General features: G+C 40.7%; 49 protein-coding genes and 3 tRNA genes (2 of these 52 cut by a window edge). 43 read left to right on the top strand and 9 right to left on the bottom strand.

Features of this window, described 5'->3' with window-relative positions; translation table 11 throughout:
- From prpC to PSPO_RS07840, 7 genes are all read left to right on the top strand, one after another.
- Positions 1–192, top strand: partial view of a bifunctional 2-methylcitrate synthase/citrate synthase gene (gene prpC / locus PSPO_RS07870; protein WP_010559979.1) — the 3' end only. 933 nt of this gene lie to the left of the window's left edge; 192 of the gene's 1,125 nt are visible here — the last part of the coding sequence; its start codon lies off the left edge, out of view; its stop codon occupies positions 190–192.
- A gap of 61 nt (positions 193–253) precedes the next feature.
- Positions 254–2,848, top strand: coding sequence for a Fe/S-dependent 2-methylisocitrate dehydratase AcnD (gene acnD / locus PSPO_RS07865; protein ID WP_010559980.1), 2,595 nt, complete (start codon positions 254–256; stop codon positions 2,846–2,848).
- Between the two features lie 18 nt (positions 2,849–2,866).
- Positions 2,867–4,030, top strand: coding sequence for a 2-methylaconitate cis-trans isomerase PrpF (gene prpF, locus PSPO_RS07860; protein ID WP_040641590.1), 1,164 nt, complete (start codon positions 2,867–2,869; stop codon positions 4,028–4,030).
- 276 nt (positions 4,031–4,306) lie between these two features.
- Positions 4,307–5,098 (top strand): putative porin, encoded by a 792-nt coding sequence (locus PSPO_RS07855; RefSeq protein WP_010559982.1) that lies wholly within the window; start codon positions 4,307–4,309, stop codon positions 5,096–5,098.
- Between the two features lie 251 nt (positions 5,099–5,349).
- On the top strand, positions 5,350–5,727 hold the full coding sequence (locus PSPO_RS07850) for a Crp/Fnr family transcriptional regulator (protein ID WP_010559983.1): 378 nt from the start codon (positions 5,350–5,352) through the stop codon (positions 5,725–5,727).
- 76 nt (positions 5,728–5,803) lie between these two features.
- A complete protein-coding gene (locus tag PSPO_RS07845; RefSeq protein WP_010559984.1) occupies positions 5,804–7,726 on the top strand; it encodes an adenylate/guanylate cyclase domain-containing protein in 1,923 nt (640 codons plus the stop codon).
- Positions 7,727–7,932: 206 nt separating this feature from the next.
- Positions 7,933–8,199, top strand: a complete 267-nt coding sequence (locus PSPO_RS07840) for a DUF1272 domain-containing protein (protein WP_010559985.1) — start codon at positions 7,933–7,935, stop codon at positions 8,197–8,199.
- Here PSPO_RS07840 and PSPO_RS07835 read toward each other — a convergent pair.
- Entirely contained in the window at positions 8,196–9,494 is a 1,299-nt protein-coding gene (locus PSPO_RS07835; RefSeq protein ID WP_010559986.1) for an anti-phage deoxyguanosine triphosphatase, read from the bottom strand. The genes PSPO_RS07840 and PSPO_RS07835 overlap by 4 nt on opposite strands.
- A gap of 122 nt (positions 9,495–9,616) precedes the next feature.
- On the opposite strand from PSPO_RS07835, the gene PSPO_RS07830 reads away from it, so the two are divergent.
- The 3 genes from PSPO_RS07830 to PSPO_RS07820 are packed head-to-tail and all read left to right on the top strand — an operon-like array spanning position 9,617 to position 11,701.
- Positions 9,617–10,192 (top strand): hypothetical protein, encoded by a 576-nt coding sequence (locus PSPO_RS07830; protein WP_010559987.1) that lies wholly within the window; start codon positions 9,617–9,619, stop codon positions 10,190–10,192.
- A gap of 59 nt (positions 10,193–10,251) precedes the next feature.
- A complete protein-coding gene (locus PSPO_RS07825) occupies positions 10,252–11,055 on the top strand; it encodes a glucosaminidase domain-containing protein (protein ID WP_010559988.1) in 804 nt (267 codons plus the stop codon).
- Positions 11,048–11,701, top strand: coding sequence for a DUF2987 domain-containing protein (locus PSPO_RS07820; RefSeq protein ID WP_010559989.1), 654 nt, complete (start codon positions 11,048–11,050; stop codon positions 11,699–11,701). Before PSPO_RS07825 ends, PSPO_RS07820 begins: the two co-directional genes overlap by 8 nt.
- Positions 11,702–11,933: 232 nt before the next feature.
- On the opposite strand, the gene pyk is transcribed toward PSPO_RS07820, so the two are convergent.
- Positions 11,934–13,370 carry a pyruvate kinase gene (pyk, locus tag PSPO_RS07810; RefSeq protein ID WP_010559990.1) on the bottom strand — a complete coding sequence of 479 codons (1,437 nt, stop codon included), beginning with the start codon at positions 13,368–13,370 and terminating at the stop codon, positions 11,934–11,936.
- Positions 13,371–13,837: 467 nt separating this feature from the next.
- Here pyk and gndA point away from each other — a divergent pair, with 467 nt between their 5' ends.
- Together gndA and msrB are read left to right on the top strand one after the other, a co-directional pair.
- Positions 13,838–15,211 (top strand): NADP-dependent phosphogluconate dehydrogenase, encoded by a 1,374-nt coding sequence (gndA, locus tag PSPO_RS07805; protein WP_010559991.1) that lies wholly within the window; start codon positions 13,838–13,840, stop codon positions 15,209–15,211.
- On the top strand, positions 15,211–15,582 hold the full coding sequence (gene msrB, locus PSPO_RS07800) for a peptide-methionine (R)-S-oxide reductase MsrB (protein WP_010559992.1): 372 nt from the start codon (positions 15,211–15,213) through the stop codon (positions 15,580–15,582). Before gndA ends, msrB begins: the two co-directional genes overlap by 1 nt.
- A 62-nt stretch (positions 15,583–15,644) precedes the next feature.
- Here the strand turns inward: msrB and ansA are convergent, their stop codons facing one another.
- Positions 15,645–16,655, bottom strand: coding sequence for an asparaginase (ansA, locus tag PSPO_RS07795; RefSeq protein ID WP_010559993.1), 1,011 nt, complete (start codon positions 16,653–16,655; stop codon positions 15,645–15,647).
- A gap of 61 nt (positions 16,656–16,716) precedes the next feature.
- On the bottom strand, positions 16,717–18,582 hold the full coding sequence (sppA, locus tag PSPO_RS07790; protein WP_010559994.1) for a signal peptide peptidase SppA: 1,866 nt from the start codon (positions 18,580–18,582) through the stop codon (positions 16,717–16,719).
- A 215-nt stretch (positions 18,583–18,797) separates the two neighbouring features.
- On the opposite strand from sppA, the gene PSPO_RS07785 reads away from it, so the two are divergent.
- The 9 genes from PSPO_RS07785 (at position 18,798) to PSPO_RS07745 (ending at position 26,264) form a co-directional block, all read left to right on the top strand.
- On the top strand, positions 18,798–20,771 hold the full coding sequence (locus PSPO_RS07785) for an FAD-dependent oxidoreductase (protein ID WP_010559995.1): 1,974 nt from the start codon (positions 18,798–18,800) through the stop codon (positions 20,769–20,771).
- A 58-nt stretch (positions 20,772–20,829) separates the two neighbouring features.
- Complete coding sequence (locus tag PSPO_RS07780) at positions 20,830–21,525, top strand: HvfX family Cu-binding RiPP maturation protein (protein WP_010559996.1); 696 nt, start codon at positions 20,830–20,832, stop codon at positions 21,523–21,525.
- A gap of 74 nt (positions 21,526–21,599) precedes the next feature.
- Entirely contained in the window at positions 21,600–22,148 is a 549-nt protein-coding gene (locus PSPO_RS07775; RefSeq protein WP_010559997.1) for an NAD(P)H nitroreductase, read from the top strand.
- A 7-nt stretch (positions 22,149–22,155) separates the two neighbouring features.
- Positions 22,156–23,142, top strand: coding sequence for a beta-N-acetylhexosaminidase (nagZ, locus tag PSPO_RS07770; RefSeq protein ID WP_010559998.1), 987 nt, complete (start codon positions 22,156–22,158; stop codon positions 23,140–23,142).
- 12 nt (positions 23,143–23,154) lie between these two features.
- A complete protein-coding gene (locus tag PSPO_RS07765; protein ID WP_010559999.1) occupies positions 23,155–24,531 on the top strand; it encodes an SLC13 family permease in 1,377 nt (458 codons plus the stop codon).
- A 93-nt stretch (positions 24,532–24,624) separates the two neighbouring features.
- On the top strand, positions 24,625–25,002 hold the full coding sequence (locus tag PSPO_RS07760) for a hypothetical protein (RefSeq protein WP_010560000.1): 378 nt from the start codon (positions 24,625–24,627) through the stop codon (positions 25,000–25,002).
- A gap of 57 nt (positions 25,003–25,059) precedes the next feature.
- A tRNA-Ser gene (locus tag PSPO_RS07755) sits at positions 25,060–25,150 on the top strand.
- Between the two features lie 52 nt (positions 25,151–25,202).
- Positions 25,203–25,577: a hypothetical protein gene (locus tag PSPO_RS07750; protein WP_010560001.1), complete on the top strand. Its 375-nt coding sequence runs from the start codon at positions 25,203–25,205 to the stop codon at positions 25,575–25,577.
- A gap of 69 nt (positions 25,578–25,646) precedes the next feature.
- The gene (locus tag PSPO_RS07745; RefSeq protein ID WP_010560002.1) at positions 25,647–26,264 is read left to right on the top strand and encodes a BamJ family beta-barrel-assembly machinery protein; all 618 of its coding nucleotides are present in this window, start codon (positions 25,647–25,649) and stop codon (positions 26,262–26,264) included.
- 69 nt (positions 26,265–26,333) lie between these two features.
- On the opposite strand, the gene tusE is transcribed toward PSPO_RS07745, so the two are convergent.
- The 5 genes from tusE to PSPO_RS07720 are packed head-to-tail and all read right to left on the bottom strand — an operon-like array spanning position 26,334 to position 28,358.
- Entirely contained in the window at positions 26,334–26,666 is a 333-nt protein-coding gene (gene tusE, locus PSPO_RS07740) for a sulfurtransferase TusE (RefSeq protein WP_010560003.1), read from the bottom strand.
- 5 nt (positions 26,667–26,671) lie between these two features.
- Positions 26,672–26,929 carry a DsrH/TusB family sulfur relay protein gene (locus PSPO_RS07735; RefSeq protein ID WP_010560004.1) on the bottom strand — a complete coding sequence of 86 codons (258 nt, stop codon included), beginning with the start codon at positions 26,927–26,929 and terminating at the stop codon, positions 26,672–26,674.
- Positions 26,929–27,285 (bottom strand): sulfurtransferase complex subunit TusC, encoded by a 357-nt coding sequence (gene tusC / locus PSPO_RS07730; protein ID WP_010560005.1) that lies wholly within the window; start codon positions 27,283–27,285, stop codon positions 26,929–26,931. The genes PSPO_RS07735 and tusC overlap by 1 nt, the downstream gene beginning before the upstream one ends.
- On the bottom strand, positions 27,282–27,635 hold the full coding sequence (locus PSPO_RS07725) for a DsrE family protein (protein ID WP_010560006.1): 354 nt from the start codon (positions 27,633–27,635) through the stop codon (positions 27,282–27,284). The genes tusC and PSPO_RS07725 overlap by 4 nt, the downstream gene beginning before the upstream one ends.
- A 57-nt stretch (positions 27,636–27,692) precedes the next feature.
- Positions 27,693–28,358, bottom strand: coding sequence for a Bax inhibitor-1/YccA family protein (locus PSPO_RS07720; protein WP_010560007.1), 666 nt, complete (start codon positions 28,356–28,358; stop codon positions 27,693–27,695).
- Positions 28,359–28,602: 244 nt separating this feature from the next.
- On the opposite strand from PSPO_RS07720, the gene PSPO_RS07715 reads away from it, so the two are divergent.
- The 22 genes from PSPO_RS07715 to imuA all read left to right on the top strand — a co-directional run.
- A tRNA-Ser gene (locus PSPO_RS07715) sits at positions 28,603–28,693 on the top strand.
- Between the two features lie 13 nt (positions 28,694–28,706).
- Positions 28,707–28,797, top strand: a tRNA-Ser gene (locus PSPO_RS07710).
- Positions 28,798–28,884: 87 nt separating this feature from the next.
- Complete coding sequence (locus PSPO_RS07705) at positions 28,885–29,262, top strand: hypothetical protein (RefSeq protein ID WP_010560008.1); 378 nt, start codon at positions 28,885–28,887, stop codon at positions 29,260–29,262.
- A gap of 141 nt (positions 29,263–29,403) precedes the next feature.
- Positions 29,404–29,859 (top strand): GAF domain-containing protein, encoded by a 456-nt coding sequence (locus PSPO_RS07700; protein WP_010560009.1) that lies wholly within the window; start codon positions 29,404–29,406, stop codon positions 29,857–29,859.
- A gap of 1 nt (position 29,860) precedes the next feature.
- Positions 29,861–30,151, top strand: a complete 291-nt coding sequence (locus tag PSPO_RS07695) for a hypothetical protein (protein WP_010560010.1) — start codon at positions 29,861–29,863, stop codon at positions 30,149–30,151.
- A 17-nt stretch (positions 30,152–30,168) separates the two neighbouring features.
- Positions 30,169–30,819, top strand: coding sequence for an RNA chaperone ProQ (gene proQ, locus PSPO_RS07690; protein WP_010560011.1), 651 nt, complete (start codon positions 30,169–30,171; stop codon positions 30,817–30,819).
- 11 nt (positions 30,820–30,830) lie between these two features.
- Entirely contained in the window at positions 30,831–32,855 is a 2,025-nt protein-coding gene (gene prc, locus PSPO_RS07685) for a carboxy terminal-processing peptidase (RefSeq protein WP_010560012.1), read from the top strand.
- Positions 32,856–32,992: 137 nt separating this feature from the next.
- On the top strand, positions 32,993–34,453 hold the full coding sequence (nhaC, locus tag PSPO_RS07680) for a Na+/H+ antiporter NhaC (RefSeq protein WP_010560013.1): 1,461 nt from the start codon (positions 32,993–32,995) through the stop codon (positions 34,451–34,453).
- Between the two features lie 18 nt (positions 34,454–34,471).
- Complete coding sequence (gene pepN, locus PSPO_RS07675; protein WP_010560014.1) at positions 34,472–37,075, top strand: aminopeptidase N; 2,604 nt, start codon at positions 34,472–34,474, stop codon at positions 37,073–37,075.
- Positions 37,065–37,292, top strand: a complete 228-nt coding sequence (locus PSPO_RS07670) for a DUF2835 domain-containing protein (RefSeq protein WP_010560015.1) — start codon at positions 37,065–37,067, stop codon at positions 37,290–37,292. Before pepN ends, PSPO_RS07670 begins: the two co-directional genes overlap by 11 nt.
- Positions 37,293–37,569: 277 nt before the next feature.
- Positions 37,570–39,663 carry a DUF1302 domain-containing protein gene (locus tag PSPO_RS07665; RefSeq protein WP_010560016.1) on the top strand — a complete coding sequence of 698 codons (2,094 nt, stop codon included), beginning with the start codon at positions 37,570–37,572 and terminating at the stop codon, positions 39,661–39,663.
- 10 nt (positions 39,664–39,673) lie between these two features.
- Complete coding sequence (locus tag PSPO_RS07660) at positions 39,674–41,041, top strand: DUF1329 domain-containing protein (RefSeq protein WP_010560017.1); 1,368 nt, start codon at positions 39,674–39,676, stop codon at positions 41,039–41,041.
- Positions 41,042–41,088: 47 nt separating this feature from the next.
- Positions 41,089–42,075 (top strand): WD40/YVTN/BNR-like repeat-containing protein, encoded by a 987-nt coding sequence (locus tag PSPO_RS07655; protein ID WP_010560018.1) that lies wholly within the window; start codon positions 41,089–41,091, stop codon positions 42,073–42,075.
- Between the two features lie 2 nt (positions 42,076–42,077).
- A complete protein-coding gene (locus PSPO_RS07650; RefSeq protein WP_010560019.1) occupies positions 42,078–44,402 on the top strand; it encodes an efflux RND transporter permease subunit in 2,325 nt (774 codons plus the stop codon).
- Positions 44,403–44,605: 203 nt separating this feature from the next.
- Complete coding sequence (locus PSPO_RS07645) at positions 44,606–49,444, top strand: NAD-glutamate dehydrogenase (RefSeq protein WP_010560020.1); 4,839 nt, start codon at positions 44,606–44,608, stop codon at positions 49,442–49,444.
- A gap of 66 nt (positions 49,445–49,510) precedes the next feature.
- Positions 49,511–50,521: a quinone-dependent dihydroorotate dehydrogenase gene (pyrD, locus tag PSPO_RS07640; RefSeq protein ID WP_010560021.1), complete on the top strand. Its 1,011-nt coding sequence runs from the start codon at positions 49,511–49,513 to the stop codon at positions 50,519–50,521.
- A gap of 114 nt (positions 50,522–50,635) precedes the next feature.
- Entirely contained in the window at positions 50,636–51,169 is a 534-nt protein-coding gene (locus PSPO_RS07635; RefSeq protein ID WP_040641629.1) for a cell division protein ZapC domain-containing protein, read from the top strand.
- A 66-nt stretch (positions 51,170–51,235) separates the two neighbouring features.
- Positions 51,236–53,368, top strand: a complete 2,133-nt coding sequence (rlmKL, locus tag PSPO_RS07630; protein WP_010560023.1) for a bifunctional 23S rRNA (guanine(2069)-N(7))-methyltransferase RlmK/23S rRNA (guanine(2445)-N(2))-methyltransferase RlmL — start codon at positions 51,236–51,238, stop codon at positions 53,366–53,368.
- Positions 53,361–53,585, top strand: a complete 225-nt coding sequence (locus PSPO_RS07625; protein WP_010560024.1) for a glutaredoxin family protein — start codon at positions 53,361–53,363, stop codon at positions 53,583–53,585. The genes rlmKL and PSPO_RS07625 overlap by 8 nt, the downstream gene beginning before the upstream one ends.
- Before the next feature lie 2 nt (positions 53,586–53,587).
- Complete coding sequence (gene uup, locus PSPO_RS07620) at positions 53,588–55,498, top strand: ATP-binding cassette ATPase Uup (protein ID WP_010560025.1); 1,911 nt, start codon at positions 53,588–53,590, stop codon at positions 55,496–55,498.
- Positions 55,499–55,509: 11 nt separating this feature from the next.
- Positions 55,510–57,261, top strand: a complete 1,752-nt coding sequence (locus tag PSPO_RS07615; protein WP_010560026.1) for a DUF3466 family protein — start codon at positions 55,510–55,512, stop codon at positions 57,259–57,261.
- Between the two features lie 195 nt (positions 57,262–57,456).
- A protein-coding gene (imuA, locus tag PSPO_RS07610) for a translesion DNA synthesis-associated protein ImuA (RefSeq protein WP_010560027.1) crosses the window boundary here: on the top strand, positions 57,457–57,671 show its start. Its footprint extends 472 nt past the window's final position; only the first 215 of its 687 coding nucleotides appear in the window; its start codon is at positions 57,457–57,459; the stop codon falls past the right edge of the window.

The raw sequence follows: 57,671 nt of genomic DNA, 5'->3' as shown, positions 1-57,671 counted from the left end.
TTCTTCCATGCATCGGCATATCACTTTATGGGTATTCCAACAGCGTTATTCACGCCAATCTTTGTAATGAGCCGTGTAACAGGCTGGACAGCACACGTGAAAGAACAACGTGCTAATAACCGTATTATTCGTCCAAGTGCTGATTACACAGGCCCAGAAGCACGCGAAGTACCACCTATTTCAGCGCGTTAATGTCGCATTATATCAAGGCATGCCTAGCATGCCTTTACTCCGAGTTTGTTGTGGAGCCCATATGAATACCCAATACCGTCAAAAGCTAGGCAATACCGTTCTAGATTATTTTAATGTTGAAGCCGCGGTGAATGCCATTTCACCGGGGAGCTATCAACAATTACCTTACACTTCAAAAGTGCTTGCTGAGAACCTTGTTCGCCGCTGCGAACCTTCAATGCTAACTGATTCGTTAAAACAACTGATTGAGCGCAAGCGCGACCTTGATTTTCCGTGGTTTCCAGCACGTGTGGTGTGTCACGATATTTTAGGCCAAACTGCACTGGTTGATTTAGCTGGCCTTCGTGATGCCATCGCAGAGCAAGGCGGCGACCCATCATTAGTTAACCCTGTTGTACCAACACAGCTGATTGTTGATCACTCCCTTGCGGTAGAGCACGGTGGTTACGATAAAGACGCATTTGAAAAAAACCGTGCGATTGAAGATCGCCGTAATGAAGACCGCTTCCATTTTATTAATTGGACTAAAACGGCATTTAAAAATATTGATGTTATCCCTCCGGGTAACGGTATTTTGCACCAAATCAACCTTGAGAAGATGTCGCCGGTAGTACAAGCCCGCGATGGCGTTGCCTTCCCAGATACTTTAGTGGGCACAGACAGCCATACACCGCATGTAGATGCATTAGGTGTTATCGCCATTGGTGTCGGCGGCCTTGAAGCTGAAAGTGTAATGTTAGGCCGCGCATCGTATATGCGTTTACCTGACATTGTAGGTGTTGAAATTGTCGGTGAGCGTAAGCCTGGTATCACAGCAACTGATATTGTGTTAGCAATTACTGAGTTTTTACGTAACGAAAAAGTGGTGTCTACTTACCTTGAATTCTTCGGGGAAGGTACGCAGCACTTAAATTTAGGTGATCGTGCAACCATTTCAAATATGACGCCAGAATACGGCGCAACTGCGGCCATGTTCTACATTGATGAAAAGACCATTGATTACTTAAAGCTAACAGGCCGTGAAGACAGTCAAATTAAACTCGTAGAAGAATACGCAAAAACCACAGGCCTTTGGGCATCTGAAATGACTGAGGCGAAATACGAGCGTGTATTAACCTTTGATTTAAGTGCGGTTGGCCGTAATATCGCAGGGCCTTCTAACCCGCATCGCCGTGTAGCAACGAGTGAACTTAAAAACACTGACTTACTGGGTGATTATTCGCATACAGATACACAAATGCCAGATGGTGCGGTAATTGTGGCAGCTATCACTAGCTGTACCAATACATCAAACCCACGCAATATGATTGCCGCAGGTTTAATTGCGCGAAATGCAAATAAACTCGGCTTAACCCGTAAGCCTTGGGTTAAATCTTCGCTTGCGCCGGGTTCTAAAGTGGTTAAAAGCTACTTGGAAGAAGCAAACTTACTACCAGAGCTTGAAAGCTTAGGTTTTGGTGTTGTGGGTTTTGCCTGTACCTCGTGTAATGGTATGAGTGGCGCACTAGACCCTGTTATTCAACAAGAAATCATTGAGCGCGATTTATATACTACTGCGGTACTTTCAGGTAACCGTAACTTTGATGGCCGCATTCACCCACATGCAAACCAAGCGTTCTTAGCGTCGCCACCACTGGTTATTGCCTACGCAATTGCAGGGAGTATTCGTTTTGATATTGAAAACGATGTACTGGGTGTATCAGCTGAAGGTAAAGAAATTCGCTTAAATGATATTTGGCCAAGCGATGAAGAAATTGATGCAGTAATTGCCAAAAGCGTTAAGCCAGAGCAATTTAATGCGGTTTATACGCCAATGTTCGATTTAACCGTAGATTATGGCGAAGACAATAACCCACTATACGATTGGCGTGAAATGAGTACCTACATTCGCCGTCCACCCTATTGGGAAGGTGCACTTGCCAAACCTCGTACTATGACAGGCATGCGTCCGCTTGCTGTACTTGGCGATAACATTACGACTGACCATTTATCACCGTCTAATGCCATCCAAGCAAGCAGTGCCGCAGGGGAATACCTTGCCAAAATGGGGTTACCAGAAGAAGACTTTAACTCGTATGCAACGCACCGAGGCGATCACTTAACAGCGCAGCGAGCTACTTTTGCCAACCCTAAACTGTTTAATGAAATGGTGTTAGAGAATGGCGAAGTAAAACAAGGGTCACTTGCGCGTATTGAGCCTGAAGGCAAAGTGACCCGTATGTGGGAAGCCATTGAAACTTATATGGAGCGTAAACAACCGCTAATTATTATTGCCGGTGCTGATTACGGCCAAGGTTCATCTCGTGACTGGGCGGCAAAAGGTGTGCGCTTGGCAGGGGTTGAAGCCATTGTGGCAGAGGGTTTTGAGCGTATTCACCGTACTAACTTAATTGGTATGGGTGTTATGCCGCTTGAATTTAAAGCTGGCACAACGCGTAAAACACTGTCAATTGACGGCACAGAAACCTATGATGTTAAAGGCGAGCCTGCGCCAGGATGTGATTTAACGCTGATTATCAATCGCGCAAATGGCGAAGTGGTAGAGGTGCCGGTTACCTGTCGTTTAGATACAGCGGAAGAAGTCTCTATTTACAGTGCGGGTGGTGTATTGCAACGCTTTGCACAAGACTTTTTAGCGGAGACAGCAGCGAGTTAATCGCTGCTATACCTCACTATGACAACAAAATATAAAGTTCCAGCAACTTATATGCGTGGCGGTACCAGTAAAGGGGTGTTTTTTAAGCTAAGCGATTTACCGCTTGAAGCACAAGCGCCTGGCGAATTTCGTGATAAGTTACTAATGCGTGTGATTGGCAGCCCTGATCCTTACGAGAAGCAAATCGATGGTATGGGCGGTGCAACGTCCAGCACCAGTAAAACGGTAATTGTCGCCAAAAGCGATAAAGCGGACCACGACGTTGATTACTTATTTGGCCAAGTTGCAATCGATAAACCAAGTGTTGATTGGAGCGGTAACTGCGGTAATTTAACGGCTGCTGTGGGCGCATTTGCCATTAACAATGGTTTTGTAGATGCATCGCGTATTCCGCAAAACGGCGATCTTGAAGTGCGTATTTGGCAAAAAAACATCGAAAAAACGCTGGTGGTGCAAGTACCCATCAAAGACGGGGAAGTTAATGAGGTTGGCGACTTTAAACTTGATGGCGTCGCATTTACAAGCAGCGAAATTAAAGTGCAATTCCTTGCACCATCCCCTGTGGGCGAGAACATGTTCCCAACCGGGAATTTGGTTGATACGTTAACGGTTGACGGCTTAGGGGATATTCCAGCAACCATGATTAACGCGGGTATTCCCACCATTTTTGTTAATAGTCATGACATTAACTACAGTGGTGTGGAGCTGCAAGAAGACATCAATGGTGATAGTGACAAGCTGGCTTTTTTTGAAAAGCTTAGAATCGCGGGAGCGCTTAAAATGGGTCTAATTAGTGATCCAAGTGAAGCGAAAACGCGCCAGCACACACCAAAAATTGCGTTTGTATCGCCTTCACAAGATTACATAAGTTCAAGCGGTGATATGGTTAAAAGTGCAAACATTGATTTAAATGTGCGTGCGCTTTCAATGGGTAAACTGCACCATGCGATGATGGGCACTGCAGCAGTAGCGATTGCGTGTGCTGCGGTGACAAAAGGCACATTAGTTAATTTAGCTGCTGGTGGCGGTGATATTTCAGATGTGAATTTTGGTCATCCATCAGGCACTATGAAAGTCGGCGCAAAAACAGCTGAAACTGACGCTGGCTGGCAAGCAGAGTTTGCTAGTATGAGCCGAAGTGCACGCGTGATTATGGAAGGCGTGTTACACGTACCTTTGTAAATACGCTGTAAATCATTAATTTTTAAGGGAGCTGTGGCTTCCTTTTTTCGTTCTAAAAGCGGGTATTTTGTCTTAAAGTCGTGTAAGAGATCTCTACAGTGCAAGATAATAAATAAACACCATTGTAAATCCGGTGTTAAATCTGATTAAAAAGCATTAAGTCTATGAATAGAAATGGATATTATTGACTTAATGTAAATGGCGTCGTTGTTGTACCTGATTTGAGACTCTATATAATGCATATCGTCGAGAAGATCACTACACAAGGAAAGTAGCATGAAAAAAACATTATTAGCGAGTTTAGTTACATTAACGTCGTTTGCAGCTTGTGCAAATGAATACCAGTCAATTTCAAACGCGTCATATGCAGATACGGACTACGATGAAATTGTAAGCATTGGTTCTGTATATTATTTTGATGCGCGTAAAGCACTTGGCCCATACAATGAATTTTCTTACATTAATACCAAGTCAAACATTGGCGCGTTTTATAGAGATAATGAGTATGTGGATAGTATTGGCGTACGCGGTGAATATTTCTTCAACAATTTTGTAGCGGGTGCTAATTACAGCCGCACAGATTCAGATTGGAGCGATGTTGATTCTTATGAAGCGTCATTTGGTTATTTATTTACGCCCGATCTAATCGCACGTATTCATTATCGTGATACGGATGTTTCAGGTTCTGACGGCAGCTTTTATGCAACGGCACAATATAATTTAAGCCTAAACACGACGGATTATGTTGGCTTTACGGCCTCTGTTGACGATGAGTTTGATTACTTAAGCCTAGATACCAAATATTATGCAGAGCTTGGCCAAGGTCGTTACGTAACTGTAAACCTTGATATTGATGCAGGTGACTTCGATCATTGGTTATTAGGTTCAAATTACTATTTCAATGAAGGTTTATCAGTATTTGCATCAGTTAATAAATCAGATGATATTCAAGTTGGTGGACGTTATTACTTTAATACCAACTGGGCTTTATCGGGTAGCTATGGTACAAATTTAGATAGCGATTTTGATTACGATATGTATCAAATTAATTTAACAGCACAGTTCTAAAAGAACCGTTGATTGTAATCTTGTGAAATGGAAGCATTCGCTTCCTTTTTTAATGTTAAAAGATTTTAGTTAACCTGAATGTGGGTTGAGAAACTAGCTAAGCATCTGAAATATAATAACCATCTTGTTTTATTCCTTCTGGAAAGCAGTTTGTTATCCCTAGCTCAGGTTAATTAGTCATTAAGTCGTAGACATCACCTTGATTAATCGCGATAATTTAGCCTAAAGTCAATTTATAAGTAAGGAATACTATGACCCGCGAATTAACCCTATTAGAAGGTCAAACCTTGTTTCAACAAGGCGACAAAGCAGAGCGTATGTATGTGATCCGCTCAGGTAAAATTAAGCTGGTTAAGTCAAAAATGGGACAATCCGTGGTATTAAGTTACTTAGGCGAGGGTGAGTTTTTAGGTGAGATGGCGATTATCACAAACTCATTGCGTAGTTGTTGTGCCATTGCAACGGAAGATACCGTATTGCAAGTATACGAGCGCGAACGCTTTGAAGAAATGTTAGCGAATAACGCGGGTATTGCCGCACGTATAATAGAAGGCTTGGCGGTACGTTTAGAAAAAACCACAGAACGTTTAATGGAACCTGTCACGTTGTTAGAAGCGGAAGGCGAATAAACGTTCAGTAAATCAAACTTTGCGTAAAATAGACTAGCACAACGCGTGAAGCCATATTTCAAGGTTAATTACTTGTATGTTTAATCAGGTTAGCAAAAAGTGGTTGTTGTATAGCCTGTTATCGTCGTTAATAAGTGTGTGTTGTGTGTACGTTTTGTCACAAAGTGATGCTTGGCAGCAACTTGAAAACACGGCATTTGATGCACAATCCAGTATTATTCCCGCCAACGTCAATAAAACCGATATTGTTATTGTTGCTATTGACGAGCAAAGTTTTGCGCACTACCAATCTAGTTGGCCTTGGCCTGCAGGTTATTACACTAATTTACTAAAACGGTTAAATCAGGCAGGCGCACAAGCGGTTGTATTAAATCTACCTATAGATGCTTTACCTAATGCAAATGAGGAAGAAGCTTCTAATTTGGCAAGCAGTATAACAGCTAGCAACTTGCCTGTTTATCTTGCGAAGAGTCAAAGCGGGCAGGACGATTCTTTATTAAATTATTATCGAGATGCGGGTGCAAAAATTAAGTCTTTTGAATTGTCATCTAATCTTGATGGTGTGATAAGACATTTACCGCATAGTAGCAGTATAAGTTACGCGTTTAGCGCACAAAACCCCACGAATAATACCCGAATTCACTTTATTGGCGATACAAACAGCTTTGTAACGATACCTTTCGTCAAGGCTACAAGTGCAAATCTGTTACCCGATCATATTTTCAAAGACAAAATTGTATTAGTAGGCATCGATATTCTTGCCAATACGCGTTTTGGTGACACGGCCATTGACCGCTATCGTACGCCTTTTACTTGGTTATCTGGCAATACAATGTCGGGTGTAGAGGTGCATGCTAACGCGATTGCTAATGTACAAAGCGGGTTAAGCATTTCAACGTTAACTGTATTGCAAACCGCATTTTTAGCTTTGTTGGTTGCATTGTTTGCAAGTTATCTATTTACTGCAGCGTCGTTGAAAAAATCACTGCTAGGTTTGGCGAAGTTACTTGGTTTCATTGTGATTATTTCACTTTTTGCGTTTTATCATGGTGTTTCACTGCCGGTAGTAAGTTTGTGTGCGATAGCAATCAGTAGTTATTTCTTTTACTTTGTTCTTGGCTTTAAAAAACAGCACAGACAGCAGCAGTTTATTACTAATGCGTTTTCACGTTATGTATCCGATCAGGTATTGCATGAGCTTAAAGACAACCCTACAAAGTTAGAGCTTGGCGGTGAGCGTAAATTTTTAGCGATTTTATTCGCTGATTTAGCTGGGTTTACCAAGCTTGCAGAGCAAACTCAGGCTGAACAAGTTGCGGATATTTTGCATCAGGTGCTGACAGCGCATAGTCGTATTATCGTAAAACACGGGGGCACGCTTGATAAATATTTAGGCGATGCGGTAATGGCGTTTTGGGGGGCTCCAGTAGCCTGTGAAAACTCGGTAGAAAAAGCGGTTGCTGCGGCAATTGAAATGAATGCAACTTGCGTAAAACTCAGTGAAGAATTACAACGCCAGGGTTTGCCTGAACTTAAGCTGCGTATAGGTGTAAATTATGGCGAAGTCATCGTTGGTCATCTTGGCTCAGATATTTTATTCGATTACACCTGCATTGGCGATGCGGTAAACCAAGCGGCGCGCCTAGAAAGCGCCAATCGATTGTACGGCAGTGATTTATTGATTGGACAAGCTGTTTATGAGCAACTCAACGACAAATCCCATTTTACCTTAATTGACAAAGTGGTATTAAAAGGTAAATCGCAGGCCATCAATATTTATTGTTATTTTGAAAGCACAAAGCACCAACAGGCATTAAAACAAGCATTTTCTGCGTATTGTGATAGGGATTGGCAAAAAGCGCACACCTACTATCAATCTCTTTATTCTGAACCAGAGTTAATGGTTTTATGTAGATTGTTTCTTGAGCGCATCGAAGAATATAAACGCCAAGCACTCCCAGCATCATGGGGTGGTGAGTCATATTTAGATAACAAATGACAGGCTATAATGCATTTATGCTAGCGCACCTGAGTACGAGGAAAGGTTAGTGCGCTTCGTCACATTTATGGATTAATAAATATGGCGCTAGTGTGACAATTAAAATGCACTAATTAGCACTTTTTACTGGTTTTAGTAATTGTTCATTAAATAAGCTTGTCAAACAGGGTTGCTTTCTTTATGTTCAAACAAAAAGGAGGATCGTAATGTCAAATATGGCAGAACACGCATTGTTCCATTGTCAAAAAAGTGAACAAGCACAAAGTGAAACGGAAGTGAGTTGCTTTGAGTGCACCAACTGTTTTCATCTTAGTAGCGAATGTTTAATTGATGTATGTCCCCATTGTGGCGAAGCATTAAAAGAACGTAGTTTACGACCTAGTGAATTACTTGAAACACAAGAAAGTCACTGTAGCCGTAATGTATCAAAAGACGATGGTACAGTATTTTACGACGACTCAAAAATAGCTTAATACTCAGTAGTAAATAAGCGACCATGTACCTTTATGGCGTATTCATCGGTCATTGATGAGATATAATCGCAAAGTTGACGGTAGCCAGTTTCGCCGTTTTCGAGTGCCGCTTGGTAAATTGTTTGACGAGTATGAGGTAACAACCTTAGCGGATCGCTGGCAAACGCGGCAAATAAATCGGAAATAATTTTTTGTCCTTTAAATTCAATTTGCTGCATTTCTGGATGGCGAATTACGTTACGAAACACAAATTGTTTTAACCCTTCAAGTAAAATAAATAACTCTTTTTCTAAATATACCGAATGATCGAGTAACGGGCTGTCAAATACGCCAAGCTTTTTCACTTTTGCCTGCGTAATAAATAAATTAACTAGTTCACCAATGACTTCTTTTAAATCGGCTTCATCGCGTGAGAACAGTTGGGCAGAAATTCGTGGTAAATTGGTTTTAAGCCAACCGTCTTCTAACTCACTCAAATGATTAGCTACAAACTCATGCCATTGATGCTGACTTACCATGCCCGTGGCAATCGCATCTTCTAAATCATGCACTCCGTACGCAATATCATCAGCTAATTCCATAATTGCACAATCGAGTGATTTATATTGGGTACGAGCAATGCCATTGGCGTTTTCAGCAAATGATGTAAATATGGTTTTGTCTGTATCTGAAAGCGGTGCTAATACCCAATCAAACACCGCGCTTTCTTCGCAATAAAGCCCTTTTGCGGGAAGCCAACGAGTAGAGTTGATAAATTTATCTGTGCCATCATCATGTGGAATTTTCCACAACGATTTGATCAGCTGTGGGTATTTTATAAAACCTAATAAAGTGCGGCGTGTTAGGTTCATACCGTAGCCTTTACTGTAAGGCTCTAGTTTAGCCACAATTCTAAGTGTTTGGGCGTTGCCCTCAAAACCACCGTGCGCACGCATCATGTAATTGAGAGCCGTTTCACCGCCGTGACCAAAAGGCGGGTGACCAATGTCATGTGCTAGTGATAACGTTTCGATAAGACTGCGACAAGGTAAGCATGCTGAAAATGATGCATTGCTCGGATTTGCTCTTAGTTGACCTAAAATACCACTGGCAATTTGTGCTACTTCGAGTGAATGGGTTAATCGGGTGCGATAAAAGTCATTTACGCCAATGCCCATAATTTGGGTTTTTGCTTGTAAACGCCTAAAAGCGGCTGCGTGAATAATGCGAGAGCGGTCTTTTTGATACGGGGAACGTTTATCGTCGGGACGATGTTTGTTTTCTTGATAACGTCTAGCCAGCCATTCTTCAGTCATAAATCCAGTTTAATCTACTTCTATCATAGTGTTATTTTAGACATAAATTGCAACAACTTAAAACACTATTAAGGTATAAGCTGTGCCATAGTTAAAGCTAGGGTGATATTTGGAGTGAGATTATGCCATTACCAATTTTGCTTGGCGTTTCAGCAGCTGCAGTGTTAGCAAATTCGTTTTATCGAAGTGAGATAGAAAAGCAAGATAAACAACGTAAGTTAGGTTTAAAGGCACGTAGTGCGGTCGGTCGCTATCCGTGCGATCATCTACCGAGTGAATTTCAAATAACACCGGAAATTGGCAGTATAGTGTGCTGTGGAGTATACAACGGGTTTATCCACACAGGCTTAGTAATTGACGATGATCTTGTGTTAGAGCTACATGGTTCTGGGTTATCGCGTGCCATTAGTTTCAAGCGCTTTTTACAAGACCGTAGTGGTCAGCATATTTTTGTTGCAACAGACACGCTCGCTAACCCAATCATATTTGATTTTGACCAAGAACACGTCGCTCGTCAGGTGTTTGCTTATCACGATTATCATGTGAGTAAACGCAATTGTTATTCACATTCTTGGTACTGCTTAACGGGTAAAATGACGCCGTTTGCGAGTTTCGAATTATTTAATAAAGCACTTAGTTCATTAGTGGGTCACAGTATTTATTGGGATAGGGCAAAGATTAAAAAGCTTACGTCCTAGTATGCATTAGTGTAGAATTGTTCCTTTTTTTAGACATTTCTAAACTACTTAAATTTTATATGAAGTTATTATTAAAACTAATTATAGTGTGTTTGTTTGGTTACATGTTGGTCGCTCCTTGGCTCACTGACTCTGACAAACAAGCCGAATCTAAAGATAAAACAACACAAGTAAAAAAAGTGGTTGTTGAAAAGCCGCTGCATAATGTGAAATTGCCTGATTTTGCGAAAATTCGTGATGTGAAAGCGCGCAAAAAAGCATTTTTTGATTTGTTGAAGCCACATGTAATCGCGGAAAACAAACGCATACTAAAGCAACGGGAAAAAATTGATTTAGCCTTAACCGAGCTAGAACTCGGCTTTGCCATTCCCGATGCACAAATCAAACCGTTAAAGAAAATTCTTGTTGAATATAAACTCGACGACACAGTTAACGAAGAAAACTTAACCCGTGCATTACGCCGTGTTGATATGATTCCACGTGCCATGGTGTTGACACAGGCAGCTAACGAATCAGGCTGGGGAACCTCGCGTTTTGCACGTATTGGCTTAAACTTCTTTGGCTTATGGTGTTTTAAAGAAGGCTGCGGCATGGTACCTAATAAGCGTAATGAAGGGCGTAGCCATGAAGTTGCGGCATTTAAAACACTTGAGCAAAGTGTGCGCGCCTATTTCAGAAACATTAATACGCACCCTGCATATCAACAACTTCGTGATCTAAGGCAAAGCAATCGCTACGACGAGCAGATTATACTAGCCGAGAAGTTATTGAATGGTCTTGGCAGCTACTCAGAACGCGGTCAGGCCTATATTGATGAACTAAATCACATGTTAATGACGAATCAAAGGTATTTCGGTGAATAAGATTTTAGTAGCGGCAGGCATTTTTGCATCAACACTTTCGTTAACGGCAAATGCGTCTGAATTTGTTGTCTCGTATGATGGCTTTTATGACCGTTTAAAAGTGATGTCGAAAGGGGATTACGCAAGCGCAGATGTTGGTTTTTATTTAATTAACCAAAACGCCAATCCCTGTACGATTGACAGCGGCAGTATTATTACTAAAACCAATGAATATCCACTTAATTATACGAAAACCAGCAAATTGCTGTTACCGTTTGACGAAACGCTCGATAAAGACAAAGCACTTATCGTGGTACAGCCAAAAGCGGGTGAGCAATGTCAGTTAAAATTGCAGATGGAATCAAGCCAAGATTACGGTGACAGCGTGTCGTTAAAACAAATGGCAAAGCTGCAAACTGAGTTTGATGATTTAATTGGCCGTTTGTCTGGTTTTTTTATGCGTACGTTGTTCTCGTTTATGATGCCAGAAGTGAAAGGTGTCACCTTAGTGTTTGATAACACAGTAGCTGCACCAATGGGCGCGGGCGATGAAATTAAGTGTAAGGACAATCGCTGTACAATTGAATCGCTTGATGTGGAAGGGGAAGACAAGCGTTTAACGTTTTCACAGCCAATTAAACAAGTGATCCCACATATCGCAAAATAATACCAATTCACTTGAGTAGCTGATCATCCTAGCGGACTAAATATCATGTTAACTGCGTTAGAATTTATCAATGTAGAACAACTACATAAGAAAAATTCCGCCTTGTTACCATTTCATATATCCAGCGCTATTCTTGATCACATACTTAACAGAATTGGTATAAGCGATTTATTCATTGTTAAAAACAAAAAAACCAGTTCATTTGAACTGGTTTTTTTATATTAACTTCGGCTTAATCTACCGTAACTAACTTAAGTGTATTTGTTGCACCAACAGTTTCCATCGCATCACCATGGGTCAAAATTACTTTATCACCAGATTGTAAATAGCCTTTGTTTACTAATGTCGCTAATGCTTGTTTTACCAATGAACCTGAATCGTATTCTGTTGAATCGAAATACACCGGATAAACACCACGATAAAGTGCTGTTTGACCAAGAGTGCGGTTATGGCGAGATAGCGAGTAAATTGGTAAACCAGAGCTAATACGCGACATTAATTTTGCCGTGCTACCCGATTCAGTTAATGCAACAAGTGCTTTTACAGAATCTAAGTGGTTTGCTGCGTACATTGCTGATAGTGCGATTGTTTCAGATGTATTTTCAAACATTGAATCTAAGCGGTGCTTAGAAATAGCAGTTTGTGGCTGAGACTCTGCACCTAAACAAACACGCGCCATAGTCTCAACTGTGATAGCAGGGTAGTCACCTGCTGCTGTTTCTGCTGATAACATTACCGCATCAGTGCCATCAAGTACGGCGTTTGCAACGTCCATTACTTCTGCACGAGTTGGCATTGGGTTATCAATCATTGATTCCATCATCTGCGTCGCAGTGATAACTGTGCGGTTTAGCGTACGTGCACGGCTGATAATTGCTTTTTGCTTACCAACAAGTGCCGCATCGCCAATTTCAACACCTAAGTCACCACGGGCAACCATAACGGCGTCAGATGCTAATACGATATCGTCAATCGCTTCTTCCGTTTCAACGGCTTCTGCACGTTCGATTTTTGCAAGTAGTTGCGCTTTTGAACCAGCAGCTTCTGCCAGTGAACGTACATAGCGCATATCATCGCCAGAACGAGGGAAAGAAACCGCAATGTAGTCAACGTCGATTTCAGTTGCAGTGATTAAATCTTCTTTGTCTTTATCTGTAAATGCTGGTGCGGTTAAACCACCACCTAAACGGTTGATACCTTTGTTGTTTGATAACACGCCACCAACAGTTACTGTGGTGTGCACTTTTTTACCAACAACTTCATCAACAGTTAATTGAATTAAGCCATCATTTAATAGCAATAAGTCACCCGATGACACATCTTGTGGTAACTCTTTATAATCAATACCTACACCATCGATGTCGCCTTGACCTTTTTCCATTTCAGCATCAAGAATAAACTTTGCGCCTACTGCTAAGTCAACTTTACCTTCTTTAAACGTTGAAACGCGGATTTTAGGGCCTTGTAAATCGGCAAGAATAGCGATGTGTGTATCTAATTTTTTAGCAATTTCACGTACTTTTGCTGCACGATCTTTATGATCTTGTGCGACGCCATGAGAGAAGTTTAGGCGTACTACATTGGCACCTGCTTTTATTACTTTTTCTAAATTATCGTCTCTATCTGTAGCAGGACCGAGTGTGGCAACGATTTTGGTACGTCTTGGCATTTAGTAGCTCCCGTTGGCTATTTCTATATATTCTTTGTATTACACAACAACTAAGCTAAAGAGGCTAGCTTAATATACTTGCTTTTTGTGTGGTTAGTAGATTATGACACCGGTGTCATGTTGGCGTCAACTGATTGCACACTAGATTTAGTATGAATAATATTTATGTAAATTTTATTATACGCCTTTTAAATTATCTTAATAGCCCTCAAAAAGGACATAAGTCCGCTGAAATCGGTCGTTAGACGATTGATATTCGGTAGAGAATTGAACAAATCGAGTAAAATTAAGGCCTAGCAAAGAAATTATATTCTATAATTTTTTTAATAATAAAATTGCATGCTGGTCGAAAAGCCATATAATGCGCGCCATTACCGCTTAACTAATCTAAAAATACAGTGTAAACATCGCACTGACTAAAATTTAGATTAGCAATGAATTCACACCTAACAGTTAGGAGATTTTATATGCAAGTCGCATTAGTTGGCTTAGGCGTTATGGGTAAGAACCTTGCCTTAAATTTAATTGAGAAAGGTTTAAATCTCGTCGCTTATGACAAAAACCCAGATGCAGGCGAAGATTTACTGAGCTTAGCGAAAAAAGAAGGGTTTGCCGAACGACTGCATATTGTAAGCGACTTATCCGATATGGTTCGTCGTCTTGAAACACCGCGTTCAATTTTACTTTTAGTACCAGCAGGCGAGTTGGTAGACAAAGTGTGTTCAGAATTAATCGAAGCGGGCGTTGATATTAACGATATTATTGTCGATTGCGGTAACAGTAATTATAAAGACGGTATTGCCCGTAAACTGAAATATCAAAATAAGTTTGAATTTGCCACTATGGGTATTTCGGGTGGTGCTGAAGGAGCGCGTCATGGTCCGGCTATGATGGCATCTGGCTCTGAAGGCGGTTGGGAACGCATTATTCCTTTCTTTGAAAAAGTAGCGGCAAGCCATAATGGCGAATCGTGCTTTGCTCGTGTTGGTCAATCGGCATCAGGTCATTTTGTAAAAATGGTTCACAACGGCATTGAATATGCGTTAATGCAGTTAATTGCTGAGGTATATCATTTACTGCGTTTAGGCTGCGGTAAATCAAATGATGAAATTGCAGCGCTTTTTGATACTTGGTCTGAAGGTGAACTAAACAGTTACCTACTGTCAATTTCAAGCCATATATTAAAGCTTAATTCGAGCGATAACACACCGATTGTTGATTTAATCGATAATAAAGTTGGTGCAAAAGGCACAGGCCTTTGGACTGCGCAAAATGCCCTTGAATTAGGTATTGCGGTACCGTCGTTAGTCGCAGCGGTTCAAGCTCGTCACTTAACCAATACGCAAGATACCCACGCAGCGTTAGAAATGACTTACGCAGCAAAGCAACCTGCGAAAGTAGACATTGATCTAGAAGATTTACGTAAAGCATTCCATTTAGCGAGCCTTTTATGTTACCGCCAAGGTTTAGCCTTGATTAAAGGTGCATCACGCTCACATCAGTGGAAGGTGGATTTAGCTAAAACGTTACAAACATGGCGTGCAGGCTGTATTATTCGTGCAGATTACTTAGATCAAATCGCAGAAGGTAACGGCTTTATTGATGGTTTAAATGATGAAGTGATCGCACTTCGCAACATTGCCGCTGACGCAGTAAGATCAGGCCTTGCGTTCCCAGTACTCGCAGCTACGCAAACTTACTATGCAACGCTTACAACACCAAGCAATGGTCATTTAGTACAAGCACAACGCGATTACTTTGGTGAGCATGGTATTAAAACGCATGAAGGCGAAACTTGTCATTTAACTGACTTAACTCACATAGATGCAAAAGTACGATAATGGATAAAAAATGGCAAACACACCTCACCGATGCACAAAAACATGTGTGCGTAGATGGGGGCACTGAATACCCATTTACGGGAGAATATAACGACTTCTTTGAGTCGGGTGATTATTACTGTGTTTGCTGTAATGCTTTGTTGTTTAAATCGGAAGATAAATTTCAATCTGGTTGTGGTTGGCCGGCTTTTAGTTTCAGTGAAAAAGAAAGTATTCGTTACTTACGTGATAGCTCACATGGCATGGAACGCATTGAAGTGCGTTGTAAGCAGTGTGATGCGCATCTTGGTCACGTATTTAATGATAGTCCGCCGCCTACGGGTACGCGCTATTGTATTAACTCAGTGTGTTTAGATTTTAAAGCAAAGTAATTACAAGTTAGTTAACAAAAAAGCGCCGTAGGGCGCTTTTTTACTGGCATATCACATCTACTCTAGCGAGTGAGTTCACCTTTTAGGTTGTCTTGCATTAAATGGCGTACCGTTTCAACTTCTAAGTTTTGACTAAGTAAGTAATGTAGTTTTGTAAGACAGGCTTCTAACGTCATATCGTAACCGCTAATTACGCCCGCATTTAATAGTGCGTTACCGGTTGCATAACCACCCATATTAACACTGCCTTGAATACATTGAGTAAGGTTGATAATTACTAACCCTGCTTGTGTTGCGCTACTAAATAATTCAAGCATTTCAGGGTTTTGAGGTGCATTACCTACACCAAAACTCAATAGTACAAGTGCTTTTAAAGAGTCTGTCATCATACTTTTAATCAGGTCGACAGAAATGCCTGGATACAAGTGCAATACGGCAATTTGCTGAGGCGTAATTTTAGTAACGTCCAGTTTATTGTTTAAACTTGGGCTTAATTGGCCGGCAATTAACTCAATATTAATGCCTACCTTAGCAAGCGGCGACATGTTAGGTGAACCAAAGGCAGCAAAACCATCCGCATGCATTTTAGTTGCACGGTTACCACGGTAAAGTTGATTATTGAAATATAAACTTACTTCACCGATAGGGTAATTAGCCGCAAGATACATTGCGTTGAGTAAGTTAACTTGACCGTCTGAGCGCAATTGCGATAGTGGAATTTGCGACCCAGTAACAATCACCGGTTTGGTTAAATTTTCCAACATAAAGGAGAGGGCAGATGCGGTATAGGCCATGGTATCGGTACCGTGTAGTACGACAAAACCGTCGTAATCTGCGTATTTTGCTTTAATATCATCGGCGATTTGCTGCCAATGCATCGGGCTCATATCAGATGAATCTATTAACGGGCAATACTCGTGAATATCAAATAATGGCATTTCTTCACGATTAAATTCAGCACTGGCTTTAACAGTTTGAGTAAGAAATCCTTCAGCTGGAATATAGCCTTTGCTTGATTTCTTCATACCTATGGTACCGCCTGTGTAGGCGATATATATTTTCTTTCGTTTCATAAAAATAGCCCGGTAGTTGTACCGGGCTATTATAGTGTAAAAGTTAGGGTATAAGTAGCGTTTAGTAGCTAACTGTACACACTAAACACTTAGCGTAAACACCATTTGGATCGTTAAACTGCTCTAAGCTTGATACCTGCTGTTTAAGACCATGAGCTGTTTGCATTATGCTGTTTTTAACTGGCGCGTAATCGTCTTTGCTAATGTACGCTGTAACAAATGCAGCCGCTTGAGATTCGCCAAAAATCTTTTGCACTAGCATTTCTTGCTCAGTTAGTTGATGCTCAATAGTGATAACATCGTACATCGATAAGCTAGCAAGCTCAGCTGCACGTTTAATTGCATCTTGTTTATTACCAAGGGCATCTACAAGGCCAAGCTCTTTTGCTTTTGTACCAATCCACACGCGACCTTGTGCTACTTTATCAACTTCGGCTTTATCCATGCCGCGCGCTTCAGATACAACCGTTAAGAAGCGGTCATACGCGCTTTCTACAGACATTTGAATAACGTCAGCGAGTTTTGGCTCAAGTGGGCGCAGCATAGAAAACGATGCCATATCGGTTGTTGCAACACCATCTGAATAAACACCTAACTTAGCGAGGGTCTTTTCAAATGTCATCATAGTACCGAATACACCGATTGAACCAGTGATAGTACTTGGCGCCGCCCAAATTTCATTAGCGTTTGCTGCAATCCAATAGCCGCCTGATGCAGCAACAGAGCCCATTGAGGCAATAACAGGTTTACCTGCGTCTTTTAACGCTAACACTTCTGCACGAATAATTTCAGATGCGAACATGCTACCGCCACCTGAATCAATACGTAGCACAACGGCTTTTACTTTGTCGTTTAAGCGAGCGCGACGCAGTAGTTTCGCTGTTGAATCACCACCAATTTCACCTGCTTTACGTTCGCCATCAACAATGTTTCCTTTTGCAACAACCACAGCAACTTTATCCGTAATTGGGTTTTCAATTGGGAACGGTGGTTTTAACGTTTTTAAGTATTTGTTAAATGCAATCTGTTTAAATGACTTACCTGATTCATTGCTGCCTACTTCTGCAATTAGCTTTTGGCGTAATGCCTCTTTGCTAACTAACTGGTCTACCCACTTATATTGCAATGCGAATTGACCTGAATGGCCATTAACCTTGGCAAACTTTTCTTTGTACGTTTCCATATCTTCGTCAAAGTTTGTTATTTCAAAACCACGGTGTGCTGCAACGTCTGTTTTATATTCAAGCCAAAGCGCGTCTAACCATGCTTTGTTTGCTTCTTTTGCAGCTTCTGACATGTTACTGCGGATTAGTGGCTCAACAGCTGACTTAAACGTACCAACGCGGAAAATATGCTGTGAAATTTCCAGCTTATCAATCGCCTCTTTAAAATAAAGCGGGTAAGTTGCATAACCTGAAATATCAACAGCGCCATATGGGTGCATTAAAATTTCATCGGCTTTACTGGCAATGTAATACTGCGCTTGCGAGTAATAGTCGCCGTATGCATATACTTTTTTGCCAGTTTCTTTGAACTTATCAAGCTGCGCTGCAATAGCCTTTAATTTATTAAGATGCGCGCCCTGCATTTTTTGTAGGTCGAGTAATAACAGCTTTATTTTTTTATCTTTTGCTGCGTACTTAATCGTCATCAAAATATCGTCAAGCAATACTTCAGGCGGCTCATCATTTGAACCCATAGAGTCATTAAGTGCTGCTTCTACAGGGTCTATGTATGTTTTCTCTTCAACAATATTGCCAGATAATGACAGTACTAGCGCAGAGTCTTGTTCAACAATAATTTCGTCTTCTGAACTCATAATTGATACAAACAGTGCAATTAGAATAAAGAAGAACAGAATGTTTAATACGAGGCGTCTTGAAAAATTTAAAATATTCCAAAAGCCTACAAATGCCTTTTTAACCAAAATCCTATCCTATATATAGATTTATCATCTATTACCATCTTAACTTACTTTTTAGGCAAACTTAAATGAAAAACGTAACTAAGTGTTTAGCTAAAAAGTTTAGATAAAACGTTATAGTTAGTGAGTAAGTTAAGAGATCACTTTGGACAAGCTTGAGTTAACTGGTTAAACCAGTTAAAGTGCTTGAGGTATGACCAGTAGAGTAAGTAGCAAGTATGTTAGAACAAGAATTAAAACTGAAAAACAATTCACTACGAAATCGCCTTGTAATGGGCTCAATGCACACCGGTTTAGAAGAAGGTGTTTGGAACATAAAGCGCTTAAAAGCGTTTTATGAGGCACGCGCAAAAGGCGGTGTTGGTTTAATTATTACAGGGGGCTTTAGCCCAAACTTGGTTGGTAAATTAACGCCAATCTCGTCGTCATTTAATACGTTTTTTGATGTGTTAAAGCATCGCCCAGTAACCAAAGCGGTGCACGAACACGGTGGTAAAATTTGCTTACAACTGCTTCATGCAGGACGATATGCCTATCACCCATTTAATCAAGCGCCAAGCGCAATTAAGGCGCCAATTAACCCATATAAGCCAAAAGAAATGTCGCTTAGCAATATTCAAAGCACGGTTAAGTCATTTGCTAAATCGGCTCGACTTGCAGAGCGTGCAGGCTATGATGGCGTTGAAATCATGGGGTCAGAAGGTTATTTAATTAATGAATTTATGGCTCCGCGTACCAACAAACGCACCGATAAATACGGTGGTTCAAACGAAAACCGTATGCGTCTTGCAAAAGAAATTGTTGAAGCTGTGCGCCGAGAAGTAAGCGATAAGTTTATTATTGTATTCCGAATTTCGGTAATGGATTTAGTGGAAGAAGGTTCAACCCAAGATGAAGTGATTGAACAAGCAAAGGTGTTAGAAAAAGCGGGTGTTGATATTTTTAACACCGGTATTGGCTGGCATGAAGCGCGTGTTCCAACCATTGCCAGTATGGTACCGCAAGGTGCGTTTGTTGAAGCAACCGAAATGCTAAAACAGCATGTATCTATTCCATGTGTTGCGGTAAACCGTATCAATACGCCAGACCTTGCTAATTCAATCTTAACTAATAAATCTGCCGATTTAATCTCAATGGCAAGACCGTTACTGGCAGACCCAGATTTCTTTAATAAATACGTTGAAAACAAAAGCGACAACATTAATGTGTGTATTGCGTGTAACCAAGGGTGTTTAGATAACGTATTCAAAGGTAAACGCGCCACATGTCTTGTCAATCCGCGCGCAGGTTTTGAACTAGATTATTCATTAGAACCTACAACTAATGCTAAAAATGTACTGGTTGTCGGTGGTGGGCCAGCAGGCTTAGCGGCAAGTTGCTATTTAGCTGAGAAAGGGCACAAAGTGACGTTAATTGAGCGCTCAAAGCACTTGGGTGGTCAGTTTAATTTAGCGATGCGTGTGCCGGGTAAAGAAGACTTTAACTATACCCTTGATTACTTTAAATCAGAGCTAGCTAAGTTAAAGGTAAATGTTCAGCTTGAAACTGCGTTTGAAGATAGCATGTACGAACAATACGACAATCTGGTATTTGCTACCGGAGTTCGCCCGCGTGAAGCGTCATTTGCGTTAAAAGATGGCAGAACCTTGCTTGCGTATGATGAAGTTATCCGTGGCGAAGTAGAAATTGGCAAAGATGTCGTTATTTTGGGTGCCGGCGGTATTGGTTTTGATATGGTTGCGTTTTTAGCTGAAAAAGCGAATAAGTCAGTTGACGAATTCAAGCAGCAATGGGCAATTAATGTCGAAGGGCATCAACATCACATTCCACACAATATTACTATGTTAAAGCGCAGTCCAGGTCGTTTTGGTAGCGACCTAGGTAAAACGACAGGTTGGATCCACCGTGCGGTAGCGAAGCAACAAAATGTACAGCAGATCAGTGGTTGTAATTATGTTGAATTGAATAAAGACGGTCTCGTTATCGAGGTAGATGGTAAACAACAAACTATTCCATGTGATTCGGTGATCACCTGTATTGGCCAAGTGTCTAATACCAATACCTTTGAATCACAACTCGAAAATGGAAAATATGCGTCTAAAATTGATGTGATCGGTGGCGCAAAATTGGCCTCAGCAATCGATGCAAAACGCGCAATTTTTGAAGCGCTGCAAGTTGCTCGAAAAATTTAGTGAATAAATAACTGTGTTTTACCGGTCTTTAATTTAGTTATAAAAATTAGAGGTCGGTATGACACTGCTTAATCACTATCAAACATTAATTCAAAAAAGCCAGATCTTCTCTGGTATTCCATTTTTACTGTTCCGCTTAATTCTCGCACCTGTCATGATCATTGCAGGTTACAGTAAGCTCGGTATGAGCGAAAACCCTGCTAGTTTTTTCGAAGCCATTACAGCGTTACCTAGCGTTGTTTCATGGTTTGGTAATAGCGAATGGGGATTAGGCTTACCAATGCCGGGGTTATTGGCATTTTTAGCTGGGTGGACAGAGTTTTTGGGTGGGTGGTTGATTCTAATTGGCTTATTTACCCGCGCCGTTGCGATTCCATTAGCGTTTACTATGGTTGTCGCGATTACCACGGTGCATTGGCACAATGGTTGGTTTTCAATTACCCCAACAAATAGTGAAACCAGTGCCGCAAAAGTATTGGATTGGCTAGCTATTCCTGGTGCAAAGGCCAGTTTAGAAAATTCCAAAGCAGCACAAGAGCGATTGAACAAGATGCGCGAGATCCTTGATGAACATGGATTTACAGAATACTTGTATGAAACCGGTAAACCCGTTGTGTTAAATAACGGTATTGAGTTTGGTTTTATTTATTTTGCGATGTTGTTGAGCTTATTTTTTAATGGCGGCGGCAGATACGTCAGCCTCGATTATTGGCTTGCGCGCAAGTTTTTACGAAACACCCAGCAAGATAGCTAGCCCATCGGTGCGTTAAACTCTTTTCTTTTCAGTGCAGTTTGTTAAGCTTGGCAAAAAACTAACTTGTCAGCTTAATGAACGCATTAGAACTCTTATTAGAACGTCAATCAGACAGTAAACTTACTACACCAGGCCCAACAACAGAGCAGTTGGATATTATTAAACAAGCAGCGCTTCGCGCGCCAGATCATGCAGCGCTTAAGCCATGGCAGTTTATTCTTGTTGAAGGTGATGCCCGTGAGAAACTTGGCGAAATCTATTATCAAGCCGCATTGAACAACAACGCCGATGACACCGTATTAGCGCGTGCTAAAGAGCTGCCTTTGCGTGCACCGCTTATTATTATTTGTATTGCTAAGTATAAGCCTCATGACAAGGTGCCAAGAATCGAGCAGGTACAATCAGCAGGGTGTGCGGTAATGGCTATGCAACAAGCGGCATTTGCGCAAGGGCTTGCCGGTGTATGGCGCACGGGTACTTATGCACAAGACGACTATGTAAAACAAGCGCTTAATCTTGCTCCAGAAGATGAATTAGTTGGCTTTTTGTATCTTGGCAGCAAAGTAAACGATTTTAAAAAGTCGCGAAATATCGACGTTAATGATTTTTTCACAAGCTTGTAGGAGCATCATGCTAGGACCGATTACCACAGGCATTGATGATAAAACATTATCTCAAGAAGAGCTTGAACTATTAGCGCACCCATTAGTGGGCGGCGTAATTTTGTTTTCCCGTAACTTTGAAAATATCGAGCAACTGTGCGCGCTAACAAAACACATTAAAACCATCAATCCAGCACTATTAATTTCAGTTGATCATGAAGGCGGTCGTGTACAGCGTTTTCGTGACGGGTTTACTGAATTGCCAAGTATGTCGGATGCATTTATGTTTGCTAATAACGGCTTAAATGACATTGGCTGGACACTTGCTGCAGAGTTGCTTGCCTGTCAAATTGATTTCTCGTACGCCCCTTGTGTTGACGTGAATGGTATTTCACAAGTGGTTGGCAATCGTGCTTTTTCGTCTGAACCCATGGATGTAATCAATGGCGCGAAAGCGCTGATTGGTGGTTTACACAGTGCAGGTATGAAATCGGTTATTAAGCATTTTCCGGGTCACGGCTCGGTCGGTCCAGATTCGCACATTGCGATGCCGAAAGATGATCGTAGTTTTAGAGAGATAAGTCAGTTTGATTTACTGCCGTTTAAAGCGTTAATTGATTTAGGCATTGCGGATGCAGTGATGCCCGCGCACGTGATCTACTCTGAAGTTGATGAAAATCCAGCGTGTTTTTCGCCATTTTGGTTGCAAAAGGTGTTACGACAGCAGCTTGGTTTTAACGGCCCTGTGATATCTGACGATATGGGAATGCAAGGCGCAGTGCAAGTGGGGGATTATGTCACCCGAGTGACAAAAGCCTTGCAAGCCGGGTGCGATAACGCACTACTGTGCAATGAAAAAGAAGGACTTTACCAAGTACTTGATGGGCTTTCTGTAGCAGATTTTCAAGAACACGGTTCACGTATGAAGGTGTTTCATCAAAAGCGTTATCCAAGTTGGGATGATGTGAAACGTGATGCACGATGGCAAAATTGCCAAAAACTGATAAAAAGTTAACCTACAAATAATATGAATAACAATAATAAACATATTTTGATTGGGGTTGTTTTGTGCCTGGTTGCTTATTTAGCATCACGATATTTATGGCTGCAACCCGATACCATTTCCTTTACCTTAGCAATTACCGTTATTACCGCCTATTTTTGGGTGACTGAGGCACTACCAATACCGCTTACGTCGGTCATACCGATAGGTTTGTTTCCATTTGTTGGCGTATTAACGCACCAGCAAGCAGCATCATCGCTAGGTTCACACGTTATTGTATTGTTGATGGGCGCGTTTATGTTAGCGGTGGGAATTGAAAAATCTGGCGTTCATCGACGCATTGCATTTGCCATTTTGAAAGTCATTGGTGGCGACAGCGCACTTCGCATTATTTTTGCCATTATGGCAACTAGCAGCATTTTGTCTATGTGGATTTCAAACACCGCGACAGTCGTTGCGTTGCTCCCTGTGGTGCTCGCGATTTGCGCATCAACCGATGATAATCGATTTAAAATCGCCTTATTGCTAGGGCTGGCATATTCGGCGTCGTTGGGTGGGGTAGGAACACTGATTGGTACGCCACCAAATGTGATTTTTGCGTCGGTTTATGAAGAGTTTGCTGGCGAGGAATACGGTTTTATTCGCTGGATGAAAGTAACCGTGCCGATTATTGTGATTTCAATTCCATTAATGGCGCTATGGCTTGCCCGTGGCATTCGTTTATCGTCGGCTATTCATCTGCCTAAGTGCGATGGTTGGAGCATTGCAGAAAAACGCGTGTTAGTGATTTTTGCACTGGTTGCGCTACTTTGGGTATTTCGTAAAGAACCACTTGGCGGCTGGTCACAGATGCTTGATATTAATACCGTAGGGGATTCGTCGGTTGCCTTGTTAGGTGTTCTTGCAATGGCAATAACCAGTAATGGCAAAGGGGGTCGTATTCTCGAATGGCAGGACGCGAAAGAAATCCCATGGGGCATGCTGCTGTTATTTGCCGGTGGTATTTGTATTGCTAAAGCGTTTGTTTCAAGCGGATTAAGTGAGTTACTCGGTCAGTTTTTTGTGGCATTGGGTACGTTACCTGTACTACTTAGTTTGTTTGCATTGGCGATAGGCGTCTCGTTCTTAACTGAAATTACCTCTAACACCGCAACAGCGACACTTATGATGCCAATTATCGCAAGTGCTGCCATTGCACTTAATTTACCAATTGAACTATTAATGATCCCTGTGGTGATTAGCTGCTCGTGTGCATTTTGTTTACCGGTTGCAACGGCACCTAATTCAATTGTTTTTGCTAGTGGCGAAGTGTCAATTAAAGATATGGCAAAACAAGGCGTTGCACTCAATGTTTTAGTTGCGTCAATCGTTGCGTTAGTGAGTTTTTATTTCTTGACATAAAGCTAAAATGGGCTATTTAAAAACTGTTCGTTTTTTGTTAAGGTGATGTATTAACAACCAATTTAATCCATCAAAATAATAAAAGGCGCAGTTATGAATAACTTGTTTTTGCGCGAAAAAGAAAGTTGGTCAATATGGCTTATGTGGGGAGTCGTTTCAGCGATTGCTGTGTATATAACAGCAACGCAAACAAATGATTTTAGTCATATTGTCTTTATTAAGCTTGGCGTTTTTTCGCTACTGACTTGGTATATGACGTATTTGAAACGGTTTTCGTTTTGGCGTGCGATGAAAATTTCGCTTGTGGTGTTTTCGATTGCAATAACACCGGTATTATTTTTTAATTTTGAAGCGGTTAGCTTACTAAAAAATGCAGATATTGCGATAAAAGTGGGGCTTTTATCACTGGTAACGGTTATTTTTAGCTTAGTTTGTTCGTTAATTGCGCGTCAGCCAAAAGAATATTACTAAATATTAAATTTTTACTTTACAACGTGATACGAACTCATTATTATGCGCCCCAACAACGGAGAGATGGCTGAGTGGTTGAAAGCACCGGTCTTGAAAACCGGCATAGGTTAATAGCCTATCTAGGGTTCAAATCCCTATCTCTCCGCCACCTCATTCCCAAAACCGCCTTTAGGCGGTTTTTTTCGTTTTGGAGTTTGATTATGAATAATAAAGCGAAGTCGATTTTTCTGGTGTTAGCATTTGCGGTTATTTATGCAGTAGTGCTGCAACAAGGCATTTTGTTGCTTACCGATTATTTGCAAGTTGGGGCGGACGCCTTGGTTAGCAAGTGGCAAACAGCATTGGGCTTATTTGTATTTAACTTGCTTGTCGCACAAACCACACGTAAGTACTTTAAAACGCATCAGCGTTTACTTTTCTCTTTAACAGTTGGATTTGCATCGGCACTTTTACCGACACTATTTGCTTATCAATTGGCGTTGATTTGGCCTTTGTTACTGGCTAATGTCGTGATTTCAATTTTGGCATTGTTAGCACAAAGTAAGTTAGAGTTGTTACACAGTAAAAGTCAGTAATTGCGGTAACAAGTGGGTGTTATCTATGTTAGACTGGCATTTTTATAACTTAAATAAAGTATAGAGATTATGTCAGATAAATTTAATTCAAATGCTGAAAAAGCAAGCTACGGTATCGGTCTACAAATGGGTGAGCAACTTAAGTCAAACCCATTTGAAGGTTTAAACTTAAACTCAGTATTTGAAGGCATGAAAGATGCTTACACTGGTGCTGACTTCCAAGTTGAGATCCCAGCTATTCAAGCAGCATTTGAAGAAATTAATGCTGAAATCACAAAGCGTCGTGAAGAAGAAGCAAAAGTACTTGCAGCTGAAGGCGAATCTTTCCTTGCTGAAAACGCTAAGCGTGCTGAAGTAACGGTAACTGCATCAGGTCTACAGTATGAAGTACTAACAACAGGTGAAGGTGACAAGCCAACAGCTGAATCAACAGTACGTACTCATTACCACGGTACATTAATTAATGGTGATGTATTCGATAGCAGCTACGATCGCGGCCAGCCAGCTGAGTTCCCAGTAGGCGGTGTTATCAAAGGTTGGACTGAAGCATTACAAATGATGCCAGTTGGTTCAAAATGGCGTTTATACGTACCACACGACCTAGCTTATGGCGAGCGTGGTGCTGGTGCATCAATCGCACCTTTCTCAACACTTATCTTCGATGTTGAGTTATTAGATATCCTATAAGCATTTGCTTATTAAAAAAAAGCCAGCGTTAATGCTGGCTTTTTTATTTTTGTAAATTAACCGACCAGGTTAAATGCAGCGCGCTGGTTTTGGTAGCCCTGCAATTTTTGTAGCTTGTTTCGCCGGTCCCTTAGGGAACAATTTATATAAATACTTGCTGTTTCCTTTGTCTTCACCAAGTTTTTTTGCCATGGCTTTTACTAACATACGTATTGCTGGACTGGTATTGAATTCAAGATAAAAATCTCGCACAAAATACACAACTTCCCAATGATTATCACTGAGCGAGATGTTTTCCTGCTCAGCAATGATAGGGGCGAGCGCTTCGCTCCACTGGGTAAAATCCTTCAGATAACCCTCTTTATCAGTATCGATAGTTTTATCGTTTATGCAATAGCTCATGTTAATTACCAAGTAATATGTTGTTCGCTGTCAACAATGAGCTCAACCCACTGTTGATCAGAAATTGTAATGATCGTTTCGTTTGAGACAGCGCGTGCCTTCATATCAACATCAAGTGCGTATAGGGTGTTTTGACAAAATGCATCAATATAGCAATTAACGCTGTAGCAGGCGTCGGATAACAGTAAGAGCTTATCATCGGGGGCAATAATAAGTTGATGCTGTTGATAATGCGACAAGGGCTTATTAAATATATGCAGCATTATATTGTTACCACCTGATGCTGTTGTTGAAGTAAAGCCTGTTTTTCTGAGGTATCGAGCGTAATGATGTCGTATGCAAACCGAGTAATATCTAATCCGCGTTGCTTCATGGAGTGTTCGCACACATAAATGTGTTCAATATCGTAAAGGCTCAGGGTACCAAAGGCTTTCAAATAATTTTTAATCTCGAGTGACTCAATTGATTGACCTTGAAGTAGGGCATAAAGTGCATCACCTTGTAAAAGCAAACTAACTTGCTGATCAATAGCGGCAAAAATTAGTGCCATATCAAGACTTTCTTTGAGACTACCGTCATTAAAAGGAGAAGCATTACATACTATTAGGTAGTTTTTCATTTAATCTGCACCCATTTATCAGCTTTGCTAGCATCCATCGCAAACTCGGCAAGACCTGCAACTTCAAAGGGTTCACAGCGTGTAATATCGAGCCCACGTTTTTCGGCTGCAGTAACGCAAAGTGTCAGCTTAATACCTAAATCGGCCAGCGATTGCCAAATATCAGTTACTTGTAACTCATCTGACGGCAGTGAAAAATGACTACTGGCGTGAAACACGGCATCTTGATAGAGAAAAATCCCAGATACAGTGTGTCCTAGCGCGAGTGCGCTTTTAGTGAAACGTAACAAATGTTGCAAACTGTCGTGTGCGGTAACACTTGCATGATAACTAATAATAATATTGGCCAAAATCTACCCATAAAAAAGCCCCGAAGAACGGGGCTTATTTTATTAAACTTTTAACGTTTAGTCATTATTTGCACCAAGTATATGCAGGATAGACGTAAATAAGTTGTATACGTTTAAGTATAGGCTAACAGTTGCACGGATATAATTTGTTTCACCGCCGTTAATAATACGGCTAGTGTTGAACAAAATTAAACCAGACATAATAAATACGATGGCAGCATTCATCGCCATAAATACGATTGAGCTACCTACGAATAGGTTTACTAGGCTTACTAGTACAACAACAATTAAACCTACGAACAAAAAACCACCTAGGAAAGAGAAGTCTTTCTTAGTTGACATTGCATAGGCTGATAAACCAAAAAATACCAGTGCTGTAGAACCCAGCGCTTGCATAATAAGCATCGGGCCGTTTGGCATTGCTGCATAGTAATTTAACATTGGACCGAGTGCCGCACCCATAAGACCTGTAAAAACAAATACCCATGGTAAGCCAGATGCACTGTCTGCTTTCTTATTAACGACAAATAAGGTGATCAGACCGCCGATACTAAATACAAGACCCATTAAGTAAGGTAATTGCATTGCCATTGAAATGCCGGCTGTAACAGCACTAAATAACAATGTCATACCTAAAAGCATATAGGTGTTGCGTAGTACTTTATTTGTTTCAAGTACCGACTGCGCCGATTTTGGCGAAGAGTACGTGTGATTAAAGCTCATAAATAACTCCTTAAATTGAAACGCATTCCTGTTAGGTTTCAGAACTGCGAACAGCATATCAATTAACATGTTAGGTAGCAATTCTATTCCTTTATTAGAACGGTGAAGTAGGGCGTTTAGTTCAATTTAATTTTAAAATTTGATTGCATAATGTACGGGTTGCATGTTTATTGCGCGGTTGACAAATAAATTGAAAAAAAAGCTTCACAAGTGAAATAGAATCCCCTAATATTCGCCCCGCTGCGGAGAGATGGCTGAGTGGTTGAAAGCACCGGTCTTGAAAACCGGCATAGGTTAATAGCCTATCTAGGGTTCAAATCCCTATCTCTCCGCCACTTTCTTTTATGCGGAGAGATGGCTGAGTGGTTGAAAGCACCGGTCTTGAAAACCGGCATAGGTTAATAGCCTATCTAGGGTTCAAATCCCTATCTCTCCGCCACTTACTCCTAGCTATATACTTAAGTCTACTGTTAATTATTTATCTATTTGCCATGCTTATCGTGTATTTAACGCATTTGGCGCGATTATGGATAAAAAAATTGTACTTAAGGGTGTTGCCTACTCGTTGTTTTCTCCCTTTCTGATTGGTTGTTTAATCGGAATTTATTATGTTGCAGCATTAGATGGCGCGACAACTAAACTATTTTTGTCGATTGTTTTAAGTGCGGTTGCAAATGCACATATAGTAGGGTTAACCATGGCGATATGTGTTGTACCTGTTTACATGTATTTGCAAAAGCGAAATAAATCAAATAACTCCGCAATGATAATGGCAGCGATATTTGGTGGTGCGTTATTTAGTTTTATGTTTAATGTCGCGTCAGGGCAAGTATTTGTTGTAAATACGTTAATGGCAACTCTCGCAGCAGGCATATTTATTTTTACATTAAAACAGCAAAAATAAATTTTAGAGTCGAATAATTAGTAAACAATTAAGTGAATATTTAGCGATATTCACTTTTTTTAGCTTAAAAAGGTTTCATTTGTTGTTATGAAAGAGTACCTTTAAGCTTTGTGAATATTGAATTGTTAACTTTTCTACGTAATGAATAAAGAAAGCTTATATCAAAGTCTGAACAACCAAGTAGTTGCTTTGATTGAAGACGAAACCAACCTGATAGCGAACCTTGCAAATGTAAGTGCTTTGTTAAATCTTTCACTTGAAGATATTAACTGGGTGGGGTTTTATTTACTGGAAAACGACACATTAGTTTTGGGACCGTTTCAAGGTAATCCAGCGTGTGTTCGTATCCCTGTTGGTAAAGGCGTATGTGGTACAGCATTTGCCGAAAAACAAACACAGCGCATTGACAATGTTCACGACTTTGAAGGGCACATTGCATGTGATGCCGCATCAAATTCAGAAATCGTTATTCCACTTATTAAAGACGGCAATTATATTGGCGTGCTTGATATTGATAGCCCAAGCCTAAGTCGTTTTGATAGTGATGATCAAACTGGCCTAGAGCGAATTATGGCGTCATTGGCAGAGCATCTTTAATATGAAGGACTGGCTTAGCGTACAAGATTATTTGTTTGGTATAGATCAGGTAGGTGATTGGGAAGGGCAAGAAGAAACCGTTGCGGAAAACTTGAATGAACTGATTCATGTTGCATGGCAACAACTGCCTGACGAAACAGATGCAGATACGATTGACAAAATTATTGAAGGTATTTGGCAACATTTACGCGGTGATACTGCAATTTTGGAAGCTGAACACGAAGAATTAATCGATTGGGTGTTACATTACGTGACAAACCAATTGGAAAACAACTTAGACGAAGAGATTTAAAACTTAAGGTTAAACACATGGACTCTACTAACAAGCTAAAAGACATCAAAGAGGTATTAAATTACCTTTTCACAGAGTTTCCAGCCTGCTTCAAAGAGAAAGACGGCATCAAGCCGTTGAAGGTTGGTATCTTTAAAGATATTGCTGAGCGCATCGAAAACGATGAGCGCGTAAGCAAAACACAGGTTCGCCAAGCGCTTCGCAAATATACGTCTAACTGGCGTTATTTGGAATCTGTTACAAAACACGAGTTCCGTATTGACCTTGATGGTAACGATGCAGAAAAAGTTGAGCAAGAGCACGTTGAGCATGCAAATAAAGCACTAGAAGAAAGCCGTGCTAAACTTGCTAAACGTAAGAAACCTGCACCGCGTAACGCTGGTGAAAAGAAATCTTACAAAAAGAAAGGCAATTTTGCTGATAAAAATGCTGCAAAAGGAACTAAATTTAGTTCTAGCAACACTAATAAAGACAAACCTGCGCGTCGTTCTAATAAAGTAGAAGCGCTACCTTCAGGTGATATTAAAGTGGATGCTGAGGTAAAAGTTAAACTTGGCCAAGCTTTAGTAAAAGGTACTATCACCGAAGTGAACAAGGAAGACATTCATGTAGTGCTTGTAACAGGCATGCAGGTGAAAACGAAAGCAGAGAGTCTATTTATCGTATAAGGAGACAGTGTATGAGTGAGAAGTTTAGGCTTATTCCACTGGCGGCAGCGCTATTTTCAGCAAATTTATTTGCTTCTGCCGATAATATTAGCATCGAAAACTTACCTGAGTTAAAACAGGAAATTCAGCATATTGCTGCAACCAAGCGAATAACCAATTTATTTACTCGCTCGCACTACAAACTTATTCGATTAGACGATGACTTATCGAGCCAAATCTACGACCGATTTATTGAGTCGATTGATAGTAACAAAAGCTTGTTCATGCAATCAGATTTGGCTAAATTCGAGCATTTCAAGTATGAAATTGATAATGCATTAATTAAAGGCGATATGTCTTTTGCGTTTGAAATTTTTAACTTGAATATGCGTCGTCGTTTTGAACGCTTTGAATATTCACTTTCTTTACTTGATAAAGAAATGAAATTTGACGTTGAAGACAATTACTTTTTTGATCGCGAAGATGCAAAAATTCCAACCACAATGGCGGAATTGCATGAAATCTGGCGCCAACGCGTCAAGTACGACGCGCTTCGCTTAAAGCTTACAGGCAAAGAATGGCCTGAAATCCAAGAAATTCTGAAAAAACGTTACCGTTACACGCTAAAACGTATTTCACAAACAAATAGCGAAGATGCTTACCAGATTGCAATGAACTCATTTGCAAGAAGCATCGAAGCACACACTTCTTATCTATCGCCACGCCGTGCTGAACAGTTTAAGCAAGATATGCAGCTTGAACTAGAAGGTATTGGTGCAGTGTTAGGTGTTGATGAAGATTACACTGTGATCCGCTCACTTGTTCCAGGTGGTCCAGCATCTAAAACCGAAAAACTAAAATCTGATGATCGCATTATTGCTGTTGCACAAGGTCAAGAAAGTTTTGTTGATGTAATCGGTTGGCGATTAGATGACGTAGTTGATCTAATCAAAGGACCGAAGGGCACCAAAGTAAGGTTACAGTATCTAAAGGGCTCTGATTCGCACGGTACGCCGCATGAAGTGGAAATTATCCGTGATAAAATTCGCCTTGAAGATAAAGCAGCTAAATCAAGTGTATTTGAACCAGTTTACTCAGAACTTGATACAAAAATTGGTGTCATTGAGATCCCAGGTTTTTATAACAACTTGTCTAAAGACGTTAAAAAAGAGCTAGCTAAATTACAAGAACAAAACGTAGACGGTATTGTTATCGACCTACGTGGTAATGGCGGTGGTTCGTTATACGAAGCGACACAATTATCTGGTTTGTTCTTCGACAAAGGCCCAGTTGTTCAAATACACAACATTAACGGCAAAGTTGAAAAACAAAAAGATCGCGACGGCGTTACCTATTACGACGGCCCGTTAACAGTATTAGTTGACCGTTACAGCGCATCAGCGTCAGAAATTTTTGCTGCGGCAATGCAAGACTATGGTCGCGCAGTTATTATTGGTGAGCAAACCTTTGGTAAAGGTACAGTGCAACAGCATCGTAGCTTAACAAAAGCATTTGATTTATTTGAAAATCCGCTTGGCAGCGTACAGTACACAATTGCTAAGTTCTACCGTATTAATGGTGGCAGTACGCAGCATAAAGGCGTGATCCCAGATATCACATACCCATCGCCAATTGATCCCGCTGAGTGGGGTGAAAGCCAAGAAGACAATGCATTACCTTGGGATCACATTCGTAAAGCGAATTATTCAAAACTTGACGATTTAACGCCAGCGATTACGTTTTTGACTGATAAGCATAAAGAGCGTATTGCAGGCGAGCCTGAGTTTATCTATCTCAATGATGACATTGCCTTGTATCAAAAAGAGAAAGACCGTGCATCAGTGACGCTTGTTAAGGCGAAACGTGAGAAACAACGTGAAGAAGACAAGCAAAAATCACTCGCTCGAGCGAATGAAAGGTTAAAACGTCTAGGGCTTGATCCAATTGCATCACTTGACGATGCACCAGACGTACTTGATGAAATCGACCCGGGACTTGAAGAAGCGGTTCATATAACATCAGATTTTATTAAGTATGGCCGTTACGCAAAACATTAATTTATAACTAATGTAGTAAGCGCCGATTTTCACAAAGTCGGCGCTTTTTTATGTAAAACTAAAAATAATAAAATTCAACGCTTCGTGCTTATTCAGAAGTCAGTTGATAAATAATGACAACAATTTGAGGTATCTTTGTGAAGCAAGTAAAACAAGCGACCTTTTTAGACGCGTTAATTCCAATTAGCGTTTTAGTGCTACTGCTTGGCACATCCGTTTATCTATACAGCGACGATTCGTCGTATGGCCCAAACCAAATAGCGTTACTATTTTCAGCCGCAATAGCAGTAATCATTGGTCTTAAAAATGGTTTTAAATGGGCCGAACTAGAAGAGGCGATGATTAAAGGCATCACCATTTCTCTTGGCGCCGTATTAATTCTACTTATGGTAGGGGCATTAATAGGCACTTGGTTACTGTCGGGCACAGTACCGTCGTTAATTTATTTTGGCTTGCAGCTGATAAACCCGCATTGGTTCTATGCCGCAAGTTGCATATTGTGCGCTATCGTTGCCTTGAGTATTGGTAGCTCATGGACAACAGCTGCAACAATCGGTGTTGCCTTGCTCGGCGTATCAACGGGTCTTGGCCTTGATCAAGTTGTCACTGCGGGCGCGGTTATTTCGGGTGCTTACTTTGGTGATAAACTGAGCCCATTGTCGGAAACGACAAACTTAGCACCGGCGGTGGCTGGCAGTAATTTATTTGACCATATCCATCATATGCTTTGGACTACAGTGCCGAGCTTTGTTATCGCGCTGATTATCTTCTTAGTAATGGGTTTTAATGCTGAAGGCGTACCAAATGAAGGACGCATAGAGGAGATTTCTAATATTCTACTTCAGAATTTCAATATTGGTATTGAGATGTTAGTGCCTTTAGTTGTGTTACTGACATTAGCAATTAAAAAAATGCCCGCATTCCCGGCGGTTGCCATTGGGGCGCTATTTGGCGCGGTTTGGGCGATTATTTTTCAACAAAACTTAATTGCAGGGCAGATTGAGTCTGGTGTATCTCACTTTGTTGGTACGTTTAAATTGGTATGGGCTGCGCTATTTGATGGTTTTAGCATTACAACTGGTGATGCGAAAATGGATAGCTTATTAAGTGGTGGCGGTATGTCAGGCATGCTTAATACGACTTGGTTAATTATTTGTGCGTTAATGTTTGGTGCTGTAATGGAAAGAGTGGGCCTACTAAAAGTCTTCGTTTCTAGCATTTTAAAAATCGCAAAAAGTACCGGTTCATTGATTGCGTCGACCATTGCTACCTGTATTGGCACTAACCTAATCGCGGCAGATCAATATATGGCAATCGTAATGCCTGGACGCATGTATAAAGAAGAGTATGAAAAACGCGGGCTTGCCAACGTTAACTTGTCACGAACATTAGAAGACGGCGGTACTATCACAAGCCCTCTTATCCCATGGAATACCTGTGGTGCGTATATGCAAAGCGTACTACTCATTAACCCGCTTGATTATGCGATGTATGCATTCTTTAATTTAATTAATCCATTATTGGCAATTATTTACGCCTACTTAGGCATTAAAATTTTAAAAATTACGCCAAAGCATTTACAGACAAGCGATGAATAATTTTGTGGAGCAAACGTTATGACAACACAAGAAAAATCAACTAACCAAGCTAAGTTCAGAACTGATTATAAAGCACCGGATTACACGGTTTCGTCACTGTATTTAGAATTTGACTTAAAAGCGACGCAAACCCGTGTATTACAAAAAGCGCAGTATCAGCGTGTCGGCGCGAATAATGAGTTATGGCTAGATGGCGTCAATCAAACATTATTGTGCATTAACGTAAATGGCTTACCGTTTAGCGATTATGAAATGTCTGAGCTAGGTTTGACGCTGAAAAACTTGCCAGCAGAGTTTGAACTACATATCGAAACTGAAATTGACCCACAAAACAATACGTCACTTGAAGGGTTATATTTATCCGATGGTGCTTACTGTACACAATGTGAAGCTGAAGGGTTTCGCAAGATCACTTATTTTCAAGACCGTCCCGACGTATTAACCAAATATACAGTAAAGGTTATTGCAGATAAGGCGTTTACCCATTTATTGTCTAATGGTAACAAAATTGAGTCTGGCGAGTTGGCTGATGGGCGTCACTTTAGCACTTGGCAAGACCCTTACAACAAACCGAGCTATTTGTTTGCATTAGTGGCAGGTGATTTTGATGTATTACATGATAACTTTAAAACACGCTCTGGCCGCGATGTAAAACTCGAGCTATTTGTTGATAAAGGTAATCTTGATAAAGCTGATCACGCGATGGCTTCGTTAAAGCGTGCAATGAAGTGGGATGAAGAGCGTTTTAACCTTGAATACGATCTTGATATATACATGATTGTTGCGGTTGACTTCTTCAATATGGGGGCAATGGAAAACAAAGGGTTAAATGTATTTAACTCAAAATGTGTATTGGCAAACCAAGCTACTGCGACCGATCGAGATTATCACACCATTGAAAGCATTGTGGGTCACGAATATTTTCACAATTGGACAGGTAACCGAGTAACGTGTCAGGATTGGTTTCAATTATCGTTAAAAGAAGGTTTAACGGTATTTCGCGACCAAGAATTTAGCTCAGACATTGGCTCACGTGCATTAAATAGAATTGATGCAGTAAAAGTGATGCGTGGACCGCAGTTTAGTGAAGATGCAGGTCCGATGGCACACCCGATCCGCCCTGAAAAAGTTATCGAAATGAATAACTTTTATACCGTTACTGTATATGACAAGGGGTCAGAAGTGATCCGTATGATGCATACAATTTTGGGGGAAGAAAACTTCCAAAAAGGCATGCAATTGTATATTGAACGCCATGATGGCACAGCGGCGACATGCGATGATTTTGTAAAAAGTATGCAAGACGCATCTAACATTGATCTTTCGCTTTTCTCGAAATGGTATAGTCAGTCAGGTACACCTGAGCTTGCGGTAGAGCGAGAATTTAATGATGCTGACAATACACTAACGCTGACTGTGTCGCAGTTTACACCAGCCACGCAAGATCAAATTGAAAAATCGCCATTGCATATTCCAATCGCACTAGAACTTATTTCACCTGAAGGTAAATCACAACCCTTAGTTATTGACGGCAATAAGGTTGACCGCGTTATCAACCTAACAGATGCACGTCAGCAATTTATATTTGAAAATATTGCAAAAGACACTGCGGTCGTCTTTTTAGAAGATTTCTCAGCGCCATGTAAAGTGAAGTTTGAACAATCTCTTTCTGAGCTAATCACGATTGTTAAATATGCGCGCAGCGATTTTTCAAAGTGGGATGCGATGCAGCGTATAATGGTTGACGCGCTAAAAGCAGGCATCGATAACGGCACGCAAATTAATGAAGAAATAGTGGCGTTGTTTCGCTATTTACTTACCTCAAACGTTAAAGACCTTGCGTTATTAAGTGAGCTTTTAACACTGCCGAGTTTTGATACGGTTGCAAGTGATTATCATCCAATTCCTGTAGATGCCATTACTGATCAGTTGCATGCAGTAAAATCATTTTTAGCGAGCGCGTTGTTAAGTGATATCGCAGCGCGTTATCAAACACTAAACGAAAACGGTGAGTTAGATGCAACGAGTATTGCAACGCGTGCATTAAAAGGTCGCTTACTTGATTATCTTGCAGCGGCAGATTGGCAGGATGTAGATAGTGAGCTTGAGACGCAATTTGCCAGCGATAACATGACAAACAGCTTAAACGCGCTGTCAGCAGCATGTGAAAATAAACGAACCAGCCACGAAGGTTTACTCGAGCGCTTCAAAGATAAATGGCATCACGATGTATTGGTATTGGATAAATGGCTTGCACTGAAAGGTCGATTGAAAGATGACAATACAACAAATGTAATCCGCGCTATGTTTGAAAGTGGTGAAGTTGATATTACTAACCCAAATCGTGTACGTGCATTGCTAATGAGTTATTGTATGTTTAACCCGCAATCATTCCATGCGCTAAATGGTGAAGGGTACCGTTTGCTGACGGATTTACTGATTAAACTCGATAAAATTAATCCACAAAATGCAGCACGTTTAATTACGCCGCTGTTAAGCTTTAAGCGTCATACCGATGAACGTCAATTGCACGTTAAAGCGCAATTACAACGTCTTGCTGATTTACCAGACCTCAGCCCGGATTTGTTTGAAAAGGTGAGTAACGCGTTAAATGGAGCGTAAAACCTACTACTTTTCAATTAATTTAAACTATCAAGAGTGTATGGCCTATTATAAAGGCCACTACACCAGCGTTCAGGTACTAAGTGATTGTGGTAAAACAATTCGCTTCGCTGCAGAAAAATTACGACCTTTTATGTCATCAATTGGCATAAAAGGGCGTTTTCGCATCCATTTAACCACCGAAAATAAATTTATTTCAATAGAAAAAGTTAATTAAAATTAATTGCTTATGTGTTATTTTGCCGGTGGGGTTTGAACTTTTTCAAGTTCTTTTCATTAAGCACTTTTCATTTCGATTGTTTAACTGGTAAGATGTCTTACCTATGTGATTAGAAAGTAGAATATCAAATAACAAGAGCGAATATGTAATCGAATTAATTGATTACGCTATATCTCATGTTTTACTTGTAATTTTATGAATTGCTTTCTATCGTTACAAGCATACTAAAAACAATAACTTGATAACAAAACAGCCCGCCATAGGGGGAATATATATGATAAAAAGTCCTCTTTTTGTCAAAAATAAACTGGCTTTAGGTGTTACAGCCGCGTGTATGGCACTTGCAAGCCAAAGTGCTTCAGCTGCATCATTTGAAGTTGGTGGTTTTGAAGTACAATTTGACTCTACTTTTTCTTACGGTACTAGCTACCGTGTAGAAGACCGTGATTTCGATACTCACATTGGTAAATCTAATCACCCTCGCTTTGATTGGACTGGATACCATCCAGCACTTAACCCAATCTACACATCAGATCAAATCTGGGCCGAGCCAGGTATTTACTCAAATAATGGTGATGCCGGTAACCTTAACTTCGATAGCGGTGAAGCATTTTCACAGTTATTAAAAGGTACCCATGAATTAGAAATACGCAAAGACAACTTTGGTTTCTTTACGCGTTTTATGTATTTCTATGATTTTGCTCTTAATGATAAAGACTTAGCATACAAAAACCCGACGTCAGGACAGGGCGTTGACCCATGTGCAAATAAAGAGTCGGAAGAGCTTGTGTGTAAAGATCTTCGTTTACTTGATGCATTTGTGTATGCAGACTTTGATTTGAATGATGGCTACAACCCATTGTCAGTTCGTTTAGGTCAGCAAGTAATTAACTGGGGTGAAAGTGCCTTAATTTCACATGGTATTAATATCAACCCAGTCGACGTGGATCGTTTAAAAGCACCTGGTGCTGAAGTTAAAGAAGCCTTTATTCCTGTAGGCATGTTGTGGGCTTCACTCGGTATTACAGAAAACCTTTCAGCAGAAATGTTTTATCAATATCAGTGGCACGAAACACGTCTACCTGTAGCTGGAACCTATTTCTCTACTAATGACTTTGCGGCGGTAAACGGTAATGCTAACAATGTTCAGCTTGGTTTTACATCAAACCCAGATATCGATTTAGCGTACTTAACTAACTCACTAAACAGCATGTATGGTCAATGGGGCCAAGTTGTTGCCGCGCAAGGTATGGATCCATCAAGCGCTGAAGCGCAATCGCTACTTGCTAGCATGTATTTAGCACATCCAACTAAAGTTGCGATTAAAGCCAATGGCGACAAAGCACTTAAAAAACCAAAAGATTCAGGCCAGTATGGTTTGAAATTAGGTTGGTTTGTACCTGAGCTTAATGAAACTGAGTTTGGATTTTATTACGTAAACTACCATGAGCGTAGACCGTTAATTTCAGGTAAGGCGTCAGACTTTACTGCTGCTGGAATTGGCCACGACTTAGCGTATATCGCTACAAACACCATTAATGCAGACAACATCACTAATTTAAAAGGCTTTACCGAAGCACAGCTTGAATATCCAGAAGATATTCAAATGTATGCACTTAGCTGGAACACAGCCATTGGTGAAACAGCGTTTGCTGGTGAATTCACTTATAGAAAAGACGAGCCATTACAAATTGATGACGTTGAATTGCTATATGCCGGTATGGCCGAGCAGTTGGCAAACCCTGGTGTGCCAGATGCAGTGCGTCAGGACATGTTTGCAGGTATCTCACAAGTAGAAACTGTGTCACCAAGTGAAGTTGCACAAGGTTATATTCTACGTGACTCTGCGCAGCTTCAATTTAGTTTTTCACACTTATTTGGCCCATCTTTAGGTGCAGATAGTTGGGCGGTATTAGGTGAAGTAGGTGGAGTACACGTTATTGATATGCCAGAGTATGATGAACTTCGGTTGAATGCGCCAGGTACCGGTCGTAGTGGTATTATGCAAGGTCCAGCTGATGATTACACAGCACTTCACTTGTTATTATCTAACGGTCCTGAAACTAATCAATTTGCATCAGCAACATCATGGGGTTATCGCCTAGTTGCTAAAGGTGAATACAATAACTTATTCGCTGGCGTGAACTTCTCACCACGTGTTGTATTCTCACACGATGTTAATGGTACAACGCCGGATCCAATGTTCTTATTTGTTGAAGATCGCATGTCTACTGCTGTTACCCTTAATTTTAACTATCAAAACCAGTGGTCATTTGACTTTGGTTACAATAGTTTCTGGGGTGGCGGTAAAGCCAATGGCTTAGCAGACCGCGATTATGTTTCATTTAATATTAAGTATTCTATTTAAGGGTAACAATATGATTAAAAAACCTACCCTAGTGGCTCTAGCATTGTGTAGCGTATTTAACGCTTCACAAGCTTTAGCTAAAATTTCACCAGAACAAGTTGCTCGTTTAGGTCAAGATTTAACACCACTTGGTGCAGAAAAGGCGGGTAATGCGGATGGCTCAATTCCATCATGGGAAGGTGGTATTACAAAAGCACCTGACAACTATAAAGTAGGTGATCACCACCCAGATCCATTTGCTGACGATAAAGTATTATTCACTATCGATAAGTCGAATGTTGAACAGTACAAAGAGATGCTTTCTCCTGGTCAGGTAGCGATGTTTGAAGCTTATCCAGATAGCTTTAAAATGAATATATACCAAACGCGTCGTAGTGCGTCATACCCACAGTTCATCTATGATGCAACGAAAAAGTATGCAACAACGGCAGAGCTTGTTGAAGAAGGTAATGGTATTAAAAATACTGCAATTGGTATTCCTTTCCCAATTCCTGAAACAGGTCTAGAAGCCATTTGGAACCATATTTTACGTTACCGTGGTCTTTCGATTAAGCGTTATGGTGGTCAAGCGGCTCCAACGGCAAGCGGTTCATACAATATCGTGGGCTTTGATGAAAAACTATTGGTTAAGTATTCAGAGCAAGATGCAACACCTGAATCTCTGCAAAAGTCGAATATCTTATTTAAGTTTAAGCAAGAAGTAACTGAACCTGCGCGTTTAGCAGGTACGGCACTGCTTGTTCACGAAACAATGGACCAAGTATTAACACCACGTCAGGCTTGGACTTATAACACAGGTCAACGCCGCGTTCGTCGTGCACCAAACGTTGCGTATGATGCACCGGGAACGGCGTCGGATAGCTTGCGTACAACTGATGACTTCGATATGTTTAACGGTTCACCAAACCGTTACGACTGGAAGTTATTAGGCAAAAAAGAAATGTACATTCCATATAACAGTTACAAGCTACATAGCAATGAGCTGAAATATGATGACATTTTGAAGCCTGGTCACATTAACCCAGAACACGTACGTTATGAAAAACACCGAGTTTGGGTAGTAGAAGCGAATCTTAAAGAAGGTACGCGTCATATTTATAAGAAGCGCGTATTCTTTATCGACGAAGACAGCTGGCAAATTCATGTTGCAGATCTTTATGATAACCGCGACCAGTTATACCGTGTAGCAATGGCGCATGGTGTGAACTACTACGAAGTACCAACTCATTGGAGTACTTTGGATGTTTATCACGATCTTAACTCACGTCGTTACTTAGCAATTGGCTTAGATAACGAAGAGAAGATGTATGACTTCCAAGAAATGTTCAAAGACACCGAGTTTACTTCAAACGCATTACGTCGCTCTGGTCGACGCTAAATAATAATACGGCCCGCGAGGGCCGTTTTTCTCACAACGCTACCTATATGAAAAAATATCTATTTTTAATCGGCTCTCTATTGACGACTAGCGCAATTGCGCAAGTTACACCACAGGCGGCAATTCCAGCTAAACTTGCGGCTAAAAATCTATTAACCGATATTACCCGTGTCGGCAGCCAAACTTTGGCAGTTGGTAAGTGGGGAAACATTGTTTATAGCAATGACAACCAAGAATGGCTACAAGCAAACTCTCCAGTACAAAGCTTGCTAACGGGTGTTTATTTTATAAATGCCAATGTTGGTTGGGCGGTAGGCCACGACGCAACGATTTTGCATACTAAAGACGGCGGAAAAAATTGGACAATTCAGCAGTTTTTACCCGAATTAGATAAGCCGTTACTTGATATTCTGTTTTTTGATGCCAACCACGGATTAGCAATTGGCGCGTATGGCTTAAGTTATCGCACAACTGATGGTGGTAAAACATGGCAAAAAGAATTTTATGATTCGCTGTTGTATGAAGAAGATCGTGCGTATCTGAATGACTTAAAAGAATCCGATCCAGAAGGGTACAAAATAGAAACCCAAGCGATTCTACCGCATTTTAATAAAATATTTTTAGATGGCGAAACACTGTGGCTAGTGGGTGAGCTAGGTTTAATGGCAACCAGTAGCGATATGGGTAAAACATGGCAACGCTTAGATGAAATCTATGCCGGTTCATTTTTCTCATTCAATAAATTAGATAATCAATACTTAGTCGGTGGCTTGCGCGGTACTGCGTTTTCTAGCACTGATGGTGTTGAGTGGACACAATTAGAAACTGACACCACAGCATCAATAAATAATATTGAAATTGTCGGTAATAAAGCGGTGCTTTTAGCAAATAGTGGTGTGTGGTTTACATACAGTGATAACCAGTTAGTTAAATTTGTTACAAAAGACGGCAAATCACTTTTGGCGGGTGCGAAGAATAATAATGAATTAATCGTCGCATCAGAAGCGGGAATACATAAACTTAGCGTGCAGTAATTATGAATTCATTATTAACAAAAATAGAAACAAGTCTTTTTAGACACCGCTTAGCAGTATTGTTTATCTTTATTGCGGCCACTGTATTTTTAGGTTTCCAAGCTACTCAAATTAAACTCGATGCGTCGTTTAATAAGAATATTCCGTTAAACCACGAGTACATGAAAACCTACCTTAAGCACGAAAAGCAATTTGGCGGTGCTAATGGTATTTTAATTTCAGTGTGTGATACGCGTGGTGACATTTTTAATGAAGAGTTCTTTACCCAGCTTAAAAATGTGCACGATCAGTTATTCTTTATTCCGGGTGTTAATCGACCGCTTGTAAGTTCGATATTTGCACCGAGCGCGCGCTTTGTTGAAGTAGTTGAAGACGGCTTTGCCGGTGGGCCAATTATTCCAGCAGATTTCAAAGCCGATGCGCGCGGTCTTGCAACTGTTAAATCAAACATTGAAAAAGCAAAAGTTGTTGGCCGTATGGTAGCGAACGATTATTCGTGCGCTATGGTAACAGCTCAGTTAATGGAAACGGATCCAAAGACGCAAGAAAAACTCGATACCTTAGTATTTGCTGAAAAGCTTGAATCGGAAATTCGCAACAAATTTACTACCGATAACGTATCTATTCACATTATCGGTTTTGCTAAAATGGCAGGTGATGTTGCCGATGGCGCTAAAGACGTTGTGTTGTTTTTCTTAATTGCGATTTTGATTACTACGGTGATGGTATGGCTTTTCTGTAAGAGTATGAAGCTAACCGTGTTACCAATTGTGTGCTCACTTATTGCGGTAATTTGGCAACTTGGCTTATTAAATTTAGTTGGCTTTGGTCTTGACCCAATGTCAATTTTAGTACCATTTTTGGTATTTGCTATCGGTGTAAGTCATGGCGTGCAGATGATCAACAGTATTGGTCAGAAAGTGGCGAAGGGCTTGTCTAATAAGGTTGCAGCGCAATCTAGTTTTGCTGCATTGCTTGTTCCTGGTGGTATTGCATTATTGTCTGACACTGTTGGTTTTATCACATTATTATCAATCGACATTGGTATTATTCGTGAGCTTGCGATTACAGCGAGCCTTGGTGTAGCAGTAATTATCTTTACCAACCTTGTATTACTACCAGTGATTGCCTCTTACCTTGATTACACCAAAATGAAGCGTGTTGATGATGGTAATGGCGAGACACACGACGCGTTTGCGGGTATTCGTGAAATGCTTGTTAAAGCCACTGAGCCAAAAGCGAGCAAGGCGATTTTATTTATTGCTGCTGCTCTTTTTGTATTTGGTTTTATCAAATCAAACGAAATGCAAATTGGTGACTTACATGCAGGTGCGCCGTCGCTTCATGAAGATGCCCGTTATAACCAAGATACTTTCCTTATCACCGACAAATATTCGATCTCGGTAGATATTTTAAAAGTGATTGTTGAGGCAGAGCCAGAAGCGTGTACTTTCCACGATACCATGGAGCGAATTGACCGTTTTCAGTGGAAGTTACAAAACGTTGACGGTGTGCAATCTGCTGTTTCTCTTAGCAGTATCGCACAGCAGGTTAACGCCGGTTACAACGAAGGTAATTTAAAATGGCAAACTCTGCCGCGCAACACGGCGTCACTTGTACAAGCGTCTAGCCGCGTAGAAACAAGCTCAGGTTTATTGAACAGTGATTGCTCTGTGATGCCAATTGTTGCCTTTATTGAAGACCATAAAGCGAAAACGATTAATCAGGTTGTCGATGCGGTTAAGCAATTCGCACAAGAAGAGGGCACAGACACACTTAAATTTAAGTTAGCGTCAGGTCCAGTTGGCGTTATGGCTGCGACAAACGAGTCAGTAAGCGAAGCGCAATTGCCGATGATGATTTACGTTTACGGTGCGGTAATTTTACTTTGCTTAATCAGTTTCCGTTCGTTACGTGCCACCATTGCGGTAGTGTTACCGCTTTATGTGGTGTCAACACTTGCACAAGCATTGATGGTGTCGCTAGAAATTGGTTTAACAGTAAGTACATTACCGGTAATTGCACTGGGTGTTGGTATTGGTGTTGACTATGGTATTTACATTCTGTCGTCAATGAGTGGGTTATTACGCCAAGGCGTACCATTAACAGAAGCATATCGCCGTGCGTTGATTGAGCGTGGTAGTGCGGTACTGTTTACCGGAATTACCTTAGCTGTTGGTGTAAGCACTTGGGTATTTTCTGCACTTAAGTTCCAAATGGACATGGGAATTCTGCTAACCTTTATGTTTTTGGTCAACATGTTAGGTGCTGTACTCCTCCTACCAGCGCTAGGTACACTACTGTGGCGCAAAAAAACTTCTGAATAAATGTGTACTGAAATGGCCAGAAATGGCCATTTCTATCTATATTTTGTGAATAGTAAGCCAACTGGTTGAAATATGTACTGGTTTGCTACAAAAAATGCTATTTATATCTATGCTAAAAGAGTTAGAATTCACCTGACTCCATTGCAGTTTGTTAGACTGCAAATAGTTACCGTTCACAGGTAGGTATAGATAAGGAACACATAATGACTCAACAAGAAGGCCAAACCTCAGTTTTACTCGAAAACGTATCGTCTTTGATCCGTAGTAAGGTAAAAGCCACAAATGTGTCGCTTGTCGAAAAGTTTGCTAAAACACTCTACAGTAATATGTCGACTGAAGACTTAGCAAGCCGTAATGACAGTGACTTATATGGCGCAGCGCTTAGCTTATGGAATAGCTTGGAAAAACACACTGATGATACAGCGCTTATCCGTGTATTTAATCCAGAACTCGCTAATAATGGTTGGCAATCCTCTCACACAATCGTAGAAATAATCGCAAAAGACATGCCGTTTTTAGTGGACTCTGTTCGCATGGCTTTGGCGCGTGAAAATATTGTTTCACACTTATTACTTCACTCTCCGTTAAAAATTAAGCGCGACAAAGATGGTTTAATCTCTGCATTGTCTGGTATGAAGACAGAGCAAGAGTCTGACTCAAACAAAACCGTGTTCTTTATTGAAATCGACCGTCAGTCTGATAAGTCGGTTATTGCATCTATTAAAAAAGAGTTAGAGTCAGTGTTGGCAGATGTGTCGGTAGCCGTTGAAGACTGGTTAGCGATTAAAGATAAACTTGTGTCTATCAGCAAAGTGCTGCCAAAACGTAAAGGCATTAAAAATAAAACTGAAGTTAAAGAAACAGTTGAGTTCTTAGATTGGTTAGCAAAAGATAACTTCACACTTATGGGTTATCGCCAATACGACTTATCACCGATTAAAGGTGACTATCAGTTAACGGGTGTGGCTGATACAAGCTTAGGCATGATGAAGTTATCAGATGAGACTAAATCTCGTCGCCTTTCTGATTTACCAGAAGTTGCACGTAAAGAAGCACACAGTGATAACTTGCTTATCCTTACCAAAACAAACTCACTTTCACGCGTTCATCGTCCAGCTTATATTGATTACATCGGCATTAAACGTTTCGATGACGAAGGCAATGTAATTGGTGAAGATCGCTTTATTGGTTTGTTCTCTTCAAGCTTCTATAACAACAGTGCAGCAGACGTACCGGTACTAAAAAGTAAGATCAAGCGCGTACTTGATATGACAGACTTTGCGCCGGGCACGCATGCATACAAAGCGGTACTTAATATTTTAGAAACGTACCCACGTGATGAGTTATTACAAGCACGCGAAAAAGAATTATTAGAAGTTGCTCTTGGCGTTCACCATATGCAAGAACGTGATATGTCACGTGTATTTGTACGCCAAGATACTTATGGTCGTTTCTTCTCGTGCATGGTCTATGTACCAAGAGAGCGCTATAACACGGCATTGCGTCGTGAAACGCAAAACATTCTTGCGAATGCGTTCGGCTCAAACGAAAAAGTTGAGTTTACCACCTTCTTCTCAGAATCAATGCTAGCACGTACGCATTATACGGTACGTGGTTGCGACCAAAATGTTGAATATACAGTGAAACAAATCGAAAGAAACCTAATTGAAGCGGCCCGTACATGGGAAGATAAACTTCACAGTGCATTACTTGAGCGTGCAGGCGAGTCGCGCGGCAATGAACTTGCTCGTAAGTATTCTAAAGCCTTTGCTAGTGCTTACCGTGAACAAGTACTGCCAAGTGCTGCTGTTGTTGATATTGAAAAGCTAGAAAGCTTGTCAGACGAAAACAAGCTTGCAATGCTGTTTTACCGTCCACAAGAAAGTGCCAATACAAATCAGGTACGTTTAAGTCTATATCACAAAAACGAACCAATTCACTTATCAGATGTAATGCCAATTATTGAGAATTTTGGTCTTCGTGTTATTGGTGAAACACCGTATTCAGTGAAGACCGAAGATGGTCAAGTAAACTGGATTATGGATTTCAGCATGCTAATGAGCAACGATGACCTTGACGATTTCTCGAAGGTGTCGGAGCGTTTCCAACTTGCATTGCTTAATGTATGGAACAACAAGCTTGAAGATGATGGTTTCAACAAACTTGTTCTTGCGGCAAGCTTAAAAGGACGCGAAGCGTCGATCATTCGTGCCTACGCAAAATACATGCGTCAAATTGGTGTGACGTTCTCACAAAGCTATATCGAAAGCACATTTGAAAACTACCCACATATTGCACAGTTACTTGTAAAATTATTCGATAAGAAGTTCTCACCTAAGTCTAAGTTTACTGAAAAAGGCTATGAGAAAATCGTTAACGATATTATTGCTGAACTTGATAATGTTGCGAACTTAGATGATGACCGAATTATTCGACTTTACGTTGATATGATTGGTGCAACACTGCGTACTAACTTCTATCAAAAAGATAAAGACGGCATCAACAAGTCTTACATTTCATTTAAGGTTCAACCAAGCCTAATTCCTGAAATGCCATTACCACTGCCTGCGTTTGAGATTTTTGTTTACTCGCCGCGTGTTGAAGGTGTTCACTTACGTGGTGGCAAGGTTGCTCGTGGTGGTTTACGTTGGTCAGACCGCCGTGAAGATTTCCGTACAGAAGTACTAGGTCTTGTTAAAGCGCAGCAAGTTAAAAACACCGTAATTGTACCTGTAGGTTCAAAAGGTGGTTTTGTTTGTAAACAGCTGCCAACTGATCGAGAAGCCTTCTTTAAAGAAGGTCAAGAGTGTTACAAACTATTTATCCGTGGTTTATTAGATATCACAGATAACATTCACCACGGTGAAATTGTACCGCCAGTGGATGTTGTACGTCATGACGAAGACGACCCATACCTAGTAGTTGCAGCCGATAAAGGCACCGCGACTTTCTCAGATATTGCAAATGGCATTTCTGAAGAATACGGTTTCTGGTTAGGTGATGCATTCGCATCAGGTGGTTCAATTGGTTATGACCACAAAGCCATGGGTATTACTGCTAAAGGTGCGTGGGAATCAGTTAAACGTCACTTCCGCGAAATTGGCATTGATTGTCAGACGACTGACTTTACCTGTGTTGCCATTGGTGACATGGCAGGTGACGTATTCGGTAACGGTATGCTGTTATCTAAGCATATTCGTCTGCAAGCTGCATTTAACCACATGCATATCTTCATCGACCCGAATCCAGATGCAGCGTCTTCATACCTAGAGCGCAAGCGTATGTTTGAACTACCACGTTCATCGTGGGAAGACTATAACAAAGACTTAATTTCTCAAGGCGGTGGTATTTTCTCACGTAGTGCGAAGTCAATTACACTGACGCCTGAAATTAAGAAAATGCTAGGTACTAAGAAAGTTACAATGACACCAAATGAGTTGTTACGTGCAATCTTAATGATGCAGGTAGACCTAATTTGGAACGGTGGTATTGGTACTTACATCAAAGCGAAATCTGAAACGCATGCTGATGTGGGCGACCGAGCAAACGATGCGCTACGTGTTAATGGTGAAGAGCTTAACGCGAAGATCTTCGGTGAAGGTGGTAACTTAGGTGCAACGCAATTAGGTCGTATCGAATTCACTGCTAATGGTGGTCGTATGAACACAGACTTCATCGATAACGTGGGTGGTGTTGCGTGTTCAGATAACGAAGTAAACATTAAGATTTTACTAAATGGTCTGGTTTCTGAAGGTGATTTAACTAAGAAACAGCGTGACGAATTACTTTATTCAATGACGGATGAAGTATCAGAGATGGTATTAAAAGACTGTTACCGTCAAACGCACACAATTTCTGTAACACAGTTAAAAGGCCCACAAACGCTTAAAGAGCAAATTCGCTTTATTCACGCGCTTGAAAAAGATGGCAAACTTAACCGTGATATTGAATTCTTACCTTCTGACGAAGAGTTAGCAGAACGTCAAGCAGCAGGTAAGGGCTTAACGCGTCCAGAACTTTCTGTACTTGTGTCATACGCTAAAATGGTGCTTAAAGAGCAGCTTGTAATCGAAGAAATCACTGATAATCCTTATTACAGAAGCTTGTTAGTTGATGCATTCCCAGCACCGCTGCGCGAACGTTTCAACAATGCGATGGATAACCACCCACTGCGTGGTGAAATCATTGCAACTAAACTAGCAAACCAAATCGTTAATGATATGGGTCTGAACTTTATCGTTCGTATGAGCGAAGAGACAGGTGCACCAGTAAGCGAAATTGTACTTTGTTACTCAATGGCTAAAGCGGTATTTGAATTGGGTAATGCATGGCAAGATATCTCTGCACTTGATAACCAGATCCCGTCAATTGTACAAACAGAAATGTTGTATCAATTACGCCGTACTGTACGTCGCGCGACACGTTGGTTCTTACGTCACCGCAACAAAGCACTCAACATTGAACAAACAATCGAGTTCTTTGCACCTGCGTTTAATGACTTAAGTGAAAACATCACGTCGTATATGGTTGACGAAGAAGCTGAAAAACTGAATACAGAAATTAACTTATTGGCTAAAGAAGGTGTACCAAGTGCACTGGCTAAGCGCATTGCACAACTTTCAAGCTTGTTCTCAGTGATGGACTTAGCGCAAGTAGCAGATGCATCAAGTAAACCAATTTCACAAGTTTCTGAAACTTACTTCAAGCTTGGTGCGGGCATGGGTCTACACTGGTTCTTAGATCAAATTACTAAGCAACCGGTTGCCAACCACTGGCAAGCACTTGCACGTGCATCGTACCGTGAAGAGCTTGATTGGCAGCAGCGTTCTCTTTCACAAGTTGTGCTTAATAACTGTGAAACAGCGGGTTGTGATGTTGATACCATCATTGAAAGCTGGATGAACGAGCACCAAGTACTGCTTGAGCGTTGGCAGCATATGTTGGCTGAGTTTAAAACGTCGCAAACGCACGACTTTGCAAAATTCTCGGTGGCATTACGCGAATTAATGCTACTAAGCCACAATTGCGATACTGCGCAATAACAAAAATTTAGATACAATACCCCGGAATTTTCCGGGGTATTTTTTTATTAAGAGGTCAACACAATTATGTTTTATGATTTAGCGCGTCGTTTTATGTTTAGTAAAGATGCTGAATGGTCGCATGACTTTGCTTTATCAAACCTAAAGCGATTTGCCAATACACCGTTATCGATGTGCTGGTCTCAATCGGTTGCAAGTAAACCAACCACGTTTTTAGGTTTAGAATTGCCAAATCCAGTTGGTCTTGCTGCGGGTCTTGATAAAAATGCCGAATGCATCGATGCCTTTTCACAAATGGGCTTTGGCTTTATTGAAGTAGGTACGGTGACACCGCGCCCACAGGCAGGTAACGACAAACCGCGTATTTTCCGTTTACCTCAGGCTAATGCGGTGATTAACCGTATGGGCTTTAATAATAAAGGTGTAGATTACTTACTAGAGAACGTAAAAAATGCGCAGTACAAAGGCATATTAGGCATTAACATTGGTAAGAACAAAGACACGCCTAATGAGCAAGGTAAAGACGACTACATTCACTGTATGCGTAAAGTATTTACCAGTGCATCTTATATTACGGTGAATATTTCATCACCTAATACCCCAGGACTACGTGACTTACAATATGGTGAGGCGCTAGATGATTTACTTGGTTCACTTAAGAATGAGCAGCTTGATTTAGCAGCAAAACACGGTAAACAAGTACCTATGTTAGTTAAAATTGCACCGGATCTTGATCAAATTCAAGTTCAGCAAGTATCTGAATCATTGATCAATAATAAAATTGACGGCGTGATTGCAACTAACACGACGCTTGATCGCAGCGCAGTAGAAGGCATGCAACATGCGAATGAAGCAGGGGGCTTATCGGGTCATCCAGTTCGTCAGAAATCTACGGAAATAGTTAAAGAAATTAAACGCTTAACTAACGGTGAGTTGCCAATTATCGGTGTCGGTGGTATTGATTCGGCCGAATCTGCGAAAGAAAAATTCGCCGCTGGCGCTGATTTAGTGCAAGTGTACACTGGTTTTATTTACCAAGGACCACCTATGATCAAAAAGATCATAAGCGCCTTATAAGGATCGGTTATTTAACATTATGATCCTATTGAAAATATTCTAAAAAATAGTTTATTTTTAGTACCATAGCTCTATAATCCTCAAGATGTCATGTTTTGGGGATTTTTTGATATTATGTTGCAAGCAGGGAAAGATTGGCGTTGGCTAACGTGTAAAGAGCGAAACCGTTTAGTGTTGTATGTCGAATCAACACGCGAAGAGCTTGTTATGCCATATAAAACGCGTCAACTTACGCAAGCAGCAATCGAGGGTAGTTGCTTTAGCCTCGAAGATGCTGCCCTGTATGAGCAGATCTGTCATTATCTCTCAGCTTTTAGCATTTGGAGCGAAGGCGAAATAGCCGTTATTGCATTACATGCGACAGCAGCCAAATTACACCTTAAGCCAGTTCTTGCTAAAAGTTGGTTTTTCAAACCTTATCAAGGCCACACCCCAAGTACCGAAGCGATTATTACCCTTAATTCACAGAAGCAAAGCGGTCAGTTTTTGATTATTGAATGCGGTAATGATGCCAGTGTGTGCATGTGTTTAGAGCATCAAATGCAACTAGACGATAATTTTGCATTAAGTCGTTTTGAAACCATTAAAGTGCTTAACGATCGTGTAAATCCTATCTTAATCAACCAATCACAGCTAAAACGCGCCTAGGCTTTATCGCTACTCGAATTTAAAACTGTTATACTTCAGCCAGATTTTTTAACTGGGTTTTTTGCTTTGAGCAATTCGCTTTCTTTTATTGCACTAACGTCGATTGGTGTTGAAAATTTACTCGCTACTGAAATTCAAGCCACTGGCGCTGAAATTACTAAACAGAGTATTGGTTCTATTCGTTTTAACGCATCCAATAAACAAGCACAAACACTGTGTTTAGCGAGTCGCTATGCGACACGGGTTATGATGTTGCTGACCGAATCGGATACCGTTAATACCAAAGATGATTTATACGCGCTTGCCAAAGGGTTTGATTGGCAAGAGTACTTTGGGCCAACGCAAACGTTTGCAATTGATTTTAGCGGGACTAACCGTGAACTGAAAAATACTCAGTTTTCAACATTGGTAGTAAAAGATGCAATTGTCGATTCTTTCTTTGCAAGTCATCAACAACGTCCTAGCATCTCTAAAACGTCACCTAATGTACGTATTGTTGGTCGTTTAAATAAAGAAAAATGTGCTTTATATATCGACTTTTCAGGCCCAGGCCTTTCGAAACGTGGTTATCGTCCTCATCAAGGCGATGCGCCGATAAAAGAACACTTAGCGGCGGCGTTAGTAAGTCGTTCAGGTTGGCTAAATGATACCTCGCGCCCGTTGTTTGACCCGTGTTGTGGTTCAGCAACGTTATTAATTGAAGCGGCGATGATGGCGTGGAATATTGCACCGGGTTTATATCGCAAACATTTTGCGTTCGAATCACTTCCGGGGTTTCGCGCGGCAAAATTCAAAGAACTAAAACAAGAACTTAAAGACCAACAAACCGATCAAAAGCTGTATTTAATTGGTAATGATATTGATGAACGCGTATTACAAAAAGCGCTAAATAATATTGAAAGTTTACCTTTTGCAAAGTTTATTCAGTTAAAAAAAGCAGATGCCAATAAACTCACTGCAGTAGCAAAACTCCCTGGGGTGGTGCTATCTAACTTACCGTATGGTGAGCGTTTAGGTGAAAAAGCAGAGTTAGTTAATTTGTATCGTCACTTAGGTGATGCGTTTAAAAAGCATTTTAAATTTTGGCATTTGGCGCTATTTGCAACCGATGCTAGTTTATTAGCCCTCTTAAAACTTGCCAAGAAAAAGCAGTACAAACTGAAAAATGGCCCGTTAGATTGTGTGCTTAATCTTTATGATTTAGACGAGAAAAATACTGAGCAATCAAGCCAAACTAAACTTAACTACGATGGCTCGATGGCGTTTGCTAATCGTCTTAAGAAAAACCGTCAAGGTCTTAAATCATGGCTTAAAAAAGAAGGCGTTAGTTGTTATCGTTTATACGATGCGGATATTCCAGAGTACAATGTTGCCGTTGATGTTTATAACGAGTACTTGGTGATTTATGAATATGCGCCACCAAAAACCATTGATGAAGCAACGGCAGAAAAGCGCTTACAAGATATTATTTATTTATCTGCGCAAACCCTTGATATTGCACCAAGCAATATTGTTGTAAAACAGCGTAAGCAGCAAAAGGGCACATCTCAGTATCAAAAAGCACAGCGTACCGACAAGTCAAAAAATAATATGACGGTAGAAGAATACGGTGTGAAGTTTAAAGTTAATCTACACGACTATTTAGATACCGGACTATTTTTAGATCACCGTTTAGCACGTCGTTATATGCAGCAAAATTGCAAAGATTTACGTGTACTTAATTTGTTTGCGTATACCTGTAGCGCATCAACGCACGCAGCGGTAGGTGGTGCAAAATCGGTGACCAGTGTTGATATGAGTAATACCTACTTAAAATGGGGCCGTGAAAACTTTGCGTTAAATAACCTTAACAGCCCGCGTTATCATTTTGAACAAGCGGATTGCCTTGCATGGTTAGAGCAAGCAACAGGTCAGTTTGATTTTATCTTTTTAGACCCGCCGACATTTTCAAACTCAAAGCGCATGAAAAAAGAGTTTGATGTTCAGCGTGATCACATTAAGTTGTTTACTTGGGTAAAACGTATTTTGGCACCAAACGGTACCTTGTTGTTTTCAAATAACAAGCGCGGTTTTACGATGAACGAAGAAGGCTTACTTGACCTTGGCTTGATAGCAGAAAATATCAGCGATAAAACACTTTCGCCTGATTTTAAACGCAACAAGCAAATTCACAACGCGTGGCTTATCCGCAATGCCTAAGATAACGCTGTATCACACAGAGGGTTGTCACTTATGTGAGCAAGCGCATGCATTATTTGTGCAAGCCGGCTTAGCTACAGAGCTAGATTTAGTCGACATTGTTGACGATGAAACGTTAATGGCTGAGTACCAGACGACGATTCCGGTAGCTGAGTTTAGCACTGGCACAAAACTATTTTGGCCATTTGATCTTGAAGACATTTTAAAAAATAAATAATCATGGATTTAATTAGAATTACAGGAGCGCAGTTAGCGTTCGGCACACACCCATTGCTTGATAATGCAGAAATGCTGATTGAAAATGGCGAGCGGGTATGTATTGTAGGTCGTAACGGCGCTGGTAAATCAAGCTTGCTTAAAGTGCTTGATAGTCAAATTCAGCTGGATGATGGTGAAATTAACCGTCTGAGTGGATTAAAAGTAGCACGCCTTGAGCAAGACCCACCAAAAGGTGCGAATGGCACCGTATTTGATTATGTTGCCAATGGCTTACCGCACATTGCGACACTGTTGATTGAATATCACGAAGTGAGCGCGAAGCTAAGTCAAGATAACAGTGACAAAAGACTTAAACAGTTCGAGCGCTTATCGTCTCAGTTAGAGGCAAACGACGGTTGGCGTTTCGAAACGCAAATAAACCAAGTGCTAAGTCAGTTAGAACTCGATCCAAACAGTGATTTAACCGCGCTGTCGGGCGGTTGGCTTAGAAAAGTAGCGCTTGCGAAAGCATTGGTAGGTGAGCCAGATCTGTTATTACTGGATGAACCAACTAACCACTTGGATGTTGCCAGCATTGAGTGGCTGGAAAAATTCTTAAAAGAATTTAATGGTGCGATCGTATTTATTTCTCACGACCGTGCATTTATTCGTTCAATGGCAACACGTATTCTTGATTTAGACCGAGGTAAGCTGGTCTCTTACCCGGGTAATTATGAAAAATATCTAGAGCAAAAAGAGCACGCATTAAAAGTTGAAGAAAGCCAAAATGCCTTGTTTGATAAAAAACTCGCGGAAGAAGAAGCATGGATCCGTCAGGGCATTAAAGCGCGCCGTACGCGTAATGAAGGTCGTGTTCGTGCACTTAAACAACTGCGTGTAGAACGAAAAGCCCGTGTTGAAAAACAAGGTAAGGCCGATTTCAACATAGAAAGTGCTCAGCGTTCTGGCAAGTTAGTATTTGAAGCTAAAGGCATTAGCCAAGGCTTTACAAATAAGCCAATAGTGAAAGACTTCTCTACCTTAGTTATGCGTGGTGATCGTATTGGGCTAGTTGGGCCAAATGGTGTTGGTAAGACAACGTTACTGAAAATTCTATTTGGCGAATTAGCGCTGGAATCAGGCAAAGTAAAGCAAGGTGTTAATTTAGAAGTTGCTTATTTTGATCAGTATCGCTCGGTACTCGACGAAGAAGCCAGCGTGCAAGATAATGTTGCTGACGGTAAACAAGAGGTGAACATCGGTGGCCGCAGTCGTCATGTGCTTGGTTATTTACAAGACTTTTTATTCCCACCAGCACGAGCGCGTTCACCTGTTAAGTCGTTATCTGGTGGAGAGAAAAACCGCTTATTACTGGCAAAATTATTTGTTAAACCAAGCAATGTATTGGTACTCGATGAGCCGACCAATGATCTAGATGTTGAAACACTTGAATTACTTGAAGAAATTCTCGCTAATTATCAAGGTACTGTGTTGGTTGTAAGTCACGACCGTGAATTTATCGACAATACCTGTAGTACAGTATGGGGCTTTTTAGGTGATGGCAAAGTAGTGGAAGTGGTTGGTGGATACCAAGATTTCCAAAATTATGCGCAGTCACTTGCTGAAAAAACAGTAATTGAACAAAAACAAAAAGACACAGAAAAGGACAAAAAAGTCGCAGATAAGCCTTTAGCTAAAAAAGCAGGCAAGTTATCATACAAATTAAAACGAGAACTCGAAGATCTACCCGCTTTATTAGAATCGCTTGAACAAGAAGTTGAAGAACTTCAAGAAGTTGTTAACTCCCCCGATTTTTTCAAGCAAGATAGCGAGCAAACTCAGAAAACCTTGAACCAATTACAGCAAGCAGAGTCGAAGCTTGAAACCGCTTTTATGCGCTGGGAAGAATTGGAACAGTTACAGGATCAGTAGTAGGAATAAAAATGAAATATAAATTACTTGCAGCGGCAGTTTTTGCTGCAATCACGCCACAGGTTCAAGGCGCTACTCCATATGTTTTAGAAGAGCTTGGCAATCTAGATTACGCTAAACACGCGTATGTAACCGATGCAAACGAAGCGGGTCAAGCCGTTGGTATGGCGCAAGGCGTATTCAATATTGTTATTGATATTGCGGAATTAGATTTTGAAAGCTCTGCTATGACGACAGCTTACAGAAATCGTGAACGTGTTTTTGAAAATCGTGATGAAGAAATCACCTTCACATTAGACGATATCGAAAATGGCAATATTAATGGCGATGCGCAACAATTCCTACAAGATTTCTTACGTGAATATTACGCAAGCAGCTTATACCAAAAAATATCAGGTGGCAGAGTTAGCGAATTCAATATTGCCGTTGAGTATAATGATTCAACGCAAGAACGCGTTATTTATGATGTTGAACACCCTGATTATGATGGTGGTTTAACACGCTCAGTTGAGAACATTTTAACATCAATTGCAGAAGATGGTGTTAAAGCTGGCTGGGGCTCTGCACCTTATACTAAGATTCAATTTACTGAAGACGGCGAAACTGAATCGGAAACACATTATATTCGTGATTTTACACGTCGTGGTTTTGTAATGGCCAATACCGGTGAACGAGTTGATTTAATGCCAACAGAAGCAACTTATGGTGGTATTTCTGGTGCGTATAACATCGTTCAGGTAAGTGATGGTTATTTAGTTGTGGGTGAAACGTCAGTAAGTATTGCTTCTGATTCACAAGAGTCTCTAGATGAAAGTTGTGATGGCGAAAAAGTACCTGTTGAAGTATGCCATGAAAGTTATGTCACGTCTGGAAGCCGTCCTCTTTATAACCGCCATGCAACAATGTGGCGTTTAGATAATGCATTAAATGTGATTGAAACTGTTGATCTTGGGTTAGGTATTGTACCTGATGAAGATGAGCAAAAGAGAGCGTGGCGTAGTACTGCATTAGCGGTTAATGAAAACGAAATTGCGGTAGGTTATTCTGTTGTAAGATACCGTGATGGTGACAGCATTAGACAATATCCGGTGTATTACAAAGATGGAAATGTTGTAGAGTTTATTAACGAATACGACTACCTTTCTGGTGGTCGAGCAGTAGCTATCAATAACAGTAATATTATTACAGGTTATGCCTCTAAAAATATTGAGAACACTGCGCGCAATAAGTTCTTTTATCATAATGTTGCAACCGGCGAGACAACTTTCCCAACAGACTTTTTTAAAAGCAGCTCTGTGGTTGCGACAGACATAAATGATAATGGCCTGATTATTGGTCAAGGCGAAGTTGAAACAAGTTCATCAGCAAGCCGTCGTCAAGAAGCGTTTATTTACGATATTAATAAAGACACGTTCACTAATCTAAATGACTTATTACCGTGTTTTGCAAACGATGGTGAATCATCATTCCCATATGTGGTTGCGGAAGCAATCAGCATTTCAAATGATGGTACTGTATATGGCACAGCTACAAAAACCGTAGATAAGCGTGATGCTCAAGGTAATGTTGTGGTTGATGCTAACGGTAAAGTAGAGCAAGAAAGTGTGGTTGTTTCAGTGAAGCTGAAATATAACGCTGAGGGTGTAGCTGAGAAGTGTCCTGAGAAAGCGCAAGAAACATATGAACGCCAAGGTGCATCGTTTGGTGCATTAGGCCTAGTATTATTGCCACTTGTAGCAATTAGACGACGCTTTTTTAAATAGTAAGTGTTTTATACCCTAATGTTTTGATGGGTTTATTAAAAGATAAGCTATAAACTCATATTCATAACATATTGATAAAATTATGATTGAAGGCCAACTGCAGAAACAGTTGGCCTTTTTTATTGCGGATCCATTGATCCTCAACACCAAAGGATTATACTGTATATAAATACAGTATAATCCTTTGGTGTATTCATGAATTCACTGATCAAGCAATTACATCATCGCAACCTGCTTTGGTATGCATCCAATCGTATTCAAACGCAGCAGATAGAAAAGCATCAAACGGGCTTTGCGGTTTTAGATGACAAGCTCGCTGGCGGCATGCCCACTAATGGCGTGATAGAACTATTGAGTAGTCCCGGCATTGGTGAACTTCGATTGATTGCACCCAGTTTTAAAATGCGGCA

The organism is Pseudoalteromonas spongiae UST010723-006 (assembly GCF_000238255.3).
GTDB classification, from domain to species: Bacteria; Pseudomonadota; Gammaproteobacteria; order Enterobacterales; family Alteromonadaceae; genus Pseudoalteromonas; species Pseudoalteromonas spongiae.
The sequence above is the reverse complement of the archived record's forward strand: the minus strand, read 5'-3'. Positions and strand labels throughout refer to the sequence as shown.

Bases quoted from the DNA above. Each gene is read 5' to 3' on its own strand.
- PSPO_RS07655 (WP_010560018.1), top strand. From the start codon at position 41,089: ATGAAAAAATATCTATTTTTAATCGGCTCTCTATTGACGACTAGCGCA.
- PSPO_RS07695 (WP_010560010.1), top strand. From the start codon at position 29,861: ATGAAGGACTGGCTTAGCGTACAAGATTATTTGTTTGGTATAGATCAG.
- PSPO_RS07775 (WP_010559997.1), top strand. From the start codon at position 21,600: ATGAACGCATTAGAACTCTTATTAGAACGTCAATCAGACAGTAAACTT.
- gndA (WP_010559991.1), top strand. From the start codon at position 13,838: ATGCAAGTCGCATTAGTTGGCTTAGGCGTTATGGGTAAGAACCTTGCC.
- PSPO_RS07745 (WP_010560002.1), top strand. From the start codon at position 25,647: ATGTCAGATAAATTTAATTCAAATGCTGAAAAAGCAAGCTACGGTATC.
- tusE (WP_010560003.1), bottom strand. From the start codon at position 26,666: ATGAGCTATTGCATAAACGATAAAACTATCGATACTGATAAAGAGGGT.
- nagZ (WP_010559998.1), top strand. From the start codon at position 22,156: ATGCTAGGACCGATTACCACAGGCATTGATGATAAAACATTATCTCAA.
- PSPO_RS07705 (WP_010560008.1), top strand. From the start codon at position 28,885: ATGGATAAAAAAATTGTACTTAAGGGTGTTGCCTACTCGTTGTTTTCT.
- PSPO_RS07780 (WP_010559996.1), top strand. From the start codon at position 20,830: ATGACACTGCTTAATCACTATCAAACATTAATTCAAAAAAGCCAGATC.
- PSPO_RS07665 (WP_010560016.1), top strand. From the start codon at position 37,570: ATGATAAAAAGTCCTCTTTTTGTCAAAAATAAACTGGCTTTAGGTGTT.
- PSPO_RS07835 (WP_010559986.1), bottom strand. From the start codon at position 9,494: ATGACTGAAGAATGGCTGGCTAGACGTTATCAAGAAAACAAACATCGT.
- PSPO_RS07845 (WP_010559984.1), top strand. From the start codon at position 5,804: ATGTTTAATCAGGTTAGCAAAAAGTGGTTGTTGTATAGCCTGTTATCG.
- PSPO_RS07750 (WP_010560001.1), top strand. From the start codon at position 25,203: ATGAATAATAAAGCGAAGTCGATTTTTCTGGTGTTAGCATTTGCGGTT.
- PSPO_RS07615 (WP_010560026.1), top strand. From the start codon at position 55,510: ATGAAATATAAATTACTTGCAGCGGCAGTTTTTGCTGCAATCACGCCA.
- tusC (WP_010560005.1), bottom strand. From the start codon at position 27,285: ATGAAAAACTACCTAATAGTATGTAATGCTTCTCCTTTTAATGACGGT.
- pepN (WP_010560014.1), top strand. From the start codon at position 34,472: ATGACAACACAAGAAAAATCAACTAACCAAGCTAAGTTCAGAACTGAT.
- PSPO_RS07735 (WP_010560004.1), bottom strand. From the start codon at position 26,929: ATGCTGCATATATTTAATAAGCCCTTGTCGCATTATCAACAGCATCAA.
- prc (WP_010560012.1), top strand. From the start codon at position 30,831: ATGAGTGAGAAGTTTAGGCTTATTCCACTGGCGGCAGCGCTATTTTCA.
- ansA (WP_010559993.1), bottom strand. From the start codon at position 16,655: ATGAAACGAAAGAAAATATATATCGCCTACACAGGCGGTACCATAGGT.
- PSPO_RS07670 (WP_010560015.1), top strand. From the start codon at position 37,065: ATGGAGCGTAAAACCTACTACTTTTCAATTAATTTAAACTATCAAGAG.
- PSPO_RS07830 (WP_010559987.1), top strand. From the start codon at position 9,617: ATGCCATTACCAATTTTGCTTGGCGTTTCAGCAGCTGCAGTGTTAGCA.
- PSPO_RS07645 (WP_010560020.1), top strand. From the start codon at position 44,606: ATGACTCAACAAGAAGGCCAAACCTCAGTTTTACTCGAAAACGTATCG.
- PSPO_RS07760 (WP_010560000.1), top strand. From the start codon at position 24,625: ATGAATAACTTGTTTTTGCGCGAAAAAGAAAGTTGGTCAATATGGCTT.
- proQ (WP_010560011.1), top strand. From the start codon at position 30,169: ATGGACTCTACTAACAAGCTAAAAGACATCAAAGAGGTATTAAATTAC.
- prpF (WP_040641590.1), top strand. From the start codon at position 2,867: ATGACAACAAAATATAAAGTTCCAGCAACTTATATGCGTGGCGGTACC.
- PSPO_RS07720 (WP_010560007.1), bottom strand. From the start codon at position 28,358: ATGAGCTTTAATCACACGTACTCTTCGCCAAAATCGGCGCAGTCGGTA.
- PSPO_RS07765 (WP_010559999.1), top strand. From the start codon at position 23,155: ATGAATAACAATAATAAACATATTTTGATTGGGGTTGTTTTGTGCCTG.
- PSPO_RS07700 (WP_010560009.1), top strand. From the start codon at position 29,404: ATGAATAAAGAAAGCTTATATCAAAGTCTGAACAACCAAGTAGTTGCT.
- PSPO_RS07625 (WP_010560024.1), top strand. From the start codon at position 53,361: ATGCCTAAGATAACGCTGTATCACACAGAGGGTTGTCACTTATGTGAG.
- PSPO_RS07855 (WP_010559982.1), top strand. From the start codon at position 4,307: ATGAAAAAAACATTATTAGCGAGTTTAGTTACATTAACGTCGTTTGCA.
- PSPO_RS07650 (WP_010560019.1), top strand. From the start codon at position 42,078: ATGAATTCATTATTAACAAAAATAGAAACAAGTCTTTTTAGACACCGC.
- pyk (WP_010559990.1), bottom strand. From the start codon at position 13,370: ATGCCAAGACGTACCAAAATCGTTGCCACACTCGGTCCTGCTACAGAT.
- uup (WP_010560025.1), top strand. From the start codon at position 53,588: ATGGATTTAATTAGAATTACAGGAGCGCAGTTAGCGTTCGGCACACAC.
- PSPO_RS07785 (WP_010559995.1), top strand. From the start codon at position 18,798: ATGTTAGAACAAGAATTAAAACTGAAAAACAATTCACTACGAAATCGC.
- pyrD (WP_010560021.1), top strand. From the start codon at position 49,511: ATGTTTTATGATTTAGCGCGTCGTTTTATGTTTAGTAAAGATGCTGAA.
- PSPO_RS07660 (WP_010560017.1), top strand. From the start codon at position 39,674: ATGATTAAAAAACCTACCCTAGTGGCTCTAGCATTGTGTAGCGTATTT.
- msrB (WP_010559992.1), top strand. From the start codon at position 15,211: ATGGATAAAAAATGGCAAACACACCTCACCGATGCACAAAAACATGTG.
- PSPO_RS07635 (WP_040641629.1), top strand. From the start codon at position 50,636: ATGTTGCAAGCAGGGAAAGATTGGCGTTGGCTAACGTGTAAAGAGCGA.
- PSPO_RS07840 (WP_010559985.1), top strand. From the start codon at position 7,933: ATGTCAAATATGGCAGAACACGCATTGTTCCATTGTCAAAAAAGTGAA.
- PSPO_RS07850 (WP_010559983.1), top strand. From the start codon at position 5,350: ATGACCCGCGAATTAACCCTATTAGAAGGTCAAACCTTGTTTCAACAA.
- PSPO_RS07825 (WP_010559988.1), top strand. From the start codon at position 10,252: ATGAAGTTATTATTAAAACTAATTATAGTGTGTTTGTTTGGTTACATG.
- acnD (WP_010559980.1), top strand. From the start codon at position 254: ATGAATACCCAATACCGTCAAAAGCTAGGCAATACCGTTCTAGATTAT.